The sequence below is a fragment of the Streptomyces sp. NPDC088746 genome, from assembly GCF_044751065.1.
Classification (GTDB): Bacteria; Actinomycetota; Actinomycetes; order Streptomycetales; family Streptomycetaceae; genus Streptomyces.
Genome location: NZ_JBIVLA010000003.1, coordinates 926920 through 983468, shown reverse-complemented (window position 1 = coordinate 983468; position 56549 = coordinate 926920). Strand labels below are relative to the sequence as shown.

The window sequence follows — 56549 nt, the reverse complement described above, 5'->3', positions numbered from 1 at the left end:
GCGGCCGCCGAGCCACGGGTCCCTGCCCGGCGGCGCGGGCCGCGCCGGCGCGCTCCCGCCGGAAGCGCCCGAAGCACCCCAGCCCGAAGCACCCCAGCCCGGCTCCGCACCGTCTCCGCCGACCGGGGCGGAGGAGGTCTCGGGACGCCGGCGGCTGCGGGCAGGCCTCTGGCCGCCCAGGGTGAGCAGAGCCCAACTGATCGTGGCGCTCCTGCTGTTCGTCCTCGGTCTGGGCCTGGCCATCCAGGTCAGGTCGAACAGCGACAACAGCGCCCTGCGCGGGGCCCGCCAGGAGGACCTGGTCCGCATCCTCGACGAGCTCGACAACCGGACCCAGCGCCTCGAGGACGAGAAGCAGCGCCTCGACGACCAGCGCACGGAACTGGAGAACAGCTCCGACCAGGCTGAGGAGGCGCGCAAGCAGACGCTCGAGAAGGAGCGGCAGCTCGGTATCCTGGCAGGTACCGTCGCCGCGCACGGCCCCGGGATCACGCTGACCATCAGTGACCCGGCCGGCGCGGTGGAGGCCGACATGCTCCTCGACACCATCCAGGAGCTGCGCGCGGCGGGCGCCGAGGCCATCGAGATCAACGGCGTGCGGGTGGTGGCGAACACATACTTCTCCGGTGACGGGGGAGAGTTGAGAGTCGACGGCCGGAAGGTCGAGTCTCCCTACGAGTTCAAGGTCATCGGCAAGCCGCAGGACCTGGAGCCGGCCCTGAACATCCCCGGTGGGGTGGTGCAGACGCTCGAGAAGGAGCAGGCCACTGCGGAGGTGACGCGCGCCGACGACATCGTCGTGGACGCCTTGCGACCCGCGAAGCAGCCTGATTACGCTCGGTCGTCGCCCCAGTGAGGCGGCGGAGCGAAGTACTCGAAGGACACGGGCGCCAGGTTGCGGGGGGTCGGCGCAACGGATCGGTGACGCGTGGTGGAAACTGTCGGGTGGATACGGACGTTGTGAGGATGTCCGGGTCGGCAGGTGTGTTCATTCAGGGTTCGTCCTGCCCCACGGGCGGGTCTATTTCGGTCAAGGGGAAACGCCCGTGAAGTTGTTTGCGAAGTTGTTCGGAAAGAGCGCCCGCGAGGACAGCAGCAGCGCTGCCCGCCACCGCGCTCCGCGTCAGGGTGCCGAGGAGCAGGGTTCGGAGCGCCCGCTCTTCCGCGACGAGGTCCAGGGAGGCGCCGGCGGGTCCGGCGCGTCGTCCGTTGACCCCGGAGGTGCAGGGCGCATAGGTTTCGGTGAATCATCGACCTCGAGTACGGGTGGAGGGTTCGCCCCCGCTCCGGAGGGCTCGTCCATGCCGGTTTGTACGAGGTGCGGGCATCGCAATGCCGAGGCCAGCCGCTTCTGTTCCAACTGCGGTGCGCCGCTGAGGGGCGGAGTGCCCGAGCGTGCCTCCGAGACGACCTCGACGATCTCGATCTCCGGTATCGAGGCGTACGAGGCCGAGGCGACCGGCCAGACGGCCGTTCCGTCGCTCTCCCCGGAGGCCCAGGCCGCCGTCGACGCCCTGCCCGCGGGTTCCGCGCTGCTGGTGGTGCGACGCGGCCCGAACTCCGGAAGCCGCTTCCTGCTGGACGGTGACCTGACGACGGCCGGCCGTCACCCGCAGAGCGACATCTTCCTCGACGACGTGACCGTGTCGCGGCGTCATGTGGAGTTCCACAGGAACCCGGACGGTAGTTTCACCGTGGGAGACGTCGGCAGCCTCAACGGCACCTACGTCAACCGCGAGCGCATCGATTCCGTCGCGCTGACCAATGGCGACGAAGTCCAGATCGGAAAGTACCGGCTGGTCTTCTACGCGAGCCAGCGAGGCGTGTGACCCTCCCCCGGACAGGGTCCGGGGGGATCCCCAGGAAGGTCCATGCTGCGAACACCGACAGGCGGTGCCGGTCACGGCACCGCCGCCGCTGGCGAGCGCGCGATGAGCATCGGCACGGTGCTTCTGCAGCTGCGCGACGAATTTCCCGAAGTCACCATCTCCAAGATCCGCTTCCTGGAGACGGAGGGGCTCATCGAGCCCCAGCGGACGCCGTCGGGCTACCGGAAGTTCAGCCCCGCCGACGTCGAGCGGTTGGCGCAGGTACTGCGCATGCAGCGGGACCACTACCTGCCGCTCAAGGTCATCCGTGAGCACCTGGAGGCCCTCGCACGCGGTGAGCAGGTGGCCCTGCCGCCCGGCGGGGGGCCGGGTGATCCCGCAGACGCCCTCCGGAACCAGGACCTGGGGCAGGCCACCGCCGCCCGCATCGGACGCTCGGAGCTCCTGGCGGCCACGGAGGCCACCGAGGAGCAGCTCGACGAGTGGGAGTCGTACGGGCTGATCGTGCCCGCCGCCGGCGGGAGCTACGACGCCGAGGCGGTGAATGTGGCACGTCTGGTGGCGGACCTGGGCAGATTCGGTCTCGAACCTCGGCATCTGCGGGCCGTCAAGGCGGCCGCGGAGCGTGAGGCGGGGCTGGTCGAGCAGGTGGTCGCGCCGCTGCGCCGGCACCGGAATCCGCAGACCAGGGCGCATGCGGAGGCCACCGCGAAGGAGCTCGCGGACCTCTCCGTCAGGCTCCACGCCGCGCTCGTGCAGAGCGCTCTGAAGGCCGGCTTCCACTGAGGGCGGAGGAGCCCGACTATCCAAACATGGCGGGCACGTCCTAGGGTTGCTGTGTGAACGAGCTCGACGTTGTGGGTGTCCGGGTGGAAATGCCCTCCAACCAACCGATCGTGCTCCTGCGTGAAGTGGGAGGCGACCGGTATCTCCCTATCTGGATCGGCCCTGGGGAAGCGACCGCGATCGCCTTCGCCCAGCAGGGCATGGCTCCGGCCAGGCCGCTGACCCATGATCTCTTCAAGGATGTGCTCGAGGCCGTCGGCCAGGAGCTCACCGAGGTCCGCATCACGGACCTGCGGGAAGGGGTCTTCTACGCGGAGCTGGTCTTTGCCAGCGGGGTCGAGGTGAGCGCGCGGCCGTCCGACGCCATAGCGCTCGCCCTGCGCACCGGCACGCCCATCTACGGCAGTGACGGGGTGCTGGACGACGCGGGTATCGCCATCCCGGACGAGCAGGAGGACGAGGTGGAGAAGTTCCGCGAGTTCCTCGACCAGATCTCGCCGGAGGACTTCGGCACCAACAGCCAGTGACCTTCCGCGGAGGCGGCGTCAGCGCATCCGACAAGCCGTTCCCGTAAATCAGTCACGGGAAACCACCCTCAGGGTGATTATCACTCGGCGTGCCGAGTGTGGCGATCGTTGACGCACCCCTGGTGACTGCCTACCTTCGAGGTGGCAGGTCAAGGACGGAGGTCGGCGTGAGAAGCAGCGGCGACGGTACGGCTGCGGGTGGGCCGTACCGGCAGCACGGCAGTGCGGCCGACCACTCCATCAGACAGCCGGTTCAGCCGGCTGTGGTGGCAGCGGACGGTGTGGGTGTGGCAGGGGACATCGGCTATCGGGGGCCGACAGCGTGCGCGGCGGCCGGGATCACCTACCGACAGCTGGACTACTGGGCGCGTACGGGGCTCGTGGAGCCGAGCGTGCGTCCGGCGTACGGGTCGGGGACGCAGCGTCTCTACAGTTTCCGGGACGTGGTACTCCTCAAGATCGTCAAACGGTTCCTGGACACGGGAGTCGCTCTGCAGAACATCCGGACCACCGTTCAGCACCTCAGGGCGCGCGGGTTCACGGATCTCGAGCGGATGACCCTGATGAGCGACGGTGCGACGGTCTACGAGTGCTCCTCGCCCGACGAGGTGGTGAATCTCCTCCAGGGCGGCCAGGGCGTCTTCGGTATCGCCGTCGGTGTCGTCTGGCGGGATGTCGACGCGGCGCTGTCCCAGCTCCACGGGGAGCGTGTCGACACGGGGGAGACCCTGGTCGGGCACAATCCCGCGGATGAACTGGCGCGCCGGCGCAATCGCGCGGGCTGAGCCACCGGGGCGGTCCGGCGCGACGCGTGCGCCGGGTGGGGCGGTTGTCAGTGGCGTAGGGCAGCATCGGTCCATGTGAGAGCCGCGCCCACCATCCTGCATCTGGACATGGATGCCTTCTACGCCTCGGCCGAGCAGGCGTCGAAGCCGAGCCTGCGCGGCAAGCCGGTGGTGGTGGGCGGCCTGGGGATGCGGGGCGTGGTCGCCACAGCGTCGTACGAGGCGCGGCGTCTCGGCGTGCATTCGGCGATGCCGATGGCACAGGCGAGGCGCCTCGCGCCCAACGCGGCGTATCTGGCCCCGCGCTTCGCGCTCTACCGGACGGTGAGCGACCAGGTGATGGAGCTGCTCGGACGGCTGTCACCGCTCGTCGAGCCGCTCAGCCTGGACGAGGCCTTCGTCGACCTCGAGGCCGGCGGGGTCGCCGACGACACGGCGTCCGCGCGGGCGATCGGCGGCCAGCTGCGCACCGTCATCAGAGGCGTCACCGGGCTCAGCGGTTCCGTCGGTCTGGCCGGCTCCAAGATGCTGGCCAAGATCGCCTCCGAGGAGGCGAAACCGGACGGGCTGCTGCTGATCGAGCCCGGCACCGAGCGTGAGCTCCTTGCTCCCATGTCCGTACGCATCCTCCCGGGCGTGGGCCCCGCCACCGGTGACCATCTCCGGCGCGCCGGAATGACCCTCGTCAGTCACCTGGCGGAGGCGGGCGAGGCGGAACTCGTGCGGCTGCTGGGCAAGGCTCACGGCGTCGCGATCCACCGCATGGCGCAGGGTTACGACGACCGTCCCGTCGTCGCCGAGCGGGACGCCAAATCCGTGTCGGTCGAGGACACCTTCGACGTGGACCTGCACGACCGGGTGCGCGTGAGGACGGAAGTGGAGCGGCTCGCGGACCGGTGCGTGCAGCGGCTGCGGGGCGCCGGCCGGTCCGGGCGCACCGTCGTCCTCAAGGTGCGCCGTTACGACTTCTCGACGCTCACCAGGTCCGAGACGCTGCGCGGCCCCACCGACGACCCAACGGTGGTCAGGGAGGCCGCTGCGCGGCTTCTGGAGGCCGTCGACACGACCGGCGGCGTCCGGCTGCTCGGCGTCGGCGTCACGGGGCTGGCGGACTTCACGCAGGAGGACCTCTTCGCGCAGGCGGCCGACGCGGAGCACGCCGCCGAGGAGTCCGCAGCCGCCGCAGCCGCCGCAGCCTCCGCGGCGGACGAGGGGCAGCGCGCGGCGGAGGAGGAGCCCGGAGAGGAGACCAGGGAGAGCGAGGAGCAACTGGCCGCGCGGCGCTGGCCGGCCGGGCACGACGTACGGCACGAGGTTTACGGGCACGGCTGGGTGCAGGGCAGCGGCGTCGGCCGGGTCACCGTGCGCTTCGAGGAACCGTGGACGCCGCCCGGCCGGGTACGGACGTTCCGGATCGATGATCCGCAGCTGCAGCCGGCCGATCCGCTCCGCCTGGTGCGGGACCCGGTGGACTACTCCTCGTGGCCGGCGAGCCTGCCGAAGTCCCTGTCCGGCCCCGGACCGGCGGAGGGGGAGGAGTCCAGTCCGTAATGGCGGTAGAGCTGCAGTTCCTGCTCGGGCGAGAGATGGCGCCCCACACCGAAGTCCGGCGCGTCCTTGATCAGGGCCCGCTCGAAGGGGACCACGAGCGCGCCGTCGACGAATTCGCTCGGCTCCAGCGGGACGAACGCGTCCCTGGTGAAGAGACCCGTGCGTACGGCGGCCCACTCGGGGACCCCGGTGGCGTCGTCGAGATACACCTCGTCCACCGTTCCGATCTTGGCACCTTGGCGGTCGAAAGCCTTGCGGCCGATCAGGCTGCGCGGATCGATGTCGGTCTGCACGGTGCCTCCCACTGGTCACGACTGCATCAGGTGGTCGCGGCTGCTCCACCCTCACTACGAAATGCCAGATCCGGGATGTCGGCCACTCGAGACGGCCCGCCCCGGCCCCGCTGGTAGGCTGGAGCTCGGCTGCTGACCCTGTGCGGGAGAGTCCTCCGGAGCGATTCGGAGGCGCCGAAGGAGCAACTCCTCCCCGGAATCTCTCAGGCCCCCGTACCGCACGGACGAGGTCACTCTGGAAAGCAGGGCGGGACCCGTACGGCACATGCCGCGACGGGAACCACCCTCACCGACGGTGAAAGCCGGTATGCCCCAAGGCGTGCCGGTGAAGCTCTCAGGTCGAGATGACAGATGGGGAGGCCGTTCGGGCAGCCACGCCGTGGCGCCCCTCGCAGGTCGTGACAGACCAGGAGGCCTCCATCATGACCCCCCGTCGCACTCCGCTCTCCCAGCTGGAGCAGGGCATTCCGTTCGAGCAGCGCCACATCGGGCCCGATGCCGAGGCCCAGGCGAAGATGCTGGCCCAGGTCGGCTACGGCTCCCTCGACGAGCTCACCGCCGCCGCAGTGCCCGACGTGATCAAGAGTGCCGAGGCGCTGAACCTCCCCGCGGCCCGTACGGAGGCCGAGGTCCTGGCCGAGCTGCGCAGCCTCGCCGACCGTAACCAGGTGCTCGCACCGATGATCGGGCTCGGCTACTACGGGACGTTCACCCCGCCGGTGATCCTGCGCAACGTCATGGAGAACCCCGCCTGGTACACGGCCTACACGCCGTACCAGCCGGAGATCTCCCAGGGGCGGCTCGAGGCCCTCCTGAACTTCCAGACGATGGTCGCCGACCTCACCGGGCTGCCGACCTCCGGCGCCTCGCTCCTCGACGAGGGCACCGCGGCGGCCGAGGCCATGGCCCTGGCACGGCGGGTCGGCAAGGTGAAGGGCGGCGTGTTCCTGGTCGACTCCGACACCCTGCCGCAGACCGTCGCCGTGATCGAGACCCGCGCCGAGCCGACCGGCGTCGAGGTGGTCGTCGCCGACCTCGGCGAGGGCATCCCCGCCGAGGTCGCCGAGCGGGGCGTCTTCGGCGTGCTGCTCCAGTACCCGGGCGCCTCCGGTGCCGTGCGCGACATCAAGCCCGTCATCGAGCAGGCGCACGAGCTGGGCGCGATCGTGTCCGTCGCCGCCGACCTGCTGGCCCTGACGCTGCTCACCTCGCCCGGCGAGCTGGGCGCGGACATCGCCGTGGGCACCACCCAGCGCTTCGGCGTCCCGATGGGCTTCGGCGGACCGCACGCCGGCTTCATGGCCGTACGCGAGAAGTTCGCCCGCAGCCTGCCCGGCCGCCTCGTCGGTGTCTCCGTAGACGCGGACGGCGACAAGGCCTACCGGCTGGCGCTGCAGACCCGCGAGCAGCACATCCGCCGCGAGAAGGCCACCAGCAACATCTGCACCGCCCAGGTCCTGCTCGCCGTCATGGCCGGCATGTACGCCGTCTACCACGGGCCCGAGGGGCTGCGGACGATCGCCCGGCGCACCCACCGGTTCGCCGCCATCCTGGCCGAGGGGCTGCGGGCCGCCGGGACCGAGGTCGTGCACGACGCGTACTTCGACACCCTCACGGTCCGCGTGCCGGGGGGCGCGGCCGGTGTGGTCGCCGCCGCCCGTGAGCGCGGGGTGAACCTCCGGCTCGTCGACGCCGACCATGTCTCCGTCGCCTGCGACGAGACCACGACCCGCACCCGGATCGCCGCCGTCTGGGCGGCCTTCGGCGCCGCCGGCGACATCGAGGCGCTGGACGCCGCGACGGCCGACGCGCTGCCCGAGGGGCTGCTGCGCAGCGACGACGTCCTCACCCACCCGGTCTTCCACCAGCACCGCTCCGAGACGGCGATGCTGCGCTACCTGCGCAAGCTCGCCGACCGCGACTACGCGCTGGACCGGGGCATGATCCCGCTCGGCTCCTGCACGATGAAGCTCAACGCCACCGCCGAGATGGAGGCGATCACCTGGCCCGAGTTCGGTGCGCTGCACCCCTTCGCGCCGGCCGATCAGGCGCAGGGCTTCCTCACCCTCATCCGGGAGCTGGAGGAGCGCCTCGCCGAGGTCACCGGGTACGACGCCGTCTCCATCCAGCCCAACGCCGGCTCGCAGGGCGAATTCGCCGGTCTGCTGGCCGTGCGCGCGTACCACCGGGCCAACGGGGACCACGGACGCACCGTCTGCCTTATTCCGTCCTCCGCGCACGGCACCAACGCCGCGAGCGCCGTGATGGCCGGGATGAAGGTCGTCGTGGTGAAGACCGCCGACGACGGCGAGGTCGACATAGAGGATCTCCGGGCCAAGATCGCGGCCCACCGCGACGAGCTCGCCGTCCTCATGATCACCTACCCCTCCACGCACGGCGTCTTCGAGGAGCACGTCGCCGACATCTGCGGGGAGGTGCACGACGCCGGCGGCCAGGTGTACGTGGACGGCGCCAACCTCAACGCGCTGGTCGGTCTCGCCAAGCCGGGCCACTTCGGCGGCGACGTCTCCCACCTGAACCTGCACAAGACCTTCTGCATCCCGCACGGCGGCGGCGGCCCGGGCGTCGGCCCGGTCGGAGTGCGCGCCCACCTGGCGCCGTACCTCCCCAACCACCCGCTCCAGCCCGCCGCGGGCCCCGAGACCGGCGTCGGGCCGATCTCGGCCGCTCCGTGGGGCTCGGCCGGCATCCTGCCGATCTCATGGGCGTACGTACGTCTCATGGGGGGCGAGGGTCTGAAGCGTGCGACGCAGGTTGCCGTACTCGCGGCCAACTACATCGCCAAGCGGCTCGAACCGCACTTCCCGGTCCTCTACAACGGCCCGGCCGGCCTCGTCGCGCACGAGTGCATCGTGGACCTGCGGCCGGTCTCCAAGGCGACCGGTGTCAGCATCGACGACATCGCCAAGCGGCTGATCGACTACGGCTTCCACTCGCCGACCATGTCGTTCCCGGTGGCCGGGACCCTGATGATCGAGCCGACGGAGAGCGAAAACCTCGCCGAGCTCGACCGGTTCTGCGACACGATGATCGCCATCCGCGGCGAGATCGACAAGGTCGCCTCCGGCGAGTGGAGCGGGGACGACAACCCGCTGTGCAACGCCCCGCACACGGCGGCGGCGCTCGGTGGCGAGTGGACGCACGCCTACAGCCGCGAGGAGGCGGTCTTCCCGGCCGGCGTCACGCCTTCGGACAAGTACTGGCCGCCGGTGCGCCGCATCGACGGTGCGTTCGGTGACCGCAACCTCGTCTGCTCGTGCCCGCCGCTGGACGAGTACGACCAGTAGGCACGCGGGCACGCGTCGGGGCCGGTGCGGAGACTTCTCCGGGCCGGCCCCCGTGTTCCGTCGGCCGCGGTCAGGCGGCCTTCATCACCTGGCCGCTCTTCAGCGGGCGGTGAGGGGCGATGATCTGCCCGTCAGGGAGCAGCTCACCGGTGTCCTCGAAGAGCAGGACGCCGTTGCACAGCAGGCTCCAGCCCTGTTCCGGGTGGTGGGCCATCAGACGTGCGGCTTCCCGGTCGTTGGAGTCAGCGGTCGGACAGGGTGGCTGGTGCTGGCACATGAGTGGGTTCTTTCGCTGCGTCGATTCGAGTGTCCTGCGGCTGGACGATGTGTTCATGGCCGCCCCCGTATCAAGTCGGTCCGGTCCCAGTGTTGCCCTACGGACGTCTCTCCGCAGGGATTTCGCGGCAGCTGCTGTTCTCCTCCCATGACGCATCACCCGGCCGGACGGTTCGATCCAACTGGGCCGTCCGTTCGGATGGTTCGGGGTGACCTGACCGGACTAGTCCGGACGGGTACGCACGTGCCCCCGCCGAGCGGTCTCGGCGGGGGCACGTGTGTCAGGAGCGTCAGGCCGGAGACCCGAGGAGGCCGGGGAGGTCCGGAAGAGGCGCCGGGGTGACACGCAGTGTCATGACCGGGAGCAGCTCCGCGACGTGGTGCGGACGGTGGGCCGTGATGCCCGGGGGAGCGGGTGCCAGGGGCACCAGCACATCGGTCGGGGCGAGCGTGCCGCCGGCGGCGTCGGCCTCGATGTCGTGGTGCAGCCACAGCGTGAACATGTACAGCTCGGGCACCGACAGCAGACGCGGCTGGTAATGCGTCGTCGCCGACTCCGCCTGGCGTACGGCGAGTTCGGTGGAGACGATGTAAGGGCCCTCGAAGAAGTGCGAGAAGGTCCAGCCGTCGGCGGTGAGCATGGTGTCCGCGGCGGCGACGGCGCGCTCACCGCTGCGGATCAGGAAGCGCCAGCCGGCGAGGCGGGTGCGCGGTGCGGCGTCGTTCGGCACGATCCGGTCCAGTACATGGACGGGAAGCGGGAGTTCGGGGCTCAGCGATCCCTGGACGGACCGGAGAGCGGGCGTGTGGGCCTCGCGGACTGCGGTGGGAGAACCGAGTGCCGCGAGAACGCTGCGCAGTGCGGGCGCGGGGGCCGGGGAAACATGCAGCGGCATAGTGGGTCGCCTCTCACTTCGGAGACACGGTGGTGCGTGGGCGGGTGCAGACGGCGCTGTCGGCGTGCGGGGCCAGAGGAAGGCCGGTGACGGGGCGGACGGGCCGGTGCGTCAACTCTCTGCCTCGTTCGCAGAGTTTATACGACAAATGTTCACACGATGTTTCGGCTAGCCGAACCGCATATTGCGCGCAAGGCGGATTCTGGACTTTGAATTGCGCGGTTTCTGTGGATTCGGGCCGCTCCCGACCCGCGTTGCCAGGTACTTTCCCGGCGCGGCGGTAGGCTGAAACCCGTCGGCGTTTCAGCCGGGCAACCCGACCCGGCACACTGCATATGCCCCATGCCTTCGGAATGTGCCTCCGGCTTCAGTCACCAGACTACTGGGTGCCCATCGGTCGTGGGGGCGTTACGGATCATCTCGTCGGGGCATTATCGATCGTGATACGAGCGGCCTGTGCCGCGGGCCGCCCACTCGAGGAGGGACCCTTCGATGGGCGAGAAGGTCGTGGCGGGTGCCTTTGCCCCGTCCGATCGGCAGGCGTACCGCGAGAAGCTCACCCAGTGCCTGGCGGGGCTGGAGAGGCTCCTGTCGGAGCGGAGGTTCGATCGTCCCAGGAATCTCATGGGGCTGGAGATCGAGCTGAATCTCGCGGGATCGGACGGCATGCCGAGGATGCGGAATGCGGAGGTGCTCCAGCGCATCGCCAGCCGGGATTTCCAGACGGAACTGGGGATGTTCAACCTGGAAGTAAATATTCTTCCCCACCGGCTGAGCGGCCGGGTATTCGATCAGCTGGCCGAGGAGTTGCGTACGGGGCTCGCATATGCACACCGGAAGGCGGCGGAGGTCGACGCGGGGATCGTGATGATCGGCATCCTGCCGACCCTCGGCCGGGACGACGTGGTTTCGGCGAACCTCTCGGACGTCGACCGTTACACGCTCCTCAACGACCAAATGGCGGCGGCGCGCGGCGAGGAATTCGTCCTCGATATCGAAGGTGTCGAGCGATTGGTCTCGACCTCCGCCTCGATCGCCCCTGAGTCGGCCTGCACCTCGGTGCAGTTGCACCTGCAGGTGACGCCGGACCGTTTCGCCGACGTCTGGAACGCGGCGCAGGCCATCGCCTCCGTGCAGATCGCACTCGGAGCCAACTCCCCCTTCCTGTTCGGCAAGGAGCTGTGGCGCGAGTCCAGGCCGCCGCTGTTCCAGCAGGCCACGGACGTGCGGCCGCCCGAACTGCGGAATCAGGGGGTGCGCCCCCGGACCTGGTTCGGGGAGCGCTGGATCAGTTCGGCGTACGAGCTCTTCGAGGAGAACCTGCGCTACTACCCGCCCCTGCTGCCGATCTGCGACGAGGAGGACCCCCTGCGGGTCCTCGACGAGGGCGGTGTCCCGGCCCTGGCCGAGCTCGTCCTGCACAACGGCACGGTCTACCGGTGGAACCGTCCGGTGTACGGGCTGGCCGACGGTGTGCCCCACCTGAGGGTGGAGAACCGGGTCCTGCCCGCCGGCCCCACGGTCGACGACGTGATCGCCAATGCCGCCTTCTACTACGGGCTGGTGCGCGCCCTCGCCGACGAATCCCGGCCGGTGTGGACCAGACTGCCCTTCGAGGCGGCAGAGGAGAACTTCGACGCCGCCTGCCGCCACGGGATCGAGGCCGAGCTGCTGTGGCCGCGCCCCGGCCGCTCCGGGGGTGTGGCGAAGGTGCCGGCCGTCAAGCTCGTACGGGACGAGCTGCTGCCACTCGCGGTCGCCGGGCTGGACGCGTGGAACATCGAGCCCTCGGACCGGGACCGCTACCTCGGCGTCATCGAGGAGCGCTGCAGGCTCCGGGTGAACGGCGCCTCCTGGCAGGTCGACACCTACCACCGCGCCCTGGACGCGGGACTCGAACGGGAGGGCGCGCTGGCAGCCACCACCCGGCGCTACGGCGAGCTGATGCAGGTGGGTGAGCCGGTGCACACCTGGCCCATCGGCTTTCCCGCGCCCTGAGGAGACCGCCGCCCGGTGTCCCTCCGCCCCGGCCCCGTCGGGCAAGCTATGACGACGCATGGCTGACGACACATAGCTGATGGCAGGTGTACAGGTGGAGGCGGGGCGCGTGGCTGAATCCATTCCTCACGAGGAGGTGTCCCGGCGGACCCTCCGGTCGGAGACCCTCCTCGTGCTGGCTCTCTCACTCGGGGCCAGCGGAGTGTCCGCCCTGATCAGCTTCATCGGGTCGCTGACGAAACCCGGGGGTCTCAAGGACCAGGCGGCGACGCTGAACGGCTCGTACGCTCCCGGGCGGCCCTGGCTGGACCTGGCCTGGCAGCTGTTCGGCATCGCCTCCGCCCTGGTGCCGGTCGCGCTGGTGGCCCACCTGCTGCTCCGGGAGCGGGCCGGACTGCGGACCCTCGGTCTCGACCGCACCAGGCCCTGGCCGGACCTGGGCAGGGGGACCCTCGTCGCGGCGGGGATCGGCAGCGTGGGGCTGGCGTTCTACCTGGTGGCGCGGGCCGCGGGATTCAACCTGACGGTCGTGCCGGAGTCGCTGCCCGACGTGTGGTGGAAGTTCCCCGTACTGATCCTCTCCGCGGTGCAGAACTCCCTCGTGGAGGAAGTCATCGTCGTCGGCTATCTGCTCCGCCGGCTGGGGCAGTTGGGGTGGACGCCCATGGCCGCACTGGTGGCGAGTTCCGTGCTGCGCGGCTCGTACCACCTGTACCAGGGGATCGGCGGCTTCATCGGGAACGTGGCCATGGGCGTCGTCTTCGTGCTGCTCTACAGGCGCTGGGGGCGGGTCGGCCCGCTGGTCGTCGCGCACGCCCTGCTCGACATCGGGGCGTTCGTCGGATACGCGCTCCTCGCCGGGAAGGTGGGCTGGCTGCCCACCCCGTGAGCGGGGCCCCCTCCCGCCGTTGTCAGAGCCCGGCGAGCAGTTCCCCGTCGATCACCGTGACCGCGCTGCCCGTCAGCAGCGTGCGCTCGCCGCGCAGGGAGGTGCGCACCAGGCCCGAACGGGCGGAGGCCTGGAGGCCGATGAGGTCGTCACGGCCGAGCCTGGCCGACCAGAAGGGCGCCAGGGCGGTGTGGGCGCTGCCGGTCACCGGATCCTCGTCGATGCCGACCCCGGGGAAGAAGCCCCGCGAGACGAAGTCGTACGCCCCGGAGGGGTCCTCGGCCGCCGCCGTGGCGATGACGCCCCGCCGGGAGCAGGAGGTGAGCGAGCGGAAGTCGGGCTTCAGGGCCCGTACGGCCGCTTCGTCGGCGAGCTCCACCAGGAGGTCGCCGACCTGTTTCCCCGTGTCGTGGACGGAGAGGGGAGACGCGCCGAGCGCTTCCGCGAGCCCGGGCGGTGCGGTCGCGGGGGTGAGCGGCGCGGTCGGGAAGTCCAGAGACAGGGTGCCGTCGCCACGGGCGGTCGTCCGCAGGACGCCGGAACGGGTGGCGTGGCGCACCGTGCCGCTCGCGACTCCGGTCGTGTGCAGGACATGGGCGGTGGCGAGGGTCGCGTGCCCGCAGAGATCGACCTCGGTGGCGGGGGTGAACCAGCGCAGCGCCCAGTCGGCCTCGCCGCCCGGTGGCAGGGGGTGGGCGAAGGCCGTCTCCGAGAGATTGACCTCGGAGGCGATGCGCTGGAGGCGCTCCGCCTCGGGGAAGGTGCCGGAGTCCAGGATCACGACTCCGGCGGGGTTGCCGGCGAAGGGGCGGTCGGTGAACGCGTCGACGATGCGGATCTTCATGAAGCCGACCGTAGGCGGGGCCGTTCCGGGTGGTCCAAGGCCAATCGCGGATGCGCGGCCCGTGGGCGCCAGGTTCCGGGCGCCTCGTCCGGAAGCAGCTCAGGGGCCCTCGGGCTTCCGGGCGAAGAAGGTGCCGGCCGCCCTCTTCGATCCTTCGCCGGGCTCCTCCAGCAGGCGCGCGGTGACGACGAGTCCGGCTTGTTCCAGCAGGGCGACGATCCGGGCCGGCTCCACCAGATGGGACTCGTAGGAGACCGGATGGCCTCCGTACGCCTGCGTCGGACGCAGGAGCTGGCCGTCTCCCACGTGACCGGCCATCATCAGGTGCCCGCCGGGCGCGAGCGTGCGCCGGAATTCGGCGAACACGACGGGCAGCATCTCCGGTGGCGTGTGGTGGGTCGAGTAGTAGGCCAGGATGCCGCCGAGCTCGCCGTCCCCGATCGGCAGCGCGGTCATCGAGCCGACCGTGAAGCGTAGACCGGGACGGTCCCGCCGGGCCAGCTCGATCATCTTCGGGGACACGTCGACGCCGAAGGCTGACACCCCCAGGCCGGCCAGGTGCGCCGTGACCTTGCCGGGCCCGCATCCCAGATCCGCGACCGGCCCGTGCCCGGCCGTGCGGACGACCTCGGCGAACGTGGCCAGCATCCCGCGTGACAGGGGATCGAGCTCCGCGGGGGCTTTCACGCGTGCCGCGTAGTCGGCGGCGACGGTGTCGTAGGACTCCCGGATCGCGGCGAGGTAGGAGGGCTCAGTCATGCGGGCGACCTTAGACCGTCCCCCCATGGAGCGGGCGCGGTTCTCCGCATGCTTGCCAGGCGATAGCTTCCGATATATCGTTGAGGCATCGCGACCGTTCAGTGAAGAGTCGCGTGACAGTGAAGAAGAGATAGGAAGAGAGGAGCGCAGTCATGCGTTCACATGGAAACGACCACGGACACGACCACGGTTACGGCCCCGGGCGCCGAGGCGCCGGCAGGGGAGACTTCGAAGGCCGCGCCGCCTTCGGTCCGTTCGGGCCGCCCTTCGGCGGCGGTCCCTTCGGAGGCGGACGCGGCCGTGGAGGCGGTCGGGGGAGGGCCAGGCGCGGTGACGTACGCGCCTCGATCCTCGCGCTGCTCAAGGACCGCTCGATGCACGGTTACGAGATGATCCAGGAGATCGGCGAGCGCAGCGGAGGGGCCTGGAAGCCCAGCCCCGGCTCGGTCTACCCCACCCTCCAGCTGCTGGAGGACGAGGGCCTGATCATCAGCGCCAGTGAGGGCGGCAAGAAGCTGTTCACCCTCACCGACCTCGGCCGCAGCGAGGCCGAGTCCGGGCCCGAGGCCCCCTGGGAAGAGGCGGGGCGCGGTGTCGACTGGGAGGGCGTCAACGAGATCCGGCAGGCCGGCTTCGGTCTGATGGAGGCGTTCGGCCAGGTCTGGAAGACCGGCTCGGCCGACCAACGGCAGAAGGCCCTCACGGTGATCAACGACGCCCGTAAGAAGCTGTACCTGATCCTCGCCGACGAGAACTGAGCCGTGCGGTACGCGCAAGCGGAGAAGGGCCCCTTCGTGGGGCCCTTCTTCCGTCCTCCGTACGGACCGGCGCACCCGCCGCCTCGCTGCCCGTGATGGCGTGATCTCATCCCCAAGGATGAGGAACCCCCCGGCGGTCCCCGCCTTCCGCGGGATGCCGGATGGGCCGCGCCGGGGATGTTTTCGCTCCCCGGGACTGATGGGGTGGAGATGTGCAGAACCGGACATCAGGGATCCCCGAACAAGCCACACCGCACCACCCGTGGGCCGGCGCCGGTCTGAGCGCCGCGATGACCGCGGTGGTGACGGGGGCGCGCCGGCGGGCGGTGCGCGACGGCGACCGCCATGTCGACACGGCCCACCTCCTGCACTCCCTCGTCGAGACCGACCCCGAGGTCCGGCAGGCCTTCGACGGAGGGCCGCAGCTGGCCAGGGTGCTCGGATATCTCGTACAGCGCAGCATCGGATACGGCCTCCGCTGGCAGGGGACGCAGGAGGATTCGGGCGCGTTCCCGGCCGTACGGGAACCCGCGGGCGAAGGGTGGTCGCCCTCGGCGGCAGCGGCCATGGACCGGGCCGTCCGGAGCGCGCTGCTGCGCGGGGAGCTCCACGCCGACGGGCGCGACCTGCTGGCGGCCCTGGTCGCGGATCCCCGATGCCGTGCGGTCGAGGTGCTGGAGCGGGCCGGGGTCACGGTCGAGCCGCTGCGCGTGCGCGCGTCGGACCGTACGGCCGCGAAGGGCCCGCAGGGGTGATCATGAACACGCGGCGGACAGGTGTGACGGGGGTGACGCTGCTGACGCCGGCTGCCATGATGTGCCGATGCACGCGACTCAGGGGAGAAGTGCCGGTCTGGGCCTGGCCCTTGCCTCGGCCTTCGCATTCGGTGGTTCAGGGGTCGCGGCCAAGCCGCTGATCGAGGCGGGACTCGACCCGCTGCACGTGGTGTGGCTGCGGGTGACCGGCGCCGCGCTCGTCATGCTGCCGGTCGCCTGGAGGCACAGGAATCTGGTGCGCGAGCGGCCCGTACTGCTGGCCGGTTTCGGGCTGTTCGCCGTGGCCGGGGTGCAGGCCTTCTACTTCGCCTCGATCTCACGCATCCCGGTCGGCGTCGCGCTCCTCATCGAGTATCTGGCGCCCGCCCTCGTCCTCGGCTGGGTGCGTTTCGTGCAGCGCCGGCCCGTCACCCGCGCCGCCGCGGCGGGTGTGGTGCTCGCGGTCGGCGGACTGGCCTGTGTCGTCGAGGTGTGGGCCGGCCTGAGCTTCGACGCGGTCGGACTGCTCCTCGCCCTCGGTGCGGCGTGCTGCCAGGTGGGCTACTTCGTCCTGTCGGACCAGGGCGCCGGCCACGGCGACACGGCGGACGCCGAACCTCCGCACCCCGTGGGCGTGATCGCGTACGGGCTGCTGGCGGGCGCCGCCGTACTCACGGTGGTGGCGGGCCCCTGGGCCATGGACTGGGCGGTCCTCGGCGGGACAGCGGACATGGACGGGCACGAGGTGCCCGCCTGGCTGCTCCTCGGATGGATCGTGCTGCTCGCGACCGTGCTGGCCTACGCCACCGGTGTGGTGTCGGTACGCCTGCTCTCGCCCCAGGTCGCGGGCGTCGTCGCCTGCCTGGAGGCGGTCATCGCGACCGTGCTCGCCTGGGTGCTGCTGGGTGAGCACCTCTCCGCGCCCCAGCTCGTGGGTGGCGGCGTGGTGCTGCTCGGTGCTCTGATCGCGCAGTCGTCCGCGCCCAAGCCGCCGTCAGGGCCGGTGGCATCGGGGCCGGCAGCGGGTGCGTCGGGGGCCCGTGAGCCCGCCGGTTCCGGAAGTGAGTTGTCCCGGCCTCCGGCCTCGCCGTAGGGTGCCGATCATGCTGCTGACCGTACTTCCGCCTCCTGCCGCCTAGCGCGAGGCGGCCACTCCGGACGAAGACCGGGCTCGGGTACGCCCCGAGCGGTTCGTCGCTGCCCGCGCGCGGAGCCGAGCGACCACCACCCCCTTCTTCTGGAGAGTCACGTGTCCCACCCTGTTACCGGCCTGCCCGTCGGGCGGAGCCTCATCTATCTCGTCGTCGCCGGTCTCGCCTGGGGGACGGCGGGCGCGGTCGCCTCCCTCCTCTTCCGGATCAGCGATCTCGGGCCGCTGGCCCTGTCGTTCTGGCGCTGCGCCGGCGGCCTCGCCCTGCTCGGCGGGGTGCTCGCACTGCGCCCCCGCCGGCCGCGCACCCCCACCGAGCCGCGCCGTCGGCGGCTGCTCCGCATCCTGGGGACCGGGATCGGGCTGGCCGTGTTCCAGAGCGCGTACTTCGCGGCGGTCGAGGCGACCGGACTCGCGGTCGGAACCGTCGTCACGCTGGGCGCGGGCCCCGTCCTCATCGCGGTCGGCGCGCGGCTCACCATGGGGGAGCGGCTGGGCGGGGGCGGGCTCGCCGCCGTGGCGGGCGCGCTCATCGGCCTCGCCGTGCTGGTGCTCGGCGGTGAGCCGGCCGAAGTGCGGCCCGTCGGACTGCTGCTGGCCGTGCTGTCCGCCGCCGGGTACGCGGCGATCACGCTGCTGACCCGGTGGCTCGGCCGGGACGGCGCGGCCGGCGACTCCCTCTCCACCAGCGCGTGGGCCTTCGGTATCGGCGCCGTGTGCCTGCTGCCCATGGCGGCGGCCGAAGGCCTCGTGCCGCACACCGTGGAGACGGGGCAGGTGCTGTGGCTGCTCGTCTACGTGGCGGCGGTGCCGACCGCGCTCGCCTACGCGCTCTACTTCGCGGGCGCCGCGGTGGTCCGCTCGGCGACCGTTTCCGTGATCATGCTGCTCGAACCGGTGAGCGCCGCCGTCATCGCCGTGACCGTGCTGCGGGAACGGCTCACCGCGGCCACGGTCGTCGGCACGCTGCTCCTGCTCGCCGCCGTCGCGGGACTGGCCTTCTCCGAGACGCGTGGCGCTGCCGCCGCCCGCCGGCGGGCCGCCGTAGCGGCCTGACCGACGGGGTCACGGGCGGGCGTGGCAGGCCGCCGCTCCGGGGGTCACAGGGCGGTGAGGTAGTCCGGCACCTGGACCGACGGGTCCAGGTCGCCGGACGGCACCGGCGCCGCGTATCCGTGGTCCAGCGGAACCACGCCCGCCCAGTACGGCAGCGAGAGGTCCTCGGGGTCGTCGTTCGGGCCGCCTGTACGGGACTTGGCGGACACCTCGTCGAGGTCCAGGCGGATCACCGCGGTCGCGGCGAGCTCCTTGGCGTCGGCGGGCCGGGAGTCCTTCGACCTGCCCGGCACGACCTGGTCGACGATCGCGTCGAGCGCGATGCGCCGCTCCTCCGGGTCGGTCACCGTACGGGCGATGCCGTGGACCACCACGGAGCGGTAGTTCATCGAGTGGTGGAAGGCCGAACGGGCCAGCACCAGGCCGTCCACATGCGTCACGGTCAGGCAGACGGCGAGACCCGGATCGGCCGCGCCCGTCGCGCGCAGCGGGCGTGACCCGGTCGAGCCGTGCACGTACAGCCGGTCGCCGACCCTGGCGAAGAGGGTCGGGAGGACGACGGGCGCGCCGTCGCGGACGAAGCCCAGGTGGCAGAGGTAGGCCGTGTCGAGTATCGAGTGGACCGTTTCGTGGTCGTACGAGGCGCGCTCCCTGGAACGGCTCGGGACCGTGCGGTCCGTCCGCTCGTAGGCGGCGGCCCCGGGGAGGCCGGTGCTGTCGGGCGTGGCGGTGTCCGGCATTGCGTACTCCATTGCACTAGTGCATACTAATGTTTGTGCTAGGAGAGTATCGGATCAGTGGGCGGCGTGCATCCGACATTGCCGCGAGTGTGGAGCGCGGTGTCGCGTCGGGCGACCTCGCGCCCCGCCATGTCCTGCCACCCATGCGGGAGTTGGCGACCTTGCTGGGGGTGAATCCGAATACGGTGGCCGCCGCCTACCGGACCCTTCGCGAGCGTGGAGTGATCGAGACCGCGGGGCGCCGGGGCAGCCGGGTGCGGCCGAGGCCCGCGAGTACGTCGCGTGGATCGCTGCGGGTGGAGGCTCCTCCGGGCGTCCGTGACCTGGGTGACGGCAACCCCGACCCGGCCCTGCTGCCCGGCCTCGGGGAGGCGCTGGCGGCGGCCGCGGAGGCGTACGGCCGAGGGCCTCGCCTCTACGGGGACGCGGCCGTGGTGCCCCGGCTGGCGGAGCTCGCGCGGGCCGGCCTGGACGCCGACGGTGTGCCCGCCGGACCGGTGGCGGTCACCTCCGGGTCCCTCGACGCGATCGAGCGAGTGCTCGCCGCGCACCTCAGGCCCGGTGACGCGGTCGCCGTCGAGGACCCGGGGTGGGGCGCGCTGCTGGATCTCGTCCCGGCGCTCGGGATGCGCGTCGTGCCGGTCGCCCTGGACGACGACGGCCCTCTGCCGGGCGAGGTGGAGCGAGCCCTGCGGGACGGTGCCAGGGCCCTGGTGGTGACCGACCGGGCGCAGAACCCGACCGGTGCGTCGGTGAGCAGCCGGAGGGCCGCCGAGCTTCGGTCCGTTCTCGCGGAGTACCCCGGTGTGCTCCTGATCGAGGACGACCACGGCCACGCCATCGTCGACCTGCCGGTGCACCCGCTCGCCGGCGTCACGGAGCGCTGGGCCTTCGTGCGATCGGTCTCCAAGGCGTACGGACCCGACCTGCGGCTCGCCGTGCTCACCGGCGACGGGCTCACGGTGGACCGGGTGACGGGACGTCAGCGGCTGGGGCCCGGCTGGGTCAGCGGCCTGCTGCAGTGGACCGTGGCGCACCTGTGGGCGACAGGGGCCGTCGACACGGCAGTGGTCGCCGACTCCTACGGGCGGCGCAGGGACGCGCTCGTACGGGCCCTGGGGGAGCGGGGGATCGCGGCGTACGGGCGGACCGGGATGAACGTGTGGGTCCCTGTGAGCGACGAGACCGGCGCGGTGGCCCGGATGCTGCACTCGGGCTGGGCCGTGGCCCCTGGGGCCCGGTTCCGTATGACCTCGCCGCAGGGGGTGCGACTGACCGTCTCGTCGCTGTCCGCCGCCGACGTCGAGCCGCTGGCCGACGCGGTGGCGGCAGCGGTGCCGCCCGCCCGCCCGGTCAGTTACGGCTGAGCGGTCCGGCGGGAGGGGGCGCGTCGGCCGGCCCCCCGGGCCCGGCCCTGGGTGAGGGCCGCGCCCGCGAGGACCACCAGGGCCCCCACCGGGGTGTTCCAGCTCAACCGCTCGCCGAGCAGGGTCACTCCGGCGGCCGTGGCGATCACGGGGATGAAGTAGGTGACCATCTGCGCGGTCGTGGGCCCGACTTCCTGGACGAGGCCGTACTGCAGGAGGACGGCGAGTCCGGTTCCGAGCGCCCCCAGGGCGGCCACCGCGAGCGTGGGCAGCACCGGGAAGCGGTCGGGAACCGAGGTGAACAGCGGTGTGACGAGAGCGAGTTGCAGGGTGCCGAGAAAGAGCTGACTGCCCGTCAGTGCAAGGGTGGAGGAGCCAGTCCCCGCCAGGGTGCGCCGGACATAGATCCAGCCGACGGGATAGCTGAGCGAGGCCAGCAGAGCCATCGCCGTACCGGTCACGTCCAGGCCCGAGAAGCCCTGCCACGCGCCCAGCACCGTCAGTACGCCGATGAAGCCCACCCCGAGCCCCGCGACCCGGCGGCGGGTGGGCCGGTCCTCGGAGAGCGCGACGAGGGAGAGCGCCATGCCCCACAGGGGCGAGGTCGCGTTGCAGATCCCGGCGAGCGTGGACGGGATGGTCAGCTCGGCGTACGCGAAGAGCGAGAACGGCAGGGCGTTGAGGAAGAACGCGGCGACGAACAGGTGAACCCAGGTCCGGCCGGAGCGGGGCAGGCGCTCACGGCGCACCGCCATCGCGGCGGCGAGGACCGCGGTCCCGGCCAGCAGCCTGCCGAAGGTCACCTGGAACGGGGCGTACCCGTCGGTGCCGACCTTGATCAGCAGGAAGCTGAACCCCCAGATGAGCGACAGCGCCGTGAAGCGGACACGCCAGTCCAGGGCCCGTCGCCGCGTCGGGGGCGCGGGTGTGGAGATGGCGGGGGCAGGCACGGTTCTCGGTGCGGTGGGAGCGCTCATGACTCAACCATGCCGAGCGAGACCGCGTAGAACAAGTGAGAATTTGTGGGCTGGTTGACGTAGCATTGCTTACATGTTGAACCTGGAGCGCCTGCGGACGCTGGATGCCCTGGCCCGGCACGGCTCGGTGAGCGGTGCGGCCGACGGTCTTCACGTCACCACCTCGGCCGTCTCCCAGCAGATGGCCAAGCTGGAACGCGAGGTGGGGCAGCAGCTCCTGGCCAAGAACGGACGGGGGATCCGTCTCACCGACGCCGGCCGGCTGCTGGCGGACCACGCCGCGAAGATCCTTTCGCAGGTGGAGGTGGCCCAGTCCGACATCGAGGCGCAGCGGGGCGAGGTGGTGGGGGAGGTGCGCCTCGCGGCCTTTCCGACGGCGGCCCGGGGGCTGTTCCCCGCGGCTCTCGCCTCACTCCGCGCGGACCACCCGGAGCTCAGGCTGCGCACGACGGAGCTGGAGCCGGAGAGCGGAATCCGCGCGGTGCTCCGGGGGGATGCGGACCTCGCGGTGGTGCTCGACTGGAGCAACCAGCGTCTGCCGGTACCCGGAGGCCTGGCCAAGGCGGAACTCCTCGACGACGCGCCGGACATCGCCATGCCGGCCGGCCATCCCCTCGCCGGCCGGACGGAGGTGGACATCGAGGACTTCGCCGAGGACGACTGGGTCTCCTGGCCCGAGGGCGAATTCTGTTACGACTGGCTGATGTTCACCCTGCGGTCCAAGGGAATCGAACCTCGCATCGCGCACCTGGCAGGCGAGCACCACACCCAACTCGCGCTGATCGCTGCCGGATTCGGCGTATGCGTGGCGCCACGACTGGGGCGGGGGCCGGTGCCCGACGGGGTGAGCCTGGTGCCCGTACGGCAGCCGATGCGGCGTCATGTTCATGCGGTGTGGCGCGCGGACGCCGACCGGAGGCCGTCGATCAGGGCCGCCGTGGAGGCTTTGCGCGCGGCGGGCCGGGCCCTGCACACGCCGATTCCCGGAGGCCCGTGACGGTCACTCCCCGGCCGGCAGTTTCGTGAAGTCCCAGGACCTGACGGCCTGGGGTGTGAGCCGCAGCCAGGCGTGCCGATCGTCGTACGGCATGGAGTCCAGGCCGAAGTACTTCGACGCGAACAGCCTTTCAGGTGCGTCCAGTTCGGCGCAGACCCGCCCGGCGCGCGGAACCTCGCCGACGAACGAGACCTCACCGGAGAGCTCCACGCCGCGCAGCTCGCCGTACTCCGTCCCGTCGTCCACCACCACGGCGGCCCTCGGGTCGCGCCGCAGCTGGGCCCAGCGCCGGCTCCGGGTGAGGGAGTACAGCCAGACGGAGGTGCCGTCCCACACGAACCAGAGGGCGCCGATGTGCGGCATGCCCTCGGGGGAGACCGTGGCGACCCGGCAGGTCCGCTGTCGCGTGAGGTAGGCGTCCCGTTCCTCGTCGGTCATCATGATCCGCCGGCCACGGCGCTGGGCAACGGTCACGGGACACCTTCCTGAGCTTCGGCCGGTTCCGGAAATCATGGGGCGTCGTCCGCGATCACGCAATGCCCCGCCCGGTGCGGCCTCTCACGCCAGAGTGATGGAGCCGCCCTCCACCCGGATCTGCTTCTCCGGCAGCGGCATCGTCGCCGGGCCGCCCGTCGCCTCGCCGGTCGCCGCGTCGAACGTGCTGTTGTGGCACGGGCAGGTGATCACGCCGTCGGCGATCCCCTTCACCGCGCAGCCCTGGTGGGTGCACTTCGAGGAGAAGGCCTTGAACTCACCGGCCTTGGGCTGCGTCACCACCACCCCCTGGTCGGCGAAGACGACGCCTCCGCCCTCGGGGATGTCGGCTGTCCGGGCGAGGGGCGCGCCGCCGTTCGCACCGTCCCCCTCCCCGGCCGGTTCGACCGTGTCCGAACCGCCGGAGTCCTTGGATCCGCCTCCGCACGCGGTGAGAGCGACGGCCAGTCCCGTCGCCCCGACCGCGACGACGGCACGACGCCCTACGTGGATCTGGCTCTCCTGCGATGCGCTCATGCCCAGCTTTCCCTTCGTCGGAGTACGAGACGCCGGGTGAGCACGACGTCAGGTGTGGATACGGATCCTCGCAGCAGCGCGTTCAGCCGCGGGGCTGATTCCTCCGTACCGGCCCGGCGAGGAGCATGCCGAGGTCGACGGCATCGGCCATCGCGCGGGTGCCCGCGTCGCCGGGGTGCAGGCCGTCGCCGCTGTCGTAAGCGGGATCCAGCGTCAGCGGATCGGTGGCCGACGCGGTGGCCGCCGCGAAGTCGACCACTCCGTCGAAGGCGCCGGAGTGCCGGATCCAGTCGTTGACCGTGGTCCAGACCGCCTGGCGTTCCGGGGTCCACAAGAACGACCCGCGGAAGGGCAGCAGGGTCCCGCCGTACACCGGGACGCCCTCGGCGCGCGCCTTCTCGATGAACGTCCGGTACCCGGCGATGATGTCCTCGGCGGACGCGTCGAAGCCGATGTCGTTGATGCCCTCCTGCAGGATGACGGCCCTGACGCCGCTCTGACCGAGCGCGTCGCGCTCCATCCGGGACATGCCCGACGGGCCGTAGTAGGGCTCGCCGTCCCGCTCGGCGAGGAGGCGGTTGCCGCCCAGCCCCGCGTTGACCACGGCGAACGTGCGCCCCGTCCGGTCCTGCAGCCGGCGGGCGAGGTGGTCCGGATAGCGCTGGTCGGCATTGCCGGTGGTGCTCGCGGTGTCGGTGATGGAATCCCCGAAGGCGACCACGGCACCGGCCGTACGGGCGCTCCCGCGTACGTCGACGCCGCTCACCAGCATCCAGCAGGGGGTGTCCGAGTAGGGGGCGCCCGACGTGTCGCCGGCCGCGTCCCCGGCGGCGAGGTAGTTCCCCTGGGCGGTGAACGGATGGTTGGTCACCGGGCCCGTGGCCTCGTCCACGTGGACGCTGACCAGCAGCCTGGACAGGGCCTCCACCTGCATCGGAACGGGGTCGCTGAAGAGGTCCTCACCCGCTGCGATCGTGGTGTCCCGGCGGCCGTCGAAGGTCAGGGCGCGCAGCGTGCCCGGCACGGCCGCGGCCCCGGACCGCTGGAGCGCGACCGTGACACGGTCCACGCTCACCGGCCGTGTGCCGAAGGTGTTGGCGAGCCGGACCCGGACGCCGGCACCGCCGGCGCTGACGAAGAGCACGTTGCGGACGGTCCGGTTCTCCAGTCCCGATCCGGCGGGGCAGGTGCTGCCGGGTATCTCACTGCCTGCCACCTGGCTCGCACCCCAGGCGGCGACCCACTTCCCGCCGGGGCCGTGGGCGGAGGCGTGCGGCACCTGTGCGAGGGAGAGGGCGACGGCGCTCGCGGTGGCGAGGGCCAGCCGCGTGGCGGCGGAGGGGCGTGAGCGCATCGGCGTACTCCTTCGTGCGGTGCGTCGACGGCGGCGCCCTGCACCGCCTCGGAGGGGGCCCGGCAACGTTGTCACCCGGCCGGACGGGTCTGCTGTCATGCAGCAGACCGGAGCCGGCGCGGGAGCACAAGGGCTCTTCGAGTCAGGTGGGACACCTGGTGTCCGACTGCCACCCCCGCGCCGGTTCCCTGCGGCCCGGCGCTCCGCCTCAGCCGCGCAGGCGTACCGGCAGCGCCCTCACGCTGTTGCCCACGAAGGAGGCGTGGCGCGGCAGTTCGGCCTCCGGGACGGCGAGGTCCAGGTCGGGGAAGCGCGCGAACAGCTGCGCGAGCGCCGCGGTTCCCTCCATCCGGGCCAGCGGGGCGCCCATGCAGTAGTGCGCGCCGTGTCCGAGCGAGAGGTGCCGGGTCCCGCTGCCACGGGTGATGTCGAACCGGTCGGCATCCGGGCCGTGGGCCTTCCTGTCGCGGCCCGCCGCGGAGTAACCGGCCAGCACCGGTGTCCCCTTGGGGATGACGGTGCCGCCGAGCGTCAGGTCGCGGGTCGGGTAGCGGAACGGGAAGTAGCTGACCGGGCTGTCCCAGCGCAGTGTCTCCTCCACCACGTCATCCCAGCTCGCCCCGCCCGACCGGACCAGGTCGAGCTGATCCCGGTGGGCGCACAGGGCACGTACGGCGTTGGTGATCAGATTGAGCGTCGTCTCGTGTCCGGCGATGATCGTGAGCATCAGGGTGCCGATCAGTTCGTGCGGGCCCAGCCGGTCGCCGTCGGTCTCCCGGGCCGCGATCAGCGCGCTGATGAGGTCGTCCCCGGGATTCTCCGTGCGGGCGGCCGCCACAGCGCTGAGCACCTCCACCATCTCCCGGTTGGCCGCCATGGCCTCGGCGGGGGCTATGTCGGTGGCGACGATGCGGTTGGACAGGTGGTGCAGCCGGTCGTGGTGTTCCGCTTCCACGCCCAGGAGTTCGCAGATGACACCCATGGGGAGCGGCAACGCGAAGTGCGCGCGCAGGTCGGCGACACCGTCACCGGCGACCGCGGCGCGGTCGAGACCGTCCAGGAGCGACGCCGTCAACGCCTCCACACGGGGCCGGAGTTCCTCCACGCGGCGCGCGGTGAAGGCCTTGCTCATCAGGGACCGCAGCCTCCGGTGGTCCGCGCCGTCGGCGGTTGTCATCCCCTGGACCGTCGCGAACGTCTTCAGCGGCCAGCCGTCGGCGATCCGACCCGCTTGGAGCGCGGCGAAGTGCCGCGCGTCCTTGGCGACTTCGGGGTGCGCGAGGAACTCCTTGAGGGCGTCATGCCCCAGAACCGCCATACCCTCGACCTCGCCGGGCAGGATCACCGCGGTGACGGCGCCCTCGGACAGCAGGCGGGCGTTGGCCGCGTGCGGGCAGCCGCCGGACGGGTCCATGCGGTGCGGGCTGCCGGGTGAGGAGTTCACCGGTGACGTGTTCAACTGGGCTCCTTCTCGAAGATGCTTCCATCCGCTCGCGTGACAAGCGGATGATGCCAGTCGCGACCCGCTGCAGATACGGGTGGGTGTTGACATGGCCACAGTCGAAGTTCATAGTTCTATTGTTGGCGAACTATTAAATGAGACCGAAGTGGCTGTGGCCCGGGCGAATCGGCTCGTCCAGGCGCTGCCCGTGAGAAGGAAGGAGTGAGCCGTTGGACCGCTACGGGGTGACGATCCCCCTCCAGACCGTTCCTCTGTCCGCACACCGTCGCATCATCGAGGAGCTCCCCGACCTCGGCTACACGGACGCCTGGACCGGCGAGGCCGCGGGCTACGACGGCTTCACCCCGCTCGCGCTGGCCGCCGCATGGGCACCGGAGCTGAGGGTGGGAACCGCCGTGCTGCCGGTGCAGACGCGCGGCCCGGCCCTGCTGGCGATGACGGTGGCGACGCTGGCGGAGGCCGCCCCCGGGCGGGTCGTGGTCGGGGTGGGATCGTCGGGGCCTCCGTTCGTCACGCGCATCAACGGCATCCCCTTCGAGCATCCCTACCGAAGGGTCCGCGACACGGTGCGCTTCCTCAAGGCGGCCCTGGACGGGGAGTACGTGTCGGGGGACTTCGACTCGTTCAGCATCGAAGGCTTCCGCGTCGCCTCCGTACCCGACCCGGCACCTCCTGTCCTCATCGGTGCCCTGCGGCCGCAGATGCTGCGGCTCGCCGGGCGGGAGGCCGACGGCCTCGTCACCAACTTCCTCGCCGTGGAAGACCTTCCCCAGGTGGTGGAGGCGATGGGTCCCGAGGGCAAGGTGAAGGAAGTGGTCGCGCGGATCTTCGTCTGCCCGACCCGGGACAAGGGCTACGCCCGGGCGCAGGGCCGGGCGATGCTGGGCGGGATCCTCAACGCGCGGACCTACTCGGCCTTCCATGACTGGCTCGGACGGGGCGAGGTGCTGGAGCCCTCCAGGCGGGCCTGGGCTGCCGGTGACTTCAGGGGCGCCGCCGCGGCCGTACCGGACCGGCTCGTGGACGAGCTCCTCGTCCACGGCAGCCCGGAGGAGTGCCGCGCGCATGTACAGCGCTATGTCGAGGCCGGTGTGGTCACACCGCTGCTCGCCGTGAGCCCCGCGCCCGAGTTCGGTGCCGGCCCCGACGGCATGCTGCGTGCCCTGCGGGCCCTGGCGCCGGTTTCCTGAACCGGCGACCGGCGCCGCCCGCCGCCCGGCCACTCACTTGACTTCGAGGATCTTGGAGATCAGGCGGGTGAGTGTCTTGCGCTCCGCGGGGGTGAGTGCCTGGAAGGCACGGTCCAGCAGGCGCGGCACCCCGCTCTCGACCTCGGCCAGGGCGACCAGCCCGTCCGCCGTCAGTGTGATGGCGTTGGCCCGCCGGTCCTTGGGGTGCCGCTCGCGGCGTACGAGCCCCGAGTCCTCCAGGCCGTCGATGCAGCCGACCATCACGCTGCGGTCGATGCGCAGCTGCTCGCTCAGCTCCTGCTGCGAACACGGCCCCACGTCGCTGAGCATTTTCAGCACCAGGTGCTGGGCCACCGAGACCTTGTAGCCGGTGAGTTCGACGTCGATGGCTCGGGCCACCACGGTCGTGGCCCGGCACATGGCGATGTCCGGACGGTCGAGGGCGAGCGTGGAGAAGTACTGCCGGCGTGCGCTGTCGTCGGAAGCCCTGCTCGGCGAGGTCCGGCGGGTTCGCGGCGGGTTGGTCGTCATCCGGGCTCCCTCGTGTGCAGCTGCTGTCATCCTGACCGCTGCATAGTGGGTGTCAAGATTATTTTTCTTTCTACTTTACGGTCAAGTCTAACGCGTGCGCGGCCGTAGCGCGGTGGGCGGCACCGCGGTGCCGCCCTGGACGGCCGAAGTGCGGCCGGGCTCCCCGAGCCCATCACCGCACTTCGGTCCGCGATCAGATGTGTCCCGCCGTCACCAGTCCACGGGAAGGGCCCTGGGGCGCACGGTCAGCAGTCCGCCGATCCACTCCACCTGCTCCGCGGGAACGGCCAGACGCAGCGAGGGAAGCCGCTTCGCGAGCGTCCCGAAGGCCGACTGGAGTTCCACCCGGGCGACGCCGACGCCAGGGCAGTAGTGGTGGCCGTGCCCGAAGGCGAGGTGCGTGGCGTCGGTGCGGGTGAGGTCCAGCGTCTCCGGTGCGGAGACCCGCCTGGTGTCACGGCCGGCGGCGTGCATCACCGGGATGACGCCCTCGCCCTTGGCCACCTTGGTCCCGGCGATCTCGACGTCCTCCGTCGCGATGCGCATGAAGCCGATCTCGGAGGGAGGCGCGTAGCGCAGGAGTTCCTCGGTGGCCCCGGGGAGCACGTCGGGGTTGTCGACCAGCAGACGCCACTGGTCGGGATGGCGCAGCAGCTGGAACAGGCTGCGTGAGATCGCGCTCACGGTCGTGTCGTGGCCGGCGACGAGCAGGTTGATGCCCAGCCAGACCAGCTCGCGCTCGTTCAGCCGGTCGTTGTCGTCGCGGGCCGTGATGAGGGTGCTGAGCAGGTCCTCGCCCGGTTCCTCGCGGTGCTGGGCGATCAGCCCGGCCACGTATGCGGCGGACTCCTCGCGGGCGGCCAGCCGTTCCTCGGGCGTGTGCGCGGTGATGCTGACCAGCCGGTCCGTCCACTTCTGGAGCTTCGCGCGGTCCTCGACGGGGGCGCCCACCATCTCGCAGATGACCCAGATGGGCAGGGTGGCCGCGAAATCGTGGTGCAGGTCGGCGGGGCGGGGCCCGGCGATCAGCTGGTCGATCAGCTCATGGGCTATCTCCTCGATCCTGGCCCGCCACAGCTCGGCCTTGCGGGGGGTGAACGCGGGGGCGATGAGCCTGCGCAGCCGGGTGTGGTCCTGGCCCTCCTGGTTGAGGAGGTTGTACGGGTTGTCCGAGAAGTCCTCGCCGCTGACCGTGCGGACCGCCCCGGGTTCGCGCAGCGCCGCGCGGGACAGCCGCCGGTCGGACATGGCGGCCACGACCTCGTCGTAGCCGGTGACCATCCAGGCGGCGTCACCGCTGGGCAGTCGGACGCGGGAGACCGGGCACTTCGCGCGCAGTTCGGAGTACTTCTCCGGGGGTTCGCCGAGGGGGCCGAGGGGGAGCGGGTACTGGGTGAGCGAGTCGTCGGACATGCTGTCGTTCCCTTTCAGACGGTTCGGGAAGGCGCGGCTTCGGTAGTCGCGGGAGGGGCGGCGGCCGATGGCCTGGCAGGGGCCGGGGGAGGCGCGGACCTGCCCCGGCCCGAACCGAACAGGCGCATCGCGGGACGTTCCACGCAGACGTGCAGGGCCCAGGAGATCAGCAGTGACAGGGCGAACGCGGCCGTGAGCAGGCCGAACACCGTGGGTGTCGACCAGGTGCGGCCCTCGCCCAGCAGCAGGTGCCCGTGCTGGAGGAGCAGCCGGTGCACGAGGTAGAAGGCGAAGGACCACTCCCCGAGGCGGACGGCCAGGGGGCGGGCCAGCACCGAGGCCGTCCCGCGGATGTCCTTCTGGGCGACGGCTGCGATGAGCAGGCCGATGGGAACGACGGTCACGCTGGTCAGCCCGTACAGGAAGGGGAGCTGGAGCGAGACCGCGTAGGTGACGAGGACGAGCGCGGCCGCGGGCAGGACCGGGACGGGGACGGCGCGCCCGGACAGCAGCATCCTGGCCAGAAACATGCCGAAGCAGAATTCCAGCAGGCGGCCCACCGGGATCACGTACACGAACCAGAACTGCCACTCGGAGCCGGAACCGAACGGCAGTGGCGGGGAGTCCGGCAACAGCTCGGCCAGCAGCGGCAGCACGGGAACCAGGAGCGCCGTGACGGCCGCCCACACCCACAGCCGGCCGGCCTCGATGCGGCGCAGGGCCCGCAGCAGGAACGGGAAGAGCAGGTAGAAGAAGACCTCACAGGACAGTGACCAGCTCACGTCGTTGAGGCTGGAGAACACGTCGCGGTCGGGGAACCAGGTGTGCACCAGGAACAGGTTCGGGAGCGCCTGGCGCAGCTGTGCCGGTGCGCCGGCCGCGGCCACCAGGACGAGCGCGGCGGCCCAGGTGACGATGTGCAGTGGGTAGACCTTGGCGGCCCGGCGCCGCCAGAAGCCCGGCACCGTGTCCCGGGGGCGGGCCGACCATGTGAGGACGAACCCGCTGAGGACGAAGAAGAAGCTCACGCCCAGCCATCCCGCGTTCATGACCGTGTCCGCGTACGCCTGGCCGAAGCCGGTGTCGCTGAACGGTGCCTCCAGGGAGGCGTGGAAGGCGAAGACGAACAGAACGGCGACGAAGCGCAGGCCCGTGAGGGACGGAAGTCGGGACAGGCCCGACGGCCCGCGCGGATCCGTGGTCATGAAGGCACTCCGGATCTAGAAGGCCAGTATTCTAAAGTTCGCTAAGTATCGAAGCATAGGGTGAACTCCGCTCGTGTGCAAGGGAGTTGGGGATGCGCAGACCGCCGGGGCGCGGCCGGTGAGCGGCCGCGCCCCGGCGCCAGGTGCTACGGCGTTCTCACGCCGCCTTCTCGGCCGCCTGGTGGGCGTGGGCGACGGCCTGGAGGCGATTCTTCACGCCGAGTTTGCGGAGAATATTGGAGACGTGGAATTTCACGGTCTTCTCGCTCAGGTAACACTCCCTGGCAATCTCCGCGTTGGACCGCCCCGCGGCCAGGTGGGAGTAGACCTCCCTCTCACGGGTGGTGAGCCGGTCCAGGGGTGAGGCGGTGCCGGGGGTGAAGAAGGGGAGATGGGGCAGTATTCCGTCGATGATTCGGACCGCTATTCCGTGGGGGAGGAATACCTCTCCCCGCGCTATCGAATGCACGGCGTCCACCAGGTCGTCGAGCGGTGCGTCATGGCAGACGAACGCGCGGACGCCCGACCGCAGATACGCGACGATGCGCTCGACGGTCGGCTCCTGTGTCACCAGCACGACTCCGGCCCGTCGCTGCCGCGTCTCCGAGGCCTGCCACGGCAGGGCGGCGGCGATGACCTCGGGGGGAGGTAAGGAAGGGTCGTCCTCCACCAGGAGGACATCGGCCTGTGGCCTGGGTTCAGGTCCTTCCGGCCCGGGCCGGCCGGGGCTGATGACGCTCATGCCCGGTGTCGAGTGCAGGGCGGCGGCGATTCCGGCGGACAGGATCGAAGGACCTCTGGGCGCAGCGACGCGTATCGGCGTGCCGGTGCGGTGGGTGGCGCAGTCGATCATTGATCCCCCTGTGGATGGCTTCGCGGAGCTGCTGCTCGCGATGGCGACCGGAGTACTGCGGGACACTGGCCGCGAGGCGTGCGGCTGGCAGATGCTAACCCGATAACCGTCTTGCATTCAATGATTTCCAGCCAGACATAACCTTGTAACATTCGCTCCGTCGCGCATTCCGCCAACGGTCACGGGGAAATCGGTTCGCGACGCCGCTTTGCAGTACGGCGCCCCTCTGCGCCACTCATACGGAACCATCTGTTCCTCCTGGTCTTCGGCCCAGGTAGAGACTGGCCGCTCGGCGGAAGCCCGGAGCACGGTCGATCACAGAGGCTGGGCGCATGCCAAATCGATTTGCGTCGGAGAGTGCCCTGTGACCGCACAGACCCACGACGTCGGGATCGAACTCGACGGTCGATCGCTCACCCTGCGCGACGTCGTACGACTGGCCCGCCCGCCCAGGGAGGGCGTGGCCCCCACCGTGGCGCTGGCATCCCGGGCGGTGGACGCGGCGGAACGGAGCGTGCGGCTGCGCGACCGTCTGATCGCCGACCGGAAGCCGATCTACGGTGTGACCACGGGCTTCGGGGACAGCGTCACCAATCAGATCAGCCCTGAGCGCGCCGCTCATCTACAACGGAACCTGATCCGCTATCACCTCAACGGCACGGGCCCGGACGCCGCGGACGACGTGGTCCGCGCCACGTTCCTGATCCGTGCCAACGCACTGGCCCGCGGCAACTCCGGCATCCGCCCCCTGGTGATCGAGCGGTTGCTCGCCCACCTGGACGCCGACATCCTGCCGCGTGTGCCCGAGAGGGGCTCCCTGGGGGCCAGCGGGGACCTGGTGCCGCTCTGTTACGTGGCCTCCGTCCTGCTGGGCGAGGGCGACGTGCTCTACGGCAAGCGGATCGTGCCGGCCTCCGAGGCCCAGAGGGAGGCGGGCATCGCGCCCCTCGACCTGGAGGCCAAGGAGGGGCTGGCGCTCATCAACGGGACGTCGTTCACCACCGCGTTCGCCGTCCTCGCCGCGCACGACGCCGTGAGCATCGCCCGGACCGCCGAGATCGTCACCGCGTTCATCAGCGAGGCGCTGTTGGGCAACGCCTCCCACTTCGCCGCGTTCCTCCACGACGCCAAGCCCCACCCCGGCCAGGTCGCGACGGCCAGGGAAGTACGGCGGATGACCGCGGAGTCGGGGCTCTCCACGACGTACGAGGAGATCCTGGACGGGACGGACCCGCTGCAGGACGACTACCGCAGGCTCGAACAGCGCATCCAGGACCACTACTCGGTGCGCTGTGCCCCGCATGTCATCGGAGTCCTCCGCGACACGCTCACCTGGGTCGAGCAGTGGCTGACCACGGAGATCAACGCCTCCACGGACAACCCGCTCTTCGCGGTGGAGGAGGAGCGGGTGCACCACGGCGGCAACTTCTACGCCGGACACGTCGCCCAGGCGATGGACAGTCTCAAGATTGCGACCGCGAACGTGGCAGACCTCCTGGACCGGCAGCTGGCGCTCGTCGTGGACCCGAAGTTCAACGCGGGGCTGCCGGCCAACCTCGTACCCCCCTCCCTGAGCGACGAGGCCGGACTGCACCACGGATTCAAGGGCATGCAGATCGCCGCTTCCGCCATCACCGCCGAGGCCCTCAAGACCGCCGCTCCGGCCAGTGTGTTCTCCCGCTCCACCGAAGCCCACAACCAGGACAAGGTGAGCATGGGCACACTCGCCGCGCGCGACGCCCGCACCGTGAACGAACTGACGGGCCAGGTCGCGGCGATCGCCCTGCTCGCGGGCGCCCAGGCCATCGACCTCAGGGGCCGCGAGAACGCGGCCCCCTGGGTCCGGCGCGTGCACGACGTCGTGCGCGCCCACGTCCCGTTCACCGACGGCGACCGGCGCATGGACGGAGACATCGCCGCGGTCGGCGAGCTCATTCTCGACGGCAGCCTGGCCCGCGCGGCCGGCTTCACCTCCGACAAGGACACCGATGTTGCTGCTGCGTGACTCCCACATCGAGCACACACTCCTGGCCACCGCCCGGGCGCACACCGATCTCGTCCGCGACAGCCACGCGGGCACCCCCGAACCCGGCGCCCTGGGCAGGAAGTTCTCCGCCACCCTGCTGGCCGCCGCCGACTCCGGCCTCTACGAGCGCGACACGCTCGCGGACCTCACGAAGAAGGCAGAGGCGACGGCCCCGGAGACGGTCATCGCGGACCTCCTGCCCCAGCTGCCGTTCCTGCCCAAGCAGAGCCTGAGCTCCGGCGGACACAAGGCGTTCACCCGCGACCTGTCGGAGTTCCTCCACTACTACGAGTCCTCCGGCACGACGGGCAACCCGGTGGCGGCGCCGAAGGCCCTCGACGACCTGATCGTGAACACCATCAACATCGGGGAGCAGTGGGCCCGCATCCTCGACCGGAGCGACCGGGCGCTCATCCTGATCAACGCCCCCTTCGCCCCCGCGGCCTACCAGTTCGAGAAGGTCCTCGAATATCTCCAGGTGATGTCCCTGCGGCCGTGGGTGGACAACATCACGGGCGACTACACCCGGGTCCTGCGACTGACCCGCGAACTCGGCGTCAACGTCTTCGTCGGGCCTCCGTCCCGCCTCCTGGAGATGGTCCAGTTCGCCTACCGCAACGACGAGCCGGTGCCCGCCTTCGACAAGCTCCTGCTCATGGCCGAGCAGACAGGACCGGGATTCATCCGGCACCTGGAGCGGCTGACCGGGGCCAAGGCCTACTCCGCCGCCTACGGCTCCTCGGAGACCGGAACCACCGCCATCACCTGCGAACAGGGCAACCTCCACCTCCAGACGCAGAGTTACGTCCTGGAACTGACCGACGACACCGGGACCCGGTTCATCGAGGGCGGCCCCGACCGCGGTGAACTCGTCGTCACCACCCTCGACATGCAAGCGAGGCCCCTGCTGCGGTACCGCACGGGCGACCTCGTCGAGATCCCGGGAACACCCTGCCCGTGCGGGGTGGCCACCCCGCTGCTGCGCACCCTCGGACGCTCCCAGGACCTGATCGTGCTGGAGGGCAACGGCATCCGGCAGAACGACTTCGAGGCCGGCCTGTGGCCGGAGGAGCACACCGGCCCGACCGTCCTGAACTACATGCTGGTGATCCGCGGTACGGCCATCGTGTGCCTGGCCACGACCGACGTGTCCGTCGACGAGGCCTGGACACGCGCGACCGCCGAACGCATCGGCGGCCTCTTCCCCGGCTACGACCTGGTGCTGCGCCCGGTGGAGACGCTCCCGCCGCTCGCCTCCCTCGGCCAGTACCTCGGCTGGAAGCTGTCGAGGGTCCTCGACCTCAACGACGCGCGCAACTGGGACAGGCTGCCCGCCCCGATCCGGGGCGTGGTGGAGGCGAGCCTCGCCGGCTTCGCCACCGCCTCCGAGAAGTGAGGAGCTCACGCACATGTGCGGCATAGCAGGCTGGTTGGACTGGGAACGCGACATGACCGGTCAGGTCGCCACCGTCTCCCGGATGGCCGAAACACTCGCCCTGCGCGGCCCGGACGACGCCGGGGTGTGGAGTGCCCCCCGCATCGGTCTGGGGCACCGCAGGCTCGCGGTCATCGACGTGGAGCACGGACAGCAGCCGATGGCCGCGCGCGGGGAGGACGACGGCCGGGAGACCGCAGTGGTCTCCTTCAGCGGCGAGATCCACAACTTCCGGGAGATCCGTGCGGAGTTGACCACCCGCGGGCATCGCTTCCGTACCGGCACGGACACGGAGGTGATCCTGGCCTCGTACCGCGAGTGGGGCGAGTCCGCCGTCACCCGGTTCGCCGGAATGTTCGCCTTCGCGCTCTGGGACGTCGCACGGGAGACGCTGCTGCTGGCACGTGACCCGCTGGGCGTGAAACCCCTCTACTACGCGGAACACGCCTCGGGCGTGATCTTCGGATCCGAGCCCAAGGCGCTGTTCGCCAGCGGGCAGGTCGCCCCGGAGGTCGACGCCGAGGGACTGGTCGACGTCTTCACGGTGGCGGCCAAGCGCCCCGGGGACGCCGTCTTCCGCACCCTGCGCGAAGTGAAGCCGGGCCACCTGATCCGCTTCGACCGGCGGGGCGCGAGGCCGCACCGCTACTGGGAGTTGCGCAGTGCGCCGCACGAGGACGACGTCCCCACCACCGTCGCCCGCGTCCGCGAGTTGCTCGACCGGGCGGTCTCCGAGCAGATCGAGGCCGACAGGCCGCTGGGCGCCCTGCTGTCGGGCGGCATCGACTCGAGCGCCATCACGGCCCTGGGCGCGGGCGTGCTGTCCGCCAACGGCCTCGACCCACTGGCGACGTACTCGGTCGACTTCGAAGGCAGCGAGGAGGAGTTCACCGCCGACGCGCTGCACGTCTCCCGGGACGCGCCGTTCGTGCAGGCGGTCGTCGGGCACCTCGGCACCAAGCACACCGAGGTCCTGGTGGAGCCGGCCTCGCTGCTCCACGAGTCACGGACCACCCTGCGGGCCCGCGACATCCCCGGGGTGGGCGACCTCGACGTGTCCCTCTATCTGCTCTTCCGCGAGGTGAGCAGATACCTGACGGTCGCCCTGTCCGGTGAGGGCGCGGACGACGCGTTCGGCGGGTACCCCTGGTTCGTCTCCGAAGCCCGGAATCCCACGAAGGGCTTCCCCTGGTCGGCCGGCGTCCAGGACCGCAACGCCGTTCTCTCCGGGCACCTGCGCGGCAGCCTGGACCTGCACGAACGCCTCGACGCCCGGTACGAGGAGGCGCTGGGCGAGGTGCCCCGCCTCGAGGGCGAGACCGGAACGGACCGGCGGATGCGCGAGGTGTACTACCTCCAGCAGACCCGCTTCCTGCCGTTCCTCCTCGACCGCAAGGACCGGATGAGCATGGCCAACGGCCTGGAGGTCCGCGTCCCGTTCTGCGACCACCGCCTGGTCGACTACGTGTGGAACGTGCCATGGCAGGTCAAACGCCTCGGTGACCAGGAGAAGGGCCTGCTCCGCAGCGCGGTCGAGGACCTGCTGCCCGCCGAGGTCGTGCACCGGCCCAAGAGCGGATTCCCCGTCGGAAAGGGTTCCGAGTACCTGGACTCCGTCCGCGACGCCGTCTCGGACATGATCGGCGACCCGAGCTCGCCCGCCATGCAACTGCTGGACGCGACGACACTGCGTGCCATGGTCGACAACAAGGACTGGTTCAACGGCGCGTACACGCCGCCCCCCATCCTGCCCCGGGCGCTCCAACTCGACAGCTGGCTGCGTGACTACGACGTGCGGGTGGTCCTGTGACACGCCGTCTGTTCACCTCGGAGTCCGTGACCGAGGGGCACCCCGACAAGATCGCCGACCAGATCAGCGACACCATTCTCGACGCGCTGCTCAAGGAGGACCCCACCTCCCGCGTCGCCGTCGAGACCCTGATCACCACCGGCCTGGTGCACGTGGCCGGAGAGGTCACGACCAAGGCCCGTGTCGCGATCCCGCAGCTGGTCCGGGACAAGATCCTCGAGATCGGCTACGACTCGTCGGCGAAGGGCTTCGACGGAGCCTCCTGCGGCGTCACGGTGTCGATCGGCTCGCAGTCGCCGGACATCGCGCAGGGCGTGGACACGGCGGACAAGGCCGGCGTCGAGGACGAGCTGGACCGGCAGGGCGCAGGCGACCAGGGCATCATGTTCGGCTACGCGACCGACGAGACGCCGACCCTGATGCCCCTGCCGATCTTCCTGGCACACCGCTTGTCCAAGCGCCTGGCGGACGTACGGAGGAACGGCACCGTCCCCTACCTGCGCCCGGACGGCAAGACGCAGGTCACCATCGAGTACGACGGCGACAAGGCGCTGCGACTGGACACCGTCGTGGTCTCCTCGCAGCACGCGTCCGGCGTGGACCTGGACTCCCTGCTGGCCCCGGACATCCGCAAGCTCGTCGTGGAGCCGGAGCTCAGGGCGCTGCTCGACGAGGGCATCAAGCTGGACACCGAGGGCTACCGCCTCCTGGTCAATCCGACCGGCCGCTTCGAGATCGGCGGCCCGATGGGCGACGCGGGCCTCACCGGCCGCAAGATCATCATCGACACCTACGGCGGCATGGCCCGCCACGGCGGCGGCGCGTTCTCCGGCAAGGACCCGTCCAAGGTCGACCGCTCGGCCGCGTACGCCATGCGCTGGGTCGCCAAGAACGTCGTCGCGGCGGGCCTCGCCTCGCGCTGCGAGGTCCAGGTCGCCTACGCGATCGGCGTGGCCCGGCCGGTGGGTCTGTTCGTCGAGACCTTCGGCACCCACCGGATCGGGACCGACCGGATCGAGAAGGCGATCGGTGAGGTCTTCGACCTCCGCCCGGCGGCGATCATCCGGGACCTGGCGCTCCTGCGTCCGGTCTACGCCCGGTCCGCCGCCTACGGCCACTTCGGCCGCAGGCACCCCGACTTCACCTGGGAGCGCACGGATCGTGCGGCGGCGCTCCGGAAGTCGGCGGGGGTGTGAGGTGCGCATAGCGGTCACCGGTTCCATCGCCACCGACCATCTGATGCACTTCCCGGGGCGGTTCACCGAACAGCTCGTGCCCGACGCGCTCGACCACGTGTCGCTTTCCTTCCTCGTCGATGAACTGCACATCCGCCAGGGCGGCGTCGCCTCCAACATCGCTTTCGGACTCGGCGGCCTCGGCCTGCGGCCCGTGCTCGTCGGAGCCGTCGGACGCGACTTCCAGGACCACGGCGAACAACTCGCCCGCCATGGTGTGGACACGGACTCGGTGCACGTGTCGCAGGTCCGGCACACGGCCCGGTTCCAGTGCACCACGGACGACGACGGGAACCAGATCGCCTCGTTCTACGCCGGCGCGATGAGCGAGGCGGCGGCGATCGACATCCGCGCGGTGGCGGAACGCGCAGGCGGCCTGGGCCTCGTCCTGATCGGGGCGAACGACCCCGAGGCCATGCTGCGGCACACCCAGGACTGCCGTGCGGCAGGACTGCCCTTCGCCGCCGATCCGTCCCAGCAGCTCGCACGGCTCGACGGCGACGCGATCCGGGACCTGGTGACCGGCGCCGGTCTCCTCTTCACCAACGAGTACGAGAGCTCCCTGCTGCTCCGCAAGACGGGATGGACCGAGAACGACGTGCTCGCCAGGGCCGGCACCTGGATCACGACGCTGGGCGAGAAGGGCTGCCGGATCCAGCGGAGGGGCGAGCCACCCGTCGAGGTCGCGGCGGTGCCCGTGGCCGAACCGCGGGACCCCACCGGCGTCGGCGACGGGTTCCGCGCCGGTTACCTCGCGGCGGTCGCAGGAGGGCTCGCCCCGGCCAGGGCCGCCCAGCTCGGCTGCGCGGTGGCCGCGATCGTACTGCGCGCGGTCGGCGCGCAGGAGTACCGGCTGGACGACGAGGAGCTGCTGACGCTGTGCGCTTCGGCCTACGAGCCCGAGGCGGCGCAGGAGCTGGCAGGGCTTCTCGGCCGGACCGGCGGGAAGGCGTCATGACACCACCGGACACGTCACCGGACGGGGTACGTCGCCTGCTGGCCGAGGGGCGCACCCTCTACTCCTTCGAGATCTTCCCGCCGAAGCAGCCGAAGTCGCTGGTGTCGCCGAAGTCGACGGTGTCGCCGCAGACTTCGCCGGGCGAGCGGGCCCTGTGGCAGACGCTGCGCGAGCTGGAAGCCGTGCGGCCCGCGTTCCTCTCGGTCACCTACGGTGCCGGCGGATCCTCCCGGGACCGGACGATCGCTCTCGCCGAGCGCATCGCGCAGGACACCACGCTCCCCGTGGTCGCCCATCTCACGGCCGTCGGGCACTCCGTGGCCGAACTCCGCCGGATCATCGGGCAGTACGCGCACGCCGGAGTCCGTGATCTCCTCGTCCTGCGCGGGGATCCGCCGTCCGACCCCCGAGGCCCCTGGGTCCCGCACCCCGAAGGGCTGCGCCACGCCGCTGAACTGGTGCGCCTGGTACGGGAATCCGGTGACTTCGGCATCGGCGTCGCCGCCTTTCCCGAGCGGCACCCCCGCTCGCGGGACTGGGAGGACGACATCGGCCACTTCGTGGCGAAGGCGAGGGCCGGCGCCGACTTCGCGATCACCCAGATGTTCTTCCGGTCCGAGGACTACTTCAGGCTCCGCGACCGGCTCGACGCGGCGGGCTGCACCATCCCGGTGATCCCGGAGATCATGCCCGCCACGCGCTTCGGGCAGCTGTCCCGGTTCGCGGAGCTGAGCGGCGCCACGGTCCCGGCGGACCTGGCCCGTCGCCTGGAGGAAGCGGGCGACGACGCCGCCGAGGGCCACCGCATCGGGGTCGCCCACGCCACCGGGATGGCCCGGCAACTGCTCGACCAGGGCGCCCCCGGTCTGCACTTCATCACCCTCAACCGTTCCATGGCAGCACTCGACATCTACCGAGGGCTCGGCCTGCCCGAACCCCGTCGCGAGGCGCAGGCCGCCGCCGTAGGAGGAGCCGACCGTGGAACGTACTGAGCGGAATGCCGCGCAGGACGGCGCCGAGTGCGACGTGTACGTCGTGGGCACGGTGTTCCAGGACATCGTCTTCACCGGACTGGAAGGCGCCCCGGTCAAGGGCGCCGAGTCCTGGGCCCGCGGCATGGGGTGCAGCCCCGGAGGTGTGGCCACCACGGCGACGGCACTGGCCCGGCTCGGTCTGCACGCCATGCTGTGCGCGGCGTTCGGCGACGACGAGTACGGCGACCACTGCTGGGTGGACCTCTCCGCCGACGGAGTCGACCTGTCGACATCGCGCAGGCCGGCGGGCTGGCACTCCCCGGTGACGGTCTCGTTCGCCTACGACGGGGAACGCACCATGGTCACCCACGGGCACGAGGCCCCGGCCGAGGAGCGGTTTCCCCCGCGCCGCCCGCCCCGCAGCCGCGCCTGTGTGGCGGGCCTCGCTCCCGGGGAGGACGCGGAGTGGGTCCGCCGGGCGGCGGAGGACGGCAGCCTGGTGTTCGCCGACACCGGGTGGGACGCCACCGGCCGCTGGTCCGTGTCCGACCTCGACGGGCTCCGTCACTGCCACGCCTTCCTGCCGAACGCCGCCGAGGCTACGCGGTACACCCGGACCGACAGCGCGCGGGCGGCCGCCCGCGCCCTCGCCGAGGTCGTTCCGGTCGCCGTGGTGACCATGGGCGCCGAGGGAGCCGTCGCCTGCGACGGACGCACCGGCGAGGAGGCTGCCGTCCCCGCGGTCCCCGTCGACGCCCTGGACCCCACCGGCGCGGGCGACGTGTTCCTGGCCGGTTTCGTCTTCGCGACCCTGGCCGACTGGTCCCTGACCGACCGCCTCGCGTTCGCCGCCCTCTGCGCGGCACTGTCCGTCGCGGAGTTCGGCGGGGCTCACTCGGCACCCGGCTGGTACGAGATCACACGGTGGTGGTCCGGGATGGGGGACGGGGACTCCCGCCGTCGCACCGACGCCGAACTGCTCCGCCGCTATTCCTTCCTGGCAGACCTGTCCGAGATGGCGCCACTGACGCCGCCACGACGTGCGGTTCCGACGATCGGATTCAGAGGAGCCGCAGCGCCCCCCGTCGGCCGACGCTGACCACCTTCTTGAGCTACAGGAGAGTTAGTCATGCATGCCTATCCGGAGGAACCGGCCCCGGCCCGACCGGGCCGGCGAGACCTGCCCGCGGCGCAGCAGCCCGAGTACCCCGACCCCGAGGCCCTGCGCGCGGTCGTCGCGGAGCTCGAGTCGTATCCGCCGCTCGTCTTCGCCGGCGAGTGCGACCAACTGCGTTCCCGGATGGCGGCCGTCGCCGAGGGGGAGGCGTTCCTGCTTCAGGGCGGCGACTGTGCCGAGGCCTTCGGCGCCGTGTCCGCCGACCAGATCCGCAACAAGCTCAAGACGCTGCTGCAGATGGGCGCCGTGCTGACGTACGCCGCCTCGGTCCCGGTCGTGAAGGTCGGCCGGATCGCCGGGCAGTACTCCAAGCCGCGCTCCAAGCCGACGGAGACCCGCGGCGGCGTGACCCTGCCGACCTACCGCGGCGACTCCGTCAACGGCTTCGAATTCACCGAAGCGGCCCGGATCCCGGACCCCGGGCGTCTGAAGCGGATGTACAACGCGTCGGCCTCGACGCTCAACCTGGTGCGCGCCTTCACGACCGGCGGATACGCGGATCTGCGTCAGGTGCACGCCTGGAACCAGGACTTCGTGAAGTCGTCCCCGTCCGGACTGCGCTACGAGCAACTCGCCCGTGAGATCGAACAGGCGCTGAACTTCATGCACGCCTGCGGGGCCGACCCCGAGGAGTTCGAGACCGTCGAGTTCTACTCCTCGCACGAGGCACTGCTGCTCGACTACGAGTCGGCGCTCACCCGCGTCGACTCCCGCACCGGGCAGCTGTACGACGTCTCCGCGCACATGCTGTGGATCGGCGAGCGCACCCGGCAACTGGACCACGCGCACATCGACTTCGCCTCGAGAATCCGGAACCCGATCGCCGTCAAGCTCGGCCCCACGGCCACGGCCGAGGAGGCGCTCCAGTACATCGAGCGCCTCGACCCCGAGCGCGAGCCGGGCCGGCTGACCTTCATCGTCCGCATGGGCGCCGACAAGGTCCGTGACAGGCTCCCCGAGCTGATCGAGAAGGTCACCGCCTCGGGCGCCACGGTGGCCTGGGTGAGCGACCCGATGCACGGCAACACCTTCGAGGCGCCCTCCGGACACAAGACCCGCCGCTTCGACGACGTGCTGGACGAGGTCAAGGGATTCTTCGAGGTCCACAAGTCGCTCGGCACCCACCCGGGCGGCATCCACGTCGAGCTCACCGGTGACGACGTCACCGAATGCGTGGGCGGCGGCGCCGAGGTCTTCGTCGACAACCTCCACCAGCGCTACGAGACCGCCTGCGACCCGCGGCTGAACCACAGCCAGTCGCTGGACCTGGCGTTCCTCGTCGCCGAGATGTACCGCCCCGAGGGAGCGATCGCATGATGCTCCGCACAGCAGCCGTGGTGGGCAGCGGCGTGATCGCCTCCTCGGTGACGGCGGCCCTGGGACGGCACGGCGTCGACGTCCTGCTGCTCCCCGAGGACCCGGCGCACGCGGACGCCGGTGGCCCGCGGGGGCCGGTGGACCTGGCCGTACTCGACGTCCGCCCCGGCGGAGTCGGCCCCGTACTCGCGGCCTGGCAGCGGCGCGGCCTGGCGTACGCGTACACCGATGTGGCGGGCATCAAGTCGGTCCCCGAGCGTGACGTCGCCCACGGCCCCGCGGACGCGGCCACCTACGTCGGCGGGCACCCGGTGACGGACCTCGCGGGGCGGGACGCGTCGGCCGGGCACTTCGAAGGGCGCCCCTGGGTCCTCACCCCCACCCCGGCCACCTCCCAGGAGACCCTTAACCGAGCCCTCGCGCTGACCGCGCTGTGCGGTGCCGTGCCGGTGGTGATGAAGAGCGCGGCTCACGACGACGCGATGGCCCGAGCGGCGCACGCGCCGTACGCGATGGCCGCCCTGCTGGCCGCCCGGTTCCATCCCGCGGTGCCGGAGGTGCTGCGGCTGACGGGACCGGAACTGCGCGACGCCACCCGTACCACCGCCGCCGGACCCGAGGCCTGGAGCGACGTGCTGCGCGGCAACGCCTCCGCCGTCGCCGAGGTGCTCCGTGAGGTGAGCGCCGACCTCACCATCCTGCTCGACGCCTTGGACGGCCTCTCGGTGCCGGAGACGGAGGCCGGTGACGAGAGCATGAAGCACCTGCGGCATCTGCTCGAACGCGCCCATGACGGGTGGGCGGCGCTCCCCGCCGGCGACGGCAGCCGGGGAGGTGGACGGCGTTGAGCAGACTGCGCTGGCTGACGGCAGGGGAGTCCCACGGCCCCGCACTCGTCGGGACGCTGGAGGGTCTTCCCGCCGGCGTGCCGGTCACCACGGAGATGGTGGCCGACCATCTCGCGCGGCGACGGCTCGGTTACGGGCGTGGCGCCCGGATGAAGTTCGAGCGGGACGAGGTGACCTTCCTCGGTGGTGTCCGGCACGGCCTCACGCTCGGTTCGCCGGTCGCGGTCATGGTGGGCAACACGGAGTGGCCGAAGTGGGAGCAGGTCATGTCGGCCGACCCCGTCGACCCCGCGCTTCTCGGGAGCCTGGCCCGCAATGCCCCGCTGACCCGGCCGCGACCCGGCCACGCCGACCTCGCGGGCATGCAGAAGTACGGTTTCGACGAGGCCCGGCCGGTCCTGGAGCGCGCCTCCGCGCGGGAGACGGCCGCCCGCGTCGCCCTGGGGGCGGTGGCCCGGTCCTACCTGAGGGAGACGGCCGGCATCGAGGTCGTCTCGCACGTCGTGGAGCTCGCCGCCGCCGAGGCGCCCCGCGGCGTGTACCCCACCCCCTCCGACGTCGAGCGGCTCGACGCCGATCCGGTGCGCTGCCTGGACGCCGACGCGTCGAAGGCGATGGTCGCGGAGATCGACCAGGCGCACAAGGACGGCGACACCCTCGGGGGAGTCGTCGAGGTGCTCGCCTACGGCGTCCCCGTCGGCCTGGGCTCGCACGTCCACTGGGACCGCAGGCTCGACGCCCGTCTCGCCGCCGCGCTGATGGGCATCCAGGCCATCAAGGGCGTCGAGGTCGGCGACGGCTTCGGCCTCGCCCGGGTGCCGGGTTCGAAGGCGCACGACGAGATCGTCCGTACGCCCGAGGGCATCAGGCGGGCCTCCGGCCGCGCCGGTGGCACCGAGGGCGGGCTGACCACGGGCGAGCTGCTGCGGGTGCGGGCCGCGATGAAGCCGATCGCGACCGTGCCGCGTGCCCTGCGGACGGTCGACGTCGTCACCGGTGACACGACCGCCGCCCACCATCAGCGCTCCGACGTGTGCGCGGTGCCGGCGGCCGGGATCGTCGCGGAGGCGATGGTCGCGCTGGTGCTGGCCGACGCGGTGGCGGAGAAGTTCGGCGGCGACTCGGTCGTGGAGACCCGGCGCAACGTCCAGTCGTACCTCGGCCGTCTGCCCCGGTACGCACGCGATCCGAAGACAGGGAGAGACAAGTGACGGACCGTCCGTTCTACGTGCTGCTGGGGCCGGACTGCGCCGGGAAGTCCACGGTGATGGCGGACCTCTCGGCGGCGCTGCCCGGCTGGCGGACCCTGTCGACCGACGACGGCCTCGTGGCCGGGGAGCACCGGCTGATCCCGCAGCTGCGCCGGAACGTCGTCCGGGACGTACTCCCGGGCCTGGGCCGCACGTACTCCGCCGACTTCCTCGCGAATCTGCTGGGCACCGCCGTCGTGCACCTGAAGGACCAGCTCGAACGCCAGGAGCCCGGAGTGCCCGTCCTGATGGACTCGTACTACTACAAGATCCTCGCGAAGTGCCGGCTCGCCGGGCTCGAAGGACACTCCTTGTACGACTGGTGGCGTTCCTTCCCCCAGCCGCGCGAGGTGATCTATCTCGACGTCTCGCCCGAGACCGCCTGGCGTCGCTCGGGACGCGGAGCGCGGCTCAACCCCCTCGAGTACTTCGGCGACCGGCCCGAGTGGTTCGGGTTCGAGAGCTATCAGAAGAACCTCGGGAAGCTGTTGCTGGAGGAAACGGGAGGGCTGCCCGTCACGGTGGTCGAGGAGCGTCCCGGAACGGCCGCGACCGCTGCGGCCGTGCGGGAGGTCCTCGCGGCATGAGCAGCACCCAGGGCTGGGGAACACCCGGCCACGCGGACCGCTACCGGAAGCGGGTGTTCGCCGAGCGGGCCCGGCTGAGCGCCGGCCTCGACGACCTGGGCGGGCGTCAACGACACGTGCTGACCGATCTGCTGGAGTTCAACGGCGGCACCGAGTTCGGACGCCGCCACGGCTTCGCCGGGATACGCACCCTGAAGGACTTCCGGGCGGCGGTGCCGGTCCAGGACTATGCCGCGCACGCCCCGCTGATCGAACGCATGGCGGCCGGAGAGCCGAACCTGCTGACCGCGGACGCGCCGGTGGTGTACTTCACCAGCAGCGGAAGCACCGGGGACCACAAGAAGGTCCCGGTCACCCGCCGTTTCATGAAGACGGTGTTCTTCCCCTTCTACTACGCGGCCTGGGCGCCGCTGATCGAAAGTGTCCCGGAGCTCATGGAGCGCCCGGACGCGGTGCTGAACCTCAAGCACGACCCGCTCGCCGCTCCTCCCGTCACGAGCAGCGGCCGCCCCCATGTGGGAGCCAGCCAGGTCGACTTCGGCACCGCGTTCGGCGAACCGCTCTCGGCCGAACTGGGCACCGCCGCCCCGTGGTCCACCCTCCCCGTGGACGTCGCCCCCGAGGACCACCTGGAGAAGATGTACCTGCGGCTGAGGCTCGCGGTGCAGAGTGATGTGCGGGGGTTCATCGGGATCAATCCGGCGATGATCGCGGCCGTGCCCTACCAGCTGGGCCTGTGGTGGCCGCGCATCGTCAAGGAGGTCCGCGACGGGACGCTGGGGGGAGTGCCGTACGGAGCCCCCGATCCGGAGCGCGCCGCCCGGCTGGAGTTCCTCGCCGACCACTTCGGGGAGCCGGGCCCGGCACACGTCTGGCCCCAGGTCCGGGCGTTGTTCGGCTGGACGACCGGCGTGGCCTCCCTGTACATGCCGGGCCTGCGTGAGCGGTTCGGGGCCGGAGTCGGTGTCCTGCCCGCGCCGGTGGCCGCCTCGGAGGGGCCGGTGGCGGTGCCGCTCGACCGGCATCCCGCGGCGGGCAGCCTCGTCCCCTCCGCCGCCGTGTACGAGTTCGTGGACGCGGACGAGGACCTCGGCCCCGGCGTCGAGACGCTCGTGGCGGAGGAGCTCGAACCGCACCGGGACTACCACGTGCTTTTCAGCCACGTCGGAGGCCTCTACCGCTACGCCGTCGGGGATGTCGTCCGTGTGGTGGACCGTGTCCGGGGCGTGCCGCGGGTCCTGTACGCGGGCCGTGCCACCCGGTCGGACGCGGCCGGGGAACGGCTGCGCGAGGCCCAGGTGGTGAGAGCGCTGGGACGGGCACTAGCGAGCACCGGACTCGCGCTGAGGGGTGTGTCCTGCCGGGTGGAGGAAGTGGCGGGCGAAGCACCCCGGTACGTGTTCGCGGTGGCCCCGCAGTCTCCGTGGCTGGCGTCCGAGACCGTGCGGTTCGCCGGGCTGCTCGACACGGAGCTGGCCGCCGAGTCCCCGGGATACGCCGGAGCCCTGCGGGAGAGGCGGCTCGGCGCCGCACGGCTCCGGCTGCTGCACCCCGACGCCTTCCAGAGCGAATGGCACGCCCGTGTGGCGGACGGTGTCCGGCCCACCCAGGTCAAGGACCGGCTGTTCCGGCAGGACGAGAGCCAGTGGCGGCGACTGATCGCCGCGTCCGACGCGCTACGAGGAGAGGGCACATGACGCACGTCCAGGATCCCGCCGACCCCGTGGAGAAGACCGCCCTGCTGACCGCCGCCCTGCGCGCCGCCGAGAGCCGGCGGGAGGACCGGCTCTACACGGACCCGTACGCGGCCGCGCTCGTGGGGGACGCAGGCCCCCGGCTTCTGGCGGAGATCCGTGCCGCGACGTTCCCGCCCGGCCGGCAGCGGAGCGTGCCCAGCACCCCGGACTACAACGCGATCCGCACCAGGTTCTTCGACGACCTCCTCCAGGAGGCCGTACAGGACCGGGCGATGACCCAGCTCGTCGTGGCCCCGGCCGGCATGGACTCCCGGGCCTACCGGCTGCCCTGGCCGGAACACCTGCGGTACTTCGAGGTCGACCGGCCGTCGGTGCTCGCCTTCAAGGAGGAGCGTCTGCGGGGAACCGGCCCGCGCGTCGACCACGTCACGGTGGCCGTCGATCTGACCGCGGACGACTGGGAGGACCGGCTCCGCGACTCCGGATACGACCCGGACCTGCCGTCCACCTGGCTCCTCGAAGGGCTGCTGTACTACATCCCCGAGAAGGACACCGACCGCATGCTGGAGCGGGTGGCCGCCTTCTGCGCCCCGGGCAGCCGCATCGCCGCCGACCTCGTCAACTCCGCGGCCCTCTCCCTCCCGCACATGCGCCCCCTCCTGGACGTCTTCGGCGGCTGGGGCTGCCCCTGGCTCTTCGGCAGCGACGAGCCCGAGGCGCTCTTCGAGCAATACGGCTTCGAGGTGGCCGCGGTCCAGCCCGGTGAGCCCGGTGCCCACTTCGGCCGCTGGCCGGACCCGGTTCCCGACCGGGCGGTCAAGGACGTGCGCCGGGTCTTCTTCGTGCACGGCCGACGCCGGTGACCCCGGCCGTCGTCGTGGTGGGGGGCAGCGTGGCCGGGCTCGCCACCGCCCTCGCCCTGGCGCTGCGAGGCATGCCCGTCAGGGTGCTGGAGCAGACGCCGGTGCCACCGGACGGGCCGCCGGAGAAGGCGGCCGAACTGTGGAGGAGACCCACCGTCGCGCAGAGCGGTCACTCCCACGTCCTGACCTCGCTCGGCGTACGCGTACTGAGAGCCCGTGCTCCGCAGGTGCTCGACGCGGCCGCGGAGGCCGGAGCACGCATGCTCGACCTCATGCGGGCGCTGCCGGCGCGGGCCGACGACGGGGTCCGCCGGCCGGGCGACGAGGAGCTCGTGGCCCTCGCCGTGCGCCGTCCGGTCTTCGAGCTGGTCCTGCGCCAGGTCCTGCGGTCGCTGCCGAACGTCGGGATCAGCCACGGCGTCACGGTCGTGGCCCTGCGCACGACGCCGTCGGGGAGCCGGGTCACCGGCGTGGTGACCGGCGACGGCGAGAGCATCCCCGCGCACGCCGTGGTGGACGCCACCGGACGCCGGGCGGCTTCCCGGTCCTGGCTCACCACAGCCGGACTGCCCCCGGGGCCTGAACGGACCGCGCCCACCCGGGTGCGCGCCTTCACCCGCTTCTACCGGCTCAGGTCTCCCGGCACGCTGCCCGGACCGCTCAACCGCGGCAACGCGGCGGGCGGCATCTGGGACCACTACGCGGCTGTCGCGCACCTCGCCGACAACGACACCTACGCCCTGACCCTCGGCGTGCCGACGGCGGACCCGGAGACGACGGGCATGCGGTACCCGGGCCCCTTCACCGCGGTCGCTCGCCTTTCGCCGCACCTCGCCCCCTGGGTGGATCCCACGGTGGGCGAGGCGATCAGTGACGTGCGCCCCATGACCCTGCCGCCCAACAAGCTGTGCTGCGCCCCCGGCGCCGGGCCGATCGCGGGCCTCTATCCGGTCGGGGACGCCGCGTGCGTCACCGACCCGCTCTTCGGCCGGGGCATGTCGCTGGCCCTGCGGCACGCGTTCCTGCTCGCGGAGCTCCTGGAGGACGAGCCGGCGGCCGAGGAACAGGCCGGACGTGCCGCACGCATCGCTGACGACGTCTACCGGTCGTGGTACGAGCATGCCGTCCGCGAGGACGCGGCACGGACGGCCCTGTGGCGGGCGAGGGTCACGGGAAGCCCGCCCCCGGCCGCACCGGAGACCGCCCGTCCGGCACTGCCGGAGGTCGCCCGGGCGGCCTCCACCGACGGGGCCGTGTGGCGCGGCCTCACCCGTGTGCTGATGGGACTGGAGACCGTCGAGGACGTCCTCGACGACGAGGCGTTCCGGCGGCGCGTACGGACGGCCCCCGCACCGGCCGGGGCCGTGTCACCCCCGCCGACCCGGGAGGAACTGGTCGCCGCAGTCCGGAACGGGGCGTACGCATGACCGCGCCGCGTCCCCCCGAGCCGCGTCGCAAGGTGCTGCTCGCACCCGTCACGGTCACCCCGGCCAAACCGCTGACCCCCAGCCACCTCAAGGGCCTGCTGTGGACCGACGTCATGTTCCGGGCCACCGCGCCCCTCGCCGATGTGACCTACCGCTACAGCCCCACGACCTACCACCTCACCGAGCAGACCCTAGGCTTCTGGGAGTTCCTCGACCGCACCCGGAAGGACCTGCCCTACGCCTCCCTCTCGGAGGAGGAGATCGGTGAGCTGTACATCCGGTTCCGGGCCGGCCCGCCGCCACCGGCCGCCGCCCTGCGCCCCTACGCCCACGAGGTCGAGAGCAACGGCTGGGTGCACCCGGCCGGAGAACGCGTCCTGCGACTGTGGAGCGGGCATTACGCCCGGCTCGGCCTCCATGACCCCGGACTGACCGCCCATCAGCCACCCGGGCTCGGCACCGAGGAGATGATCGAACGGCTCGTCGCCCTGGGCCTGGGCCTCGACCAGCGCTCCAGCGGCGGCCCCGTGTACCTCGACGCCACCCGGCACGGTCTGCCGCTGCGCCAGATCGTGACGGCCGACGGCCGCCCGAACTACCTCGCCTGCGCCCTGCGGGAACTTCTGCCGATGGCACCCGCGTACGACGAGGTCGTGTTGCTGTACGACACGGAGCTCGGCGCGGACTACCGGCTGCTGCAGCTCGTGCTGAACCGGCTGGGGACCCAGGCGCACCGGGTCCCGATCGGTCGTGTGCCCATCGACGGCACGATCAGATCCGCGCGGCACGGCGGCTGGCAGGGCCACACGGCGGGCGCCCTGCTCAAGGCCGTCGGCACGGACGACGACGAGGATGTACGACACCTCGGCGTACGGCTCTACTTCGTCGCCGTCCTCGGCCCCGGACAGGCGCAGTCCTTCCGCACCGACCTCCTCCGGAGGAGCCTCGACCGGGCGCGCCGGCTGCTGCGCCGGGCCGGCGAGCGCGGGTCCGGGGGTCCGGCGCTCGTGGACGACCTTCGCCGGCACCGGCGTGATCACACCCACGTCGATCCCTACCGCCTCACCTCGTCCCTGACGGCCCGGGCCCGCCCCACCGTCCCCCGCGACCTCCTCTCCACGGTGTACCTATGACCCTTCCCCCGGACCTGCTGCTGACCGTCGCGGGCGAGCGCCTCCGGGCCGCACGTCCCGACCTGTCGGCCCGCGTGAACCCGGTCACCCCGCACTCCCTGCTCGCGGCGAAGGAGCGGATCCAGGACGACGCCGCGCTCGGCCGCACCGGCGGGGTGTCGGCGGTCGCCGTCGTCCGCGACCTCCGGCTCGCCTCCTGGGCGGCGGAGACCTGCGCGTTCGTGCTGTCCCTGCCGCCGGAGCAGGCCGACGCCTGGCGCCGCTCCCTGACCCGGACCGTCTATCTGGCCGGGCGCCCCGACAACCTGAGCCGGCGGTTCACCTTCACGCACATCGCCGCCGACGGGTCGGCGGCCTGGGCCGGGCCGCTGCCGGACGAGGCCACGACCGGCCTGCGCAGGCTGCTGAAGACGTTCAGCGGGCTACGTCCGCTGACGGCCTGGCGGCCCGTCACCATCGACGTCCCGGGCGCGGCACACGACCCCGGCCGTGAGCCGGTCCACCGCGACCTGTACCTCGCCACGGAGCACCTCACCGTCTCCGACGCGCTGGTCCACCTCGGACACCTGCTGGCCGAGGCGGTCATCGACGGCACGGTCGGACCCGGCGACCGGCTGACCCTGCGTTCGGTACCACGCCTGACGGAACTGCCCACGCCCTACGCGGCCCTGCGTGTGGACTCCGACGGCCGCAACCCCTACGAACTCCGGGCATACGCCGGACTGACGCCTCCGAGGAGAACCGAAGTGCCGAAGGCCCCGCCCGTAACCGTCGCCCGCCCGATCCGCATCGGAGTCCACGGCTCGCCCCACCAGGCCCGGCAGATCGTCGCCGCGGCCGGGTACGAGGAGGAGCGGGTGAGCTACGTGCCCTACGACGTACGGGAGCCGTTCCGGCTGCTGCGCGCCGGTGAACTGGACGTCGTACTCGTGAAGTTCGCGCTGAACGAGCCGGACATCGTCACCGGCGGGACGGTCGCTCTCGACGGCAGGGCCGTCCTGGTCCGGACGGGCCATCCGCTGGCCGGCCACGCGTCCGTGTCGATCGAGGACCTCACCGCCTACGACGCCTTCCGCTGCCCCGGCGACTTCCCTCCCTACGTCTGGGACCAGGTCGTGCCGCCCCGCACGCCGGAGGGAGCGCCGATCCGCCGGGTCCATCCCATGGGCAGCGTCGCCGACATGGTGGAGATCCTCGGGGGCTCGGACGCCCTGCACCTGTCGTTCCGGTCGCTGGAGGCGATCGTGCCGCCCGGGATCAGGGTCGTCCCCGTGCCGGACCTCCCGCCCGCCCCGGTCTCCCTCGCCCGGCTGCTGCACACCCCGCCGCCTCCGGAAGTCGCCGCGTTCCTCGCGGCCGTCGAACGGAGCGCGGGCCGGTGAGCCCTTCCGGCGGGACGCCGATCGTCCTTCTGCACGCACTGCCCCTGGACTCCTCGATGTGGAGGGCCCAGACCCAGGCCCTGACCGCCCGCGGGCACACGGTCCTGGCTCTCGACCAACGAGGCTTCGGGCAGGAGCCGTTGGGCTCGTCGCCGCCCTCCCTCGACGTCGTGGCCGACGACCTCGCCGCCGCACTGGACCGGCGGGGCATCGGCCACGTGGTTCTCGCCGGCTGTTCCATGGGCGGTTATGCGGCGATGGCGTTCCTGCGCCGCCACCCCGGACGGGTCCGCGCCCTCGCCCTGCTGTCCGCCCGCGCCACGGCCGACAGCCCCGAGGCGGCATCCCGGCGCCGTGCCTTCGCCGACGGAATGGAGGGCGACGCCACGCGTGACCGGCTCGTCGAGGCCACCACGCCCGCGCTCCTCGGCGCCACCAGCCGGGGCCGGCACCCCACGATGCTCGCCGGGCTCCTCGCGACCGCGCGGACCGCCGGCCCCGAGGCGGTCGCCTGGGCGCAGCGGGCCATCGCCTCGCGGCCGGACTCGCTGGAGGTCCTGCGCGCGACCGACGTGCCGGCACTGGTCGTCGTGGGCGACGAGGACGAACTCGTCTCGGTCGCCGAAGGCCGTGCGGCGGCGGAGGCCCTGCCGCGCGGGACGCTCGTCGTCCTGCCCGGTGCCGGCCACCTCCCGCCGCTCGAAGCCCCCGGTCCGACCACGGAACTGCTCGCCGCGCTGCACGAGGACGCCGCAGCGGTGCCGCGCACCGCAGGAGGAGGACGGTAGAGATGCTCACGACGGACCACAGCTCATGGGGCTACACGGCCTCCACCGGACTCGGGTTCACCCACGAGGACATCGTCGACGCCCACTTCGACGCCTGTGCCGGCCCGTACCGTGCGACGTTGGAGGCGGCCGGCATCCAACCAGGGTGGCGCGTGCTCGACGCCGGATGCGGCACCGGCGCCTTTCTGCCCTGGCTGGCGGACGCGGTCGGCCCCGAGGGGCGGGTCTCCGCCCTCGACCTCGCCGAGGAGAACACCGAACGCGCGACAGCTCGCATGCGGACCACCGGCATGCCGTGGGAGCCGGACGTCCGGCAGGGCGACATCCTGCAACTGCCGTACCCCGACGACTCGTTCGACGCGGTCTGGTGTGCCAACACCACGCAGTACCTGAGCGACGAGGAACTGCCCCGCGCCCTGGCGGAGTTCCGCCGTGTCGTGCGCCCGGGCGGGACCGTGGCGGTCAAGGACCTCGACGCGGCCCTGATCGCCGTACGCCCCGGAGACCCCTTCCGGTTCACGGACTTCTTCCGTGACGCGGCCGCGACTCCGGGATACGCACGGCAGTTGCTCCGCACCGGGGAGCTGTACCGGTGGCTGGGTGAGGCCGGGCTGAGCGGGGTGCGCCAGCACACGGTGCTGATCGAGCATTTCGCACCGATGTCCGAGGCCGTGCTGCGCTTCTACACGCGTGCCTGCGCCCGGGTGGCCGGCATGGCGGCGGCCGGGGGATCCGACGAGGCATGGACGGCCTTCCTCGACCCGGACGGCGCCGGCCATCCCCTGCGCGACCCCAGGGGATACATCAGAGAGGGCAACACCGTGACGGTGGGCAGCGTGCCGGTGTCCCCCTCGTGAGGAGGCGCGGAGGCGGCATTCGTGCCAACTCGGCCTCGGGAAGCACTTGTTGTCCCGGGGAAGCCTCTTCTATAGTTCTAAGAGTTGCGAACTATCGAACCGTCGGTCAGGTATCGCGAGATCACGAGGAGACAAGGTGCCCGAGCTCAAGATCGAGGTCGACCCGGCGGAGGTCGGGCTGGATGCCGGCCGCTTACGGAGGATCGACCGTTATCTGGCCTCCTACGTGGACGACGGCCGGCTGCCCGGCTGGCAGGTCGCCGTGACGCGCAGGGGGAAGGTGGCACACCTCGCGGAGTACGGCAGGCGCGATGTGGAGAACGACCTGCCGAGCGAGGGTGACACCATCTACCGCGCCTGGTCGATGACCAAACCGGTCACCTCCGTCGCCGCGATGACCCTGGTCGAGGACGGCACGATCGGCCTCCAGGACCCCGTCAGCCGCTACATCCCCGCGTTCGAGGACGTACGGGTCTACCAGCGGGGCCCCGCGGCGCGCCCGGTCACCACCGCGGCCGCGAACCCCATGCGGATCCAGCACCTCCTCAGCCACACCTCGGGTCTCACCTACGGCTTCCACCGGGCCCACCCGGTCGACGAGATCTACACGGCGGCCGGCTTCGAATGGGCCACGCCGCCCGGGCTGGACCTGGCCGCCTGCTGCGAGCAGTGGGCCGGCTTCCCGCTGCTCTTCGAACCGGGCACCGCCTGGAACTACGGCGTCTCCAGCGATGTGCTCGGCCGTGTGATCGAAGTGGCGTCCGGCAAGAGCCTCGACGCGTTCTTCGCCGAACGGGTCCTGGGACCGCTCGGGATGGCCGACACCGCCTTCCACGTACCGCAGGAGAAGGCGGACCGCCTCGCCGCCTTCTACACGGCGGACCCGGCCACCGGGCGCGCGGCCAGGGCCGACCAGCTCGGAGCCGGCGCGCTGCACCCGCCCGCCTGCCTGTCCGGCAGTGCCGGGCTGGTCACCACGCTCGGCGACTACCACCGCTTCACCCAGATGCTCCTCGGGGAAGGCGTCTTCGAGGGCGAGCGGATCCTGGGCCCGCGCACCGTGCGCCACATGCTGCGCAATCACCTGCCCGGCGGAGGCGACCTGCACTCGGTGGGCCGTCCGGTCTTCTCGGAGATGCCGACCGCGGGCGTCGGCTTCGGGCTGGGATTCGCCGTGGTCGAGGACCCGGCGGCGGCCGGAGTGCCCGCCGGTGCGGGTGAGTACGCCTGGCACAGCGCGGCCGGGACGATCTTCTGGGTGGATCCCGTGGAGCAGCTGACCGTCCTGTTCTTCACCCAGCTCATGCCGTCCAGCGTCCATCCGCTGCACAGCCGTCTGCGTCAGCTGGTCAACCAGGCCCTCATCGACTGAGGGGGCGGTTCGCCGTGTGTGCTCCTGGAGCCATCCGTCCGCCGACTTTCGTATGAGCGCCCCGCACGGGCTCTCGCACTGCCGAGTTCGAACCGATCAAGGAGAACGCAGATGACCGCATCAACCGGCACGGCGGCCCCCGCGGACGGGCCGTCCAGGGAACGCTGGGAGTGGAACGAGGAGCGGTACAGGGACGGGGTGTTCAGTCACGCCGTGTCCACCGAACGGGAGCGGCTGCGGCTGCTGGAGTCCGTCCTGGACGAGCACACCCGTGGCCACTTCCGGCGGCAGGGCCTGGCGTCGGGACACCGTGTCCTGGAGGTGGGCGGCGGCGGCGGGTCGGTCGCGCGCTGGCTGGCCGGAGAGGGCGCCGAGGTGACCGTCACCGACCTCGACACCACCTACCTCGACGAGCTGTCCGAGGCGGGGGTCGAGGTGCTGCGGCACGACGTCTACACGGAGGACTTCCCCGAGGGCACCTTCGACTTCATCCACACCCGCTACGTCGTCATCCATCTGCCGGACCCGGAGAAGGCGGTGGCCCGGCTCACCCGATGGCTCAAGCCCGGCGGCGTCCTGCTGCTCGAAGAACCCTCGTTCTTCCCCATCAAGGACTCCCCGCACCCGGCGTACCGCAAGGTGATGCGGGCCTTCCGCAGCCACCTGGAGAGCGCCGTGGGCACGGACACGGAGTGGGCGCGCAGCCTTCCGGTGCCCCTGCGGGACAAGGGGCTCGACGACATCGGCTACGACGCTCGCTTCCAGCGGATAGCGGGCGGCGACGACGAGGCCGAGTGGTGGCGGCTGACGCTGGAGCAGACGCGGGAGGCCGTGGTCGCCGAAGGCCTCGCGGCGGCCGAGGACTTCGAGGCCGCCTACCGGGAGTTGAGCGACCCGGGCTTCCATGACCTCTCCCTCGCGGTGTTCACGGCATGGGGACGGAAACAGGAGAGCTGACCGCGGTACCGACCGGTGGCCGGCGTCGTGCCGGGGCGTGCAGCCCCGACGCGACGCCGGCCCTCGTTCGTTCGCGACGGAGGCCGAAAGGCGGCGCTCATATCGTTTGACTGAAGATGATTGCGCTGCTACGTTTATGGCCAATCGTTGGCGTGCAGATTGATGTCTGCAAGACGAAATGGCGGGGAAGATGTCGGATCGGCAGTCGGAAGCATTAGCGGCGTCGCCGGGGACGAGCGCGCGCAAGAACCTCGTACTCCTGGTGTTGTGCGCGCAGCTCTTCCTGGACTCCATGGATGTCTCGCTGATGGGGGTCGCCCTCCCCGAGATGCAGGACGACATGGGGCTCAGCGCCGAGCAGTTGCAGTGGGTCATCTCGGGATACGCCGTCGCCTACGGCGGGTTCCTGCTCCTGGGAGGACGGGCGGCCGACCTGTTCGGGCGGCGCCGGATCTTCTTCTGGGCCACGGCGGTGTTCGCCGTCGTGAGTCTCGCCGGCGGCCTGGTCACGGACGGGTGGCTGCTGATCATTACGCGCGTCGTCAAGGGCATCGCCGCGGCGTTCATCGCGCCGGCAGCGCTCTCGATCATCACGACGACGTTCCCCGAAGGCCCGGAGCGCAACCGGGCGATGGGCATGTTCGGCCTCACCGGCGCCAGCGGCTACGCGGCGGGCCTGGTCTTCTCCGGACTCCTCACCTCGCTGAGCTGGCGGCTCACCTTCTTCGTGCCGTTCGTCGTGGCGGCCGTCGTCCTGCTGTCGGTGCGCGGTGTGATCGCTCCCGACGGTGAGCGGACCGGACGGCGCCCCAGCTTCGACGTCTCCGGCGCCGTCACCGCCACCGGTGGTGTCCTGCTGCTCGTCTTCGCGCTGACCCGGGCCCCCGAGGTGGGCT

Annotated in this window: 52 protein-coding genes and 1 riboswitch (2 of these 53 only partly in view); of the genes, 37 read left to right on the top strand and 15 right to left on the bottom strand. The window is 71.4% G+C overall.

All coding sequences use genetic code 11. From position 1 onward, the window contains the following. The 6 genes from ACIP63_RS18845 to ACIP63_RS18820 form a co-directional block, all read left to right on the top strand. A protein-coding gene (locus tag ACIP63_RS18845; protein ID WP_401516899.1) for a DUF881 domain-containing protein crosses the window boundary here: on the top strand, positions 1-856 show its 3' portion. Its footprint begins 29 nt before the window's first position; the window shows 856 of its 885 coding nt (coding positions 30-885); its start codon lies beyond the left edge, outside the window; it ends in the stop codon at positions 854-856. Positions 857-1046: 190 nt separating this feature from the next. Further along, on the top strand, positions 1047-1829 hold the full coding sequence (locus tag ACIP63_RS18840; protein WP_401516898.1) for an FHA domain-containing protein: 783 nt from the start codon (positions 1047-1049) through the stop codon (positions 1827-1829). 42 nt (positions 1830-1871) lie between these two features. Next, positions 1872-2615 carry a MerR family transcriptional regulator gene (locus tag ACIP63_RS18835; protein WP_401516896.1) on the top strand — a complete coding sequence of 248 codons (744 nt, stop codon included), beginning with the start codon at positions 1872-1874 and terminating at the stop codon, positions 2613-2615. A gap of 53 nt (positions 2616-2668) precedes the next feature. Next, positions 2669-3142: a bifunctional nuclease family protein gene (locus ACIP63_RS18830; RefSeq protein ID WP_006123076.1), complete on the top strand. Its 474-nt coding sequence runs from the start codon at positions 2669-2671 to the stop codon at positions 3140-3142. Positions 3143-3309: 167 nt separating this feature from the next. Then, on the top strand, positions 3310-3927 hold the full coding sequence (locus ACIP63_RS18825) for a MerR family transcriptional regulator (protein ID WP_401516894.1): 618 nt from the start codon (positions 3310-3312) through the stop codon (positions 3925-3927). Positions 3928-4002: 75 nt separating this feature from the next. After that, positions 4003-5478, top strand: coding sequence for a DNA polymerase IV (locus ACIP63_RS18820; protein ID WP_401516892.1), 1476 nt, complete (start codon positions 4003-4005; stop codon positions 5476-5478). Here ACIP63_RS18820 and ACIP63_RS18815 read toward each other — a convergent pair. After that, a complete protein-coding gene (locus ACIP63_RS18815; RefSeq protein ID WP_401516890.1) occupies positions 5400-5771 on the bottom strand; it encodes a PRC-barrel domain-containing protein in 372 nt (123 codons plus the stop codon). The genes ACIP63_RS18820 and ACIP63_RS18815 overlap by 79 nt on opposite strands. 133 nt (positions 5772-5904) lie before the next feature. After that, positions 5905-6000, top strand: a riboswitch (glycine riboswitch). 193 nt (positions 6001-6193) lie between these two features. Between ACIP63_RS18815 and gcvP the strand changes: the two genes are divergently transcribed. After that, positions 6194-9079 carry an aminomethyl-transferring glycine dehydrogenase gene (gene gcvP / locus ACIP63_RS18810; RefSeq protein ID WP_401516889.1) on the top strand — a complete coding sequence of 962 codons (2886 nt, stop codon included), beginning with the start codon at positions 6194-6196 and terminating at the stop codon, positions 9077-9079. 70 nt (positions 9080-9149) lie between these two features. Here the strand turns inward: gcvP and ACIP63_RS18805 are convergent, their stop codons facing one another. Both ACIP63_RS18805 and ACIP63_RS18800 read right to left on the bottom strand, forming a co-directional pair. Then, positions 9150-9356 (bottom strand): DUF5999 family protein, encoded by a 207-nt coding sequence (locus ACIP63_RS18805; protein ID WP_103759919.1) that lies wholly within the window; start codon positions 9354-9356, stop codon positions 9150-9152. A gap of 289 nt (positions 9357-9645) precedes the next feature. Then, positions 9646-10251, bottom strand: a complete 606-nt coding sequence (locus ACIP63_RS18800; RefSeq protein WP_401516887.1) for a hypothetical protein — start codon at positions 10249-10251, stop codon at positions 9646-9648. 492 nt (positions 10252-10743) lie between these two features. Here ACIP63_RS18800 and ACIP63_RS18795 point away from each other — a divergent pair, with 492 nt between their 5' ends. Together ACIP63_RS18795 and ACIP63_RS18790 are read left to right on the top strand one after the other, a co-directional pair. Beyond that, the gene (locus ACIP63_RS18795; protein ID WP_401516885.1) at positions 10744-12249 is read left to right on the top strand and encodes a glutamate-cysteine ligase family protein; all 1506 of its coding nucleotides are present in this window, start codon (positions 10744-10746) and stop codon (positions 12247-12249) included. 79 nt (positions 12250-12328) lie between these two features. Further along, entirely contained in the window at positions 12329-13138 is an 810-nt protein-coding gene (locus ACIP63_RS18790; protein WP_401516883.1) for a CPBP family intramembrane glutamic endopeptidase, read from the top strand. A gap of 22 nt (positions 13139-13160) precedes the next feature. Here ACIP63_RS18790 and ACIP63_RS18785 read toward each other — a convergent pair whose 3' ends face one another. Both ACIP63_RS18785 and ACIP63_RS18780 read right to left on the bottom strand, forming a co-directional pair. Further along, on the bottom strand, positions 13161-13982 hold the full coding sequence (locus ACIP63_RS18785; protein ID WP_401516881.1) for a PhzF family phenazine biosynthesis protein: 822 nt from the start codon (positions 13980-13982) through the stop codon (positions 13161-13163). A 99-nt stretch (positions 13983-14081) separates the two neighbouring features. Further along, positions 14082-14741, bottom strand: coding sequence for a class I SAM-dependent methyltransferase (locus ACIP63_RS18780; protein WP_401516879.1), 660 nt, complete (start codon positions 14739-14741; stop codon positions 14082-14084). Between the two features lie 152 nt (positions 14742-14893). On the opposite strand from ACIP63_RS18780, the gene ACIP63_RS18775 reads away from it, so the two are divergent. The 4 genes from ACIP63_RS18775 to ACIP63_RS18760 all read left to right on the top strand — a co-directional run bounded on the left by ACIP63_RS18775 (position 14894) and on the right by ACIP63_RS18760 (position 18460). Continuing rightward, on the top strand, positions 14894-15499 hold the full coding sequence (locus ACIP63_RS18775) for a PadR family transcriptional regulator (RefSeq protein ID WP_393765618.1): 606 nt from the start codon (positions 14894-14896) through the stop codon (positions 15497-15499). Positions 15500-15711: 212 nt separating this feature from the next. Beyond that, complete coding sequence (locus ACIP63_RS18770; protein WP_401516877.1) at positions 15712-16254, top strand: Clp protease N-terminal domain-containing protein; 543 nt, start codon at positions 15712-15714, stop codon at positions 16252-16254. Positions 16255-16321: 67 nt separating this feature from the next. After that, positions 16322-17347: an EamA family transporter gene (locus tag ACIP63_RS18765; protein WP_401516875.1), complete on the top strand. Its 1026-nt coding sequence runs from the start codon at positions 16322-16324 to the stop codon at positions 17345-17347. Positions 17348-17503: 156 nt separating this feature from the next. Next, positions 17504-18460: a DMT family transporter gene (locus tag ACIP63_RS18760; protein ID WP_401516873.1), complete on the top strand. Its 957-nt coding sequence runs from the start codon at positions 17504-17506 to the stop codon at positions 18458-18460. 44 nt (positions 18461-18504) lie between these two features. Here the strand turns inward: ACIP63_RS18760 and ACIP63_RS18755 are convergent, their stop codons facing one another. Continuing rightward, the gene (locus tag ACIP63_RS18755; protein WP_401516871.1) at positions 18505-19200 is read right to left on the bottom strand and encodes a pyridoxamine 5'-phosphate oxidase family protein; all 696 of its coding nucleotides are present in this window, start codon (positions 19198-19200) and stop codon (positions 18505-18507) included. Between the two features lie 35 nt (positions 19201-19235). On the opposite strand from ACIP63_RS18755, the gene ACIP63_RS18750 reads away from it, so the two are divergent. Further along, complete coding sequence (locus tag ACIP63_RS18750; protein ID WP_401516869.1) at positions 19236-20567, top strand: aminotransferase class I/II-fold pyridoxal phosphate-dependent enzyme; 1332 nt, start codon at positions 19236-19238, stop codon at positions 20565-20567. Here ACIP63_RS18750 and ACIP63_RS18745 read toward each other — a convergent pair. After that, positions 20558-21544 carry a DMT family transporter gene (locus tag ACIP63_RS18745; RefSeq protein ID WP_401516868.1) on the bottom strand — a complete coding sequence of 329 codons (987 nt, stop codon included), beginning with the start codon at positions 21542-21544 and terminating at the stop codon, positions 20558-20560. The genes ACIP63_RS18750 and ACIP63_RS18745 overlap by 10 nt on opposite strands. Before the next feature lie 73 nt (positions 21545-21617). Between ACIP63_RS18745 and ACIP63_RS18740 the strand changes: the two genes are divergently transcribed. Next, positions 21618-22541 (top strand): LysR family transcriptional regulator, encoded by a 924-nt coding sequence (locus ACIP63_RS18740; protein WP_401516866.1) that lies wholly within the window; start codon positions 21618-21620, stop codon positions 22539-22541. A gap of 3 nt (positions 22542-22544) precedes the next feature. Here ACIP63_RS18740 and ACIP63_RS18735 read toward each other — a convergent pair whose 3' ends face one another. The 4 genes from ACIP63_RS18735 to ACIP63_RS18720 all read right to left on the bottom strand — a co-directional run bounded on the left by ACIP63_RS18735 (position 22545) and on the right by ACIP63_RS18720 (position 26320). Then, the gene (locus ACIP63_RS18735) at positions 22545-23015 is read right to left on the bottom strand and encodes a pyridoxamine 5'-phosphate oxidase family protein (RefSeq protein WP_401516864.1); all 471 of its coding nucleotides are present in this window, start codon (positions 23013-23015) and stop codon (positions 22545-22547) included. Between the two features lie 84 nt (positions 23016-23099). Next, entirely contained in the window at positions 23100-23552 is a 453-nt protein-coding gene (locus ACIP63_RS18730) for a Rieske (2Fe-2S) protein (protein ID WP_401516862.1), read from the bottom strand. 82 nt (positions 23553-23634) lie between these two features. After that, positions 23635-24906, bottom strand: a complete 1272-nt coding sequence (locus tag ACIP63_RS18725; protein ID WP_401516860.1) for an SGNH/GDSL hydrolase family protein — start codon at positions 24904-24906, stop codon at positions 23635-23637. 208 nt (positions 24907-25114) lie between these two features. Further along, the gene (locus ACIP63_RS18720) at positions 25115-26320 is read right to left on the bottom strand and encodes a cytochrome P450 (RefSeq protein WP_401516949.1); all 1206 of its coding nucleotides are present in this window, start codon (positions 26318-26320) and stop codon (positions 25115-25117) included. Between the two features lie 257 nt (positions 26321-26577). Here ACIP63_RS18720 and ACIP63_RS18715 point away from each other — a divergent pair, with 257 nt between their 5' ends. Then, complete coding sequence (locus ACIP63_RS18715) at positions 26578-27558, top strand: LLM class F420-dependent oxidoreductase (RefSeq protein WP_401516858.1); 981 nt, start codon at positions 26578-26580, stop codon at positions 27556-27558. 33 nt (positions 27559-27591) lie between these two features. Here ACIP63_RS18715 and ACIP63_RS18710 read toward each other — a convergent pair whose 3' ends face one another. The 4 genes from ACIP63_RS18710 to ACIP63_RS18695 all read right to left on the bottom strand — a co-directional run bounded on the left by ACIP63_RS18710 (position 27592) and on the right by ACIP63_RS18695 (position 31449). Beyond that, positions 27592-28089, bottom strand: a complete 498-nt coding sequence (locus tag ACIP63_RS18710) for a MarR family winged helix-turn-helix transcriptional regulator (RefSeq protein ID WP_401516856.1) — start codon at positions 28087-28089, stop codon at positions 27592-27594. A 210-nt stretch (positions 28090-28299) separates the two neighbouring features. Further along, positions 28300-29502, bottom strand: a complete 1203-nt coding sequence (locus tag ACIP63_RS18705; protein WP_401516854.1) for a cytochrome P450 — start codon at positions 29500-29502, stop codon at positions 28300-28302. Between the two features lie 14 nt (positions 29503-29516). After that, entirely contained in the window at positions 29517-30707 is a 1191-nt protein-coding gene (locus tag ACIP63_RS18700; protein WP_401516852.1) for an acyltransferase family protein, read from the bottom strand. Between the two features lie 157 nt (positions 30708-30864). Then, positions 30865-31449, bottom strand: a complete 585-nt coding sequence (locus ACIP63_RS18695; RefSeq protein WP_401516850.1) for a LuxR C-terminal-related transcriptional regulator — start codon at positions 31447-31449, stop codon at positions 30865-30867. A 475-nt stretch (positions 31450-31924) separates the two neighbouring features. Between ACIP63_RS18695 and hutH the strand changes: the two genes are divergently transcribed. The 21 genes from hutH to ACIP63_RS18590 form a co-directional block, all read left to right on the top strand. Next, positions 31925-33565 carry a histidine ammonia-lyase gene (gene hutH, locus ACIP63_RS18690; protein ID WP_401516848.1) on the top strand — a complete coding sequence of 547 codons (1641 nt, stop codon included), beginning with the start codon at positions 31925-31927 and terminating at the stop codon, positions 33563-33565. Beyond that, the gene (locus ACIP63_RS18685) at positions 33549-34982 is read left to right on the top strand and encodes a phenylacetate--CoA ligase family protein (protein ID WP_401516846.1); all 1434 of its coding nucleotides are present in this window, start codon (positions 33549-33551) and stop codon (positions 34980-34982) included. The genes hutH and ACIP63_RS18685 overlap by 17 nt, the downstream gene beginning before the upstream one ends. A gap of 13 nt (positions 34983-34995) precedes the next feature. After that, positions 34996-36831 carry an asparagine synthase (glutamine-hydrolyzing) gene (asnB, locus tag ACIP63_RS18680; RefSeq protein ID WP_401516844.1) on the top strand — a complete coding sequence of 612 codons (1836 nt, stop codon included), beginning with the start codon at positions 34996-34998 and terminating at the stop codon, positions 36829-36831. After that, positions 36828-38027, top strand: coding sequence for a methionine adenosyltransferase (gene metK / locus ACIP63_RS18675; RefSeq protein WP_401516842.1), 1200 nt, complete (start codon positions 36828-36830; stop codon positions 38025-38027). Before asnB ends, metK begins: the two co-directional genes overlap by 4 nt. Position 38028: 1 nt before the next feature. Beyond that, positions 38029-39024, top strand: coding sequence for a carbohydrate kinase family protein (locus tag ACIP63_RS18670; RefSeq protein WP_401516840.1), 996 nt, complete (start codon positions 38029-38031; stop codon positions 39022-39024). Further along, the gene (gene metF / locus ACIP63_RS18665) at positions 39021-40016 is read left to right on the top strand and encodes a methylenetetrahydrofolate reductase [NAD(P)H] (RefSeq protein ID WP_401516838.1); all 996 of its coding nucleotides are present in this window, start codon (positions 39021-39023) and stop codon (positions 40014-40016) included. The genes ACIP63_RS18670 and metF overlap by 4 nt, the downstream gene beginning before the upstream one ends. Beyond that, positions 40003-41097 carry a PfkB family carbohydrate kinase gene (locus tag ACIP63_RS18660; protein ID WP_401516837.1) on the top strand — a complete coding sequence of 365 codons (1095 nt, stop codon included), beginning with the start codon at positions 40003-40005 and terminating at the stop codon, positions 41095-41097. The genes metF and ACIP63_RS18660 overlap by 14 nt, the downstream gene beginning before the upstream one ends. A 30-nt stretch (positions 41098-41127) precedes the next feature. Continuing rightward, positions 41128-42492, top strand: coding sequence for a class II 3-deoxy-7-phosphoheptulonate synthase (locus tag ACIP63_RS18655; RefSeq protein ID WP_401516835.1), 1365 nt, complete (start codon positions 41128-41130; stop codon positions 42490-42492). Next, entirely contained in the window at positions 42489-43340 is an 852-nt protein-coding gene (locus ACIP63_RS18650; protein ID WP_401516833.1) for a prephenate dehydrogenase/arogenate dehydrogenase family protein, read from the top strand. The genes ACIP63_RS18655 and ACIP63_RS18650 overlap by 4 nt, the downstream gene beginning before the upstream one ends. Next, entirely contained in the window at positions 43337-44551 is a 1215-nt protein-coding gene (gene aroC, locus ACIP63_RS18645; protein ID WP_401516832.1) for a chorismate synthase, read from the top strand. Before ACIP63_RS18650 ends, aroC begins: the two co-directional genes overlap by 4 nt. Beyond that, positions 44548-45177, top strand: a complete 630-nt coding sequence (locus ACIP63_RS18640) for a hypothetical protein (protein WP_401516830.1) — start codon at positions 44548-44550, stop codon at positions 45175-45177. The genes aroC and ACIP63_RS18640 overlap by 4 nt, the downstream gene beginning before the upstream one ends. Continuing rightward, a complete protein-coding gene (locus ACIP63_RS18635; RefSeq protein ID WP_401516829.1) occupies positions 45174-46874 on the top strand; it encodes a GH3 auxin-responsive promoter family protein in 1701 nt (566 codons plus the stop codon). Before ACIP63_RS18640 ends, ACIP63_RS18635 begins: the two co-directional genes overlap by 4 nt. Further along, positions 46871-47737: a class I SAM-dependent methyltransferase gene (locus ACIP63_RS18630; RefSeq protein ID WP_401516827.1), complete on the top strand. Its 867-nt coding sequence runs from the start codon at positions 46871-46873 to the stop codon at positions 47735-47737. Before ACIP63_RS18635 ends, ACIP63_RS18630 begins: the two co-directional genes overlap by 4 nt. Continuing rightward, positions 47734-49164, top strand: a complete 1431-nt coding sequence (locus ACIP63_RS18625; RefSeq protein WP_401516826.1) for an NAD(P)/FAD-dependent oxidoreductase — start codon at positions 47734-47736, stop codon at positions 49162-49164. The genes ACIP63_RS18630 and ACIP63_RS18625 overlap by 4 nt, the downstream gene beginning before the upstream one ends. Continuing rightward, positions 49161-50297, top strand: coding sequence for a hypothetical protein (locus tag ACIP63_RS18620; RefSeq protein ID WP_401516824.1), 1137 nt, complete (start codon positions 49161-49163; stop codon positions 50295-50297). The genes ACIP63_RS18625 and ACIP63_RS18620 overlap by 4 nt, the downstream gene beginning before the upstream one ends. Next, entirely contained in the window at positions 50294-51679 is a 1386-nt protein-coding gene (locus ACIP63_RS18615; RefSeq protein WP_401516822.1) for a DUF6182 family protein, read from the top strand. The genes ACIP63_RS18620 and ACIP63_RS18615 overlap by 4 nt, the downstream gene beginning before the upstream one ends. Then, positions 51676-52467, top strand: coding sequence for an alpha/beta fold hydrolase (locus tag ACIP63_RS18610; RefSeq protein ID WP_401516820.1), 792 nt, complete (start codon positions 51676-51678; stop codon positions 52465-52467). Before ACIP63_RS18615 ends, ACIP63_RS18610 begins: the two co-directional genes overlap by 4 nt. 2 nt (positions 52468-52469) lie before the next feature. Next, positions 52470-53324 (top strand): class I SAM-dependent methyltransferase, encoded by an 855-nt coding sequence (locus ACIP63_RS18605; protein WP_401516818.1) that lies wholly within the window; start codon positions 52470-52472, stop codon positions 53322-53324. 136 nt (positions 53325-53460) lie between these two features. Further along, entirely contained in the window at positions 53461-54696 is a 1236-nt protein-coding gene (locus ACIP63_RS18600) for a serine hydrolase domain-containing protein (RefSeq protein WP_401516816.1), read from the top strand. 111 nt (positions 54697-54807) lie between these two features. Beyond that, positions 54808-55653: a class I SAM-dependent methyltransferase gene (locus ACIP63_RS18595; protein WP_401516814.1), complete on the top strand. Its 846-nt coding sequence runs from the start codon at positions 54808-54810 to the stop codon at positions 55651-55653. 190 nt (positions 55654-55843) lie between these two features. After that, positions 55844-56549 carry the start of an MFS transporter gene (locus ACIP63_RS18590; protein WP_401516812.1) on the top strand. Its footprint extends 776 nt past the window's final position, so 706 of the gene's 1482 nt are visible here — the first part of the coding sequence; its start codon is at positions 55844-55846; its stop codon lies off the right edge, out of view.

What these genes read in the sequence shown, in the direction of transcription:
- ACIP63_RS18835 (WP_401516896.1), top strand. Translation starts at nt 1,872, where the DNA reads ATGCTGCGAACACCGACAGGCGGTGCCGGTCACGGCACCGCCGCCGCT.
- gcvP (WP_401516889.1), top strand. Translation starts at nt 6,194, where the DNA reads ATGACCCCCCGTCGCACTCCGCTCTCCCAGCTGGAGCAGGGCATTCCG.
- ACIP63_RS18805 (WP_103759919.1), bottom strand. Translation starts at nt 9,356, where the DNA reads ATGTGCCAGCACCAGCCACCCTGTCCGACCGCTGACTCCAACGACCGG.
- ACIP63_RS18800 (WP_401516887.1), bottom strand. Translation starts at nt 10,251, where the DNA reads ATGCCGCTGCATGTTTCCCCGGCCCCCGCGCCCGCACTGCGCAGCGTT.
- ACIP63_RS18795 (WP_401516885.1), top strand. Translation starts at nt 10,744, where the DNA reads ATGGGCGAGAAGGTCGTGGCGGGTGCCTTTGCCCCGTCCGATCGGCAG.
- ACIP63_RS18790 (WP_401516883.1), top strand. Translation starts at nt 12,329, where the DNA reads ATGGCAGGTGTACAGGTGGAGGCGGGGCGCGTGGCTGAATCCATTCCT.
- ACIP63_RS18785 (WP_401516881.1), bottom strand. Translation starts at nt 13,982, where the DNA reads ATGAAGATCCGCATCGTCGACGCGTTCACCGACCGCCCCTTCGCCGGC.
- ACIP63_RS18780 (WP_401516879.1), bottom strand. Translation starts at nt 14,741, where the DNA reads ATGACTGAGCCCTCCTACCTCGCCGCGATCCGGGAGTCCTACGACACC.
- ACIP63_RS18775 (WP_393765618.1), top strand. Translation starts at nt 14,894, where the DNA reads ATGCGTTCACATGGAAACGACCACGGACACGACCACGGTTACGGCCCC.
- ACIP63_RS18765 (WP_401516875.1), top strand. Translation starts at nt 16,322, where the DNA reads ATGCACGCGACTCAGGGGAGAAGTGCCGGTCTGGGCCTGGCCCTTGCC.
- ACIP63_RS18755 (WP_401516871.1), bottom strand. Translation starts at nt 19,200, where the DNA reads ATGCCGGACACCGCCACGCCCGACAGCACCGGCCTCCCCGGGGCCGCC.
- ACIP63_RS18745 (WP_401516868.1), bottom strand. Translation starts at nt 21,544, where the DNA reads ATGAGCGCTCCCACCGCACCGAGAACCGTGCCTGCCCCCGCCATCTCC.
- ACIP63_RS18740 (WP_401516866.1), top strand. Translation starts at nt 21,618, where the DNA reads ATGTTGAACCTGGAGCGCCTGCGGACGCTGGATGCCCTGGCCCGGCAC.
- ACIP63_RS18730 (WP_401516862.1), bottom strand. Translation starts at nt 23,552, where the DNA reads ATGAGCGCATCGCAGGAGAGCCAGATCCACGTAGGGCGTCGTGCCGTC.
- ACIP63_RS18725 (WP_401516860.1), bottom strand. Translation starts at nt 24,906, where the DNA reads ATGCGCTCACGCCCCTCCGCCGCCACGCGGCTGGCCCTCGCCACCGCG.
- ACIP63_RS18720 (WP_401516949.1), bottom strand. Translation starts at nt 26,320, where the DNA reads ATGGACCCGTCCGGCGGCTGCCCGCACGCGGCCAACGCCCGCCTGCTG.
- ACIP63_RS18710 (WP_401516856.1), bottom strand. Translation starts at nt 28,089, where the DNA reads ATGACGACCAACCCGCCGCGAACCCGCCGGACCTCGCCGAGCAGGGCT.
- ACIP63_RS18705 (WP_401516854.1), bottom strand. Translation starts at nt 29,502, where the DNA reads ATGTCCGACGACTCGCTCACCCAGTACCCGCTCCCCCTCGGCCCCCTC.
- ACIP63_RS18700 (WP_401516852.1), bottom strand. Translation starts at nt 30,707, where the DNA reads ATGACCACGGATCCGCGCGGGCCGTCGGGCCTGTCCCGACTTCCGTCC.
- ACIP63_RS18695 (WP_401516850.1), bottom strand. Translation starts at nt 31,449, where the DNA reads ATGAGCGTCATCAGCCCCGGCCGGCCCGGGCCGGAAGGACCTGAACCC.
- ACIP63_RS18685 (WP_401516846.1), top strand. Translation starts at nt 33,549, where the DNA reads ATGTTGCTGCTGCGTGACTCCCACATCGAGCACACACTCCTGGCCACC.
- asnB (WP_401516844.1), top strand. Translation starts at nt 34,996, where the DNA reads ATGTGCGGCATAGCAGGCTGGTTGGACTGGGAACGCGACATGACCGGT.
- metF (WP_401516838.1), top strand. Translation starts at nt 39,021, where the DNA reads ATGACACCACCGGACACGTCACCGGACGGGGTACGTCGCCTGCTGGCC.
- ACIP63_RS18655 (WP_401516835.1), top strand. Translation starts at nt 41,128, where the DNA reads ATGCATGCCTATCCGGAGGAACCGGCCCCGGCCCGACCGGGCCGGCGA.
- ACIP63_RS18650 (WP_401516833.1), top strand. Translation starts at nt 42,489, where the DNA reads ATGATGCTCCGCACAGCAGCCGTGGTGGGCAGCGGCGTGATCGCCTCC.
- ACIP63_RS18635 (WP_401516829.1), top strand. Translation starts at nt 45,174, where the DNA reads ATGAGCAGCACCCAGGGCTGGGGAACACCCGGCCACGCGGACCGCTAC.
- ACIP63_RS18630 (WP_401516827.1), top strand. Translation starts at nt 46,871, where the DNA reads ATGACGCACGTCCAGGATCCCGCCGACCCCGTGGAGAAGACCGCCCTG.
- ACIP63_RS18620 (WP_401516824.1), top strand. Translation starts at nt 49,161, where the DNA reads ATGACCGCGCCGCGTCCCCCCGAGCCGCGTCGCAAGGTGCTGCTCGCA.
- ACIP63_RS18615 (WP_401516822.1), top strand. Translation starts at nt 50,294, where the DNA reads ATGACCCTTCCCCCGGACCTGCTGCTGACCGTCGCGGGCGAGCGCCTC.
- ACIP63_RS18605 (WP_401516818.1), top strand. Translation starts at nt 52,470, where the DNA reads ATGCTCACGACGGACCACAGCTCATGGGGCTACACGGCCTCCACCGGA.
- ACIP63_RS18595 (WP_401516814.1), top strand. Translation starts at nt 54,808, where the DNA reads ATGACCGCATCAACCGGCACGGCGGCCCCCGCGGACGGGCCGTCCAGG.